A 57,671-nucleotide genomic window follows, 5' to 3' on the forward strand; every position below is an offset into this window, starting at 1 on the left:
ATATCACAGCCTGATTCTATCAATGACGACGGAACGTCATTGGAACTCAGGTGAAGTTGGTAGTGTTCCTTGGCTCGAAGAATTGGAAGAAGTCGATGAGCTTGAACAGAAATCTCTGGAACAACAGAGGTTGGTAGTGCAATCAAGAATGACTGAACCAGTGAGCCCATATTACGTGGGCCCATCGTTGCTTCCCTTTGATGCTCAGGACTTCGATTACTTCTACGAACATCCACATACGAACGCCATCGAGTCTAAGTTGGATATTGATATAGAGACAAGAACCGCAACAGAATCGATTACCAAATTGGCTCGAGAAAGTCGGAAACAAGACCTCAAGCGCCAACAGCGTCTCGAAGTCCTTTCTGACGATATTGATGAGGCCATTTTCGAAGCTGTTGGGATTACAAAAGAAACACGAGAGGATGTTAAATCCGAAATCTTCCTTAGAACCTCCGAGAGCCCCGAAGACCGCGAAGTCGCCGACCCCGAATCCGTCCCAGAAGTTCCCAACAATATAGACGAGCAGGTCAAAGACCTCGTCCACCACTTCGCAATGGAAACCGTCCGCGAGGAAGATGACGGCATCATCCCACTCGAAGGCGCAGACGATCAACCCGATATGCTCGACCGAATCGTCGAGCGATTCGAGGGTGCGTATGGCGAACACGCCGAAGACCGTCTCGTCGAGGTTGACGACATCCTCGGGGCCGAATCCGCCGGCGACGAGGCCTACCCCAACCTCCGGTCGTTCATCGAGGACGACCTCTTCGCCTACCACGTCGACACGATGGAGAATACGCCCATCATCTGGAAGTTCAGCACAGCCCGACTTCTCGCCGACGCGACGGGCGAGGGCTTCGCGTGCTTCGTCGACTACCACCAACTCGACGCCAGCCTGTTCGACCGGTTGAGCAACCAATACCTCGAACCACGGAAGGCCGAACTCCGCGACCGCCGGTCGGCAGCGAACCAGCGCCGGAACGACGAGTCACTTTCCACGAGTGAACGCGCCGATGCAACCGAGGAGTTCGAGTTCTGTTCGAGCGCCCTCGAACAAATCGCCGAACTCGAAGAGGTGATGCAGGAACTCGGCTCCACCAGCGAACGGGAGTTTGATGACGATGACCGAGAACGCGTCAGCGAGCTGGCCCCCAAGGTCGCCAAGTTCCGTGAAGAAACCGCCGAGCGCATCGAGACGCTCGAACAGCTCCGCGAAATGAACGGTGAGGAGTGGTTCCAAGATACCTTCTCCGATGGCTTCTGGGACAAGGTCGATGAGTGGCGCGAGGAGTGGCTGGACGCCCTCGAAGAACTCGAACACGCCTGCGAGGCGTACGCCAAGCCCAGCGACGAGCCCGTTGAGGCGCATCTCGCTGACCTCTTCGACTACTTCAACTGGCGGCTCAAGGGCTCGGATCACTACTCCAGCACCGGCATCCTCTTCATGACCTACTACTTCGAGCGCGAGGGTGCGGAGTTGCTGAACGAAGATGGGGTGCCCTTCGAGAACTTGACCGAGGACGAACGGATGCTTGCCTCGCTCGCGACGGGGGTAGACGACGCGTCCATCATCGACGAGGAGTATCTCGAACAGGTTGCGGACGATGAAGATGTCGATGATGTCGATGATCTACTGCCGCTAGCGGAGTTCAAGGCGCTGGCCGAAGAGATCGACGACCGTTGCCAGACCGTCGATAAGCGGATTCCCTCTGATTGGTCTGATCGGGCGCTGTCGGAGATTACGACCGTCGGCTACCAGCCGAACCAGAAGCACGGCGTTGCAATCAATATCACGCCACTGTCCGAGAAAAACATCGTTCCCGAAATCGTTGAGGACAAAGTCCTGTAGGTGGAAACGATGGGTAACGAAGTCGAATTTCCGGTCGGGAAAGCAATTCTCTCGATGCTTTTCGGAGCGTCACTATTCCCGATTACTTACCCTATCTCGTACTTTCTGGGATACCTCGACATACTGAGTTGGAACTCCGTCGTGACGTGGGGATTCTTGGGGCCTATGTTCTTCGTCGGCATCCCAGTTGTGCTGCTTGATTTCCCTGAGAAGCTTGCGGAGCGACTCACCGTTTACTGGATGATTGTGGCTGGCATCGGTTGGGCGACACTCATTATCACAATGCAGTTTTTCAATTCGGACGTGCCAGAGTCACGTATGAACGTGTACGCGATGGGAGCGACGCTAATCGTTGTTACTTCGGCTATCTCTCTAGCGGCTTATCTTGACTACACCGACGCACCAGTCGACGAATACCTCGATAATCTTCGAACAAGTTGAAAAATGCAAGCAACACAATCTCTTCCCGACGCTGCAAAGGACACCATCCGACGAGAATTCGACCGTGCAGAGTCAAACGACCCGATCGTTCTCTGGTGGGATGATGGAAACTACCTCGACGACATCCTTCAGCAGGCGTGCGCCGAACTCAACGTCCCGCTAAAGACTGCCGAGGAAACACCGCTGGAACTCCGTGCTGACCCAGTCGACGGCGAACAGGTCTGGTACGTCCCGCACGTCAAAGAGCCAGCGGACAAGGAGGGCGACTACGACTGGTTCCGGGATGTCCAGCATACGGGGAGCGAGGTGGAGATGAGCATCGAGGATCTCACCGTCCACGTCTTCGGGAGCGAACAGCTCCAAGCGTGGGAACTGAAGAACGCCACCCAATCCGACGACCCTCAACAGCGCCGAGAGATCGCGCGTATCCTCCACGACCAACTCACCGGCGGCCAGCTCCCGACGCTTGAGCAACTCCGCACCCAGATCGTCACAGGCGGTTACACTGACCCGGTTGCGTTCGTGTTGGAGAACGGCTGGGCCGACATCGACGACAACCCCAAGACTATCGAGCAGATGAAGGACTTGCTGACCAGCGAGGGCGTCGACGCAGTCGCCAACGAAAGCAATCCTACAGCCATCGAAACCCAGACGCGTCGATGGGCCGTTGCAGAGTGGCTGATTCACGCTGGTGCGGATTCTGAACTGTTCCCCAGCGAGTTTCGCTCTGAACCTGCAGGAGCGTGGGACTTGCCCTCACTGAAATCCGTCCTGAACAAGACGGGGAGTCCCGAACGAATTGCGAACGAATACCTTGCCGAGGAAATCTGGCCCGAAGTCGTGGATCAACTTGACGACGTGTGGGCACTCGCCGACTGTGCCGTTGATGCAACACTCGAACGTCGCCTTTGGGATGAGTTGCACGCCGACTTCGAGAGCGGTGAGTATGCTACCTGTCTCAACTGCGCCACGGAACGTCACGAAACGCTCCAGTCCGAGTACAGCGACACCAACAGGTGGGCCCAAACGTGGGAGCAAGCCGCCGAGATAGCTCGCCTCGCACACCAACTCGACACATGGGACGAGAGCGTGAACGATGACGTCGTCTCCCTGTACGCGGACGAGGACGACGGCACGTGGCAGATCGACAACGCCGTCCTCAACCTCGTCGTTTCCGGCGAACCGGAGACCGACCTCCCCGACGACCACCCGGCGACAGAGACGCTGGACGACCTCCGCATCCAGCTCCAGTCGGAATACATCGACTACCTCGAAGACCTCGGCGATCTCGTCACCGAGACCATCGAGGCTGGCGCCCCCTTCGTTGACGAGGATCACGCCTATCAGTTCTTCACCAAGGAGTCCGACGGCCTCGAGAGCGGGCAAACGGTCGCGCTGTTCGTCATCGACGCTCTTCGGCTCGACCTCGCCCGCCGCCTCGCGGACGAACTCCGCGGGTACGTTGCAACCCTGCCAGCCGACGCACCCGAATTCGCCGTCGAGGAGAGCGTCTGGCTCGGAACGCTTCCCTCGGAAACCGAGTTCGGAAAGGCCGCTCTCACGCCCGGGGAAGTCCAGATGTTCGATATCTCGCTTGTCGATGGGGAGCTACAGCCGCTCCGCAATAACCGTAAGGTCAACACGAACCGACGCAACTCGCTGCTGGATGGTGACGGCTGGACGGTCACGCGTGAGGAAGACGAGGGGTGGCAGTCGACGCGTGTGGCCTACTTCAAGAACGACCTCGACAATATGGGTGAGAAGGAACTCAGCGACCTCGAAGAGATGCTCGCCCAACGCGTCGACTCGCTCGCCGAATTCATCGGGACGAAAATAGAGCAGGGCGAATGGGATCAGGCCTACGTCTTGACCGACCACGGGTTCGTTCTCCTTCCTGACGACGTAACCCCAGAGAAAATATCACGGCCGACAGAAGCATCGGACTCCGGTCGTCGGTGGATCGCCGGCAAGGACGTCGACGAGGATTCGCCCGGTGTGCTGCTCGACGCCAGCACGCGGTTGGGCTACCTCGACGCCAACGTCAGCGCTTTCGCGAGCCCGCTCAAGCGATTCAGCAAGCAGGGCGTCGGTGACGCCCGGTTCTACCACGGCGGGCTCCTCCCACAGGAGTTCGTCCTCGACTTCATCAGTATCAACAATAGCGGCTGATAACCAATTAAATAACAATCCTCGGTAATTGGGGAAAATATTTCGCCGAGAGATGCTCTTACAACCGCAATTCTCAGCCTAATTACCGAGAACTTGTAATTTTAGTTGGGTGTTTGTTGTGTCAGTCGGATCAATTCTAACTTTCTAAGGGTGGATTTCGTGTTCTTAGGTTGGGTTTGGCGACCTTTCTTGACTGCATCATCTATTAGTGACTCAATATCCGTTCCCCCAGAAAGGAGTTCTTCCAATGAATATTCAGACTGGCCAATTGACACGCCAGTCAATATTGCACCGTATTCACGAAGTCGGGATTCTGGAGATCTATCACAGAGTTCTTTGTAATCGGCCGCATTTGAGCTATGATAGTCTAACCTAGGATCATCTTGTATTTCTTCAAGGATCTCTTTTTTACCACGTACCAAAAGGACGTGTTCAATCATCTGCAAATTATTGCCATCTACTTGATCTAACACAGATCGATACACACGCTCTTCATCTCCATCATATTTTAGAATCCATTCAGTCCCCGGTAGATAGTGAATGATAGAACTTTGAATGAGATACTCTGCCTTGTCCAGTCGTTCTCCGTCTTGATTTGTCAAGTCCAGCTCCTGCCGGTGGTCATAGTACTGATATACGGTATTTAGACTTGAAGCGAGATCGCCTGTTGATCGCCAGTTTTTCACTGCAATCTTGAGCTTTTCATTAACATCTCTAGCAGGGTCGGTTGTAATAACCTCCCGTAGTGGAAATGCATCTTCATCATCGCTAGGGGAGACAGCTAATGTCGCATTTTCTAGTTGCTCTGGTGATAATCCAGCAACTTGTGCAAGATCATCTGCAAACTGTTCAATTTTATCAAGGAGTATTTGTTCACGTCTATCTACCAAGTTTCGAAATTCGTCATTCCCCATTCGGGTATTTCGAGAGCCTTTTCTGGTGAATACTTGTCCTTCAGTTATGAGTGACTTTGTCCCTCCTTTTATTCTGATGTTGTTTTCAACGACCGAAGGTGGTTCTTTCACCGGTTGGATGACCAGTACGAGACCACATTTGTTGTTCTGATTGATCTCATATCTTTCTACATCGGGCGCAGGTTCAAGGTAATCAATCAGCAATTGTTGTAATTCCGCCTCATCAGTATCGATGATATGATCGCCTCCCGCCGGCCCACGTTTTTGTATCCCGTCAAAAGTCCCGTCTTCCTGAAATCCGATCAATAAAAATCGATACGGGCTTCGGTCAACGACATTAGCAAGAGCAGAAACGGTTTTGATGATTTTTGCTCTCTGCTTCTGTTCATCTTCTGAATCTGGCAGTCTAAGATAGAGTTCTCCCTTTGCATCAAATAGTCGTCCCTCAGTGTCAGGTAGGGTTGTTTTAATGAATTCAACAACATCCCTGTCATTTGATGTAGAATCCTTGAATAGGTTATAGAGGTCTTGAGGCCACGGTTTATTATCTCTCTTGTTCATTTCATCGGCACAATTGAACTGTTGGCTTAATATACTATGGCTATCGCTTATGGGCTCCCCTGAAAAAGCACAATAGAATATTGGATTCTGCTAACTTTCAAGACGACTTATTTCGTTGGTTGCTCTATTGGTAGATGACTGACTCTACATTCTCTCCCGGGCAACAAGTTGTTCTCAACGGCAGGTCTGCGGAGGTAATCCAGACGCGGACAGTTGGTGACATCGAGTATCTCCGAGCATACATCGACGGCGAGGGTGTCAAGACGGTCTGTCTGGACGACGTCGATGTCCAGCCCCATCAAAGAGGACTGGAGCGTCTCCCCGGACAGCAACTCGATGATCTTCATCCGGATCACGAGGCCGTGTCTGCCCAGTGGTTCGACCTCCACACGCAGGCCACGAAACTGAAGCTGGCTCACGAACAGGGGCAGTTGCTGAGCATCTCCAATTCGCTCGTCCGGCTGGAGCCCTACCAGCTGGCGTGCGTCAACTGGGTGATGCAGAAACTCCGACAGCGTGCGCTCATCGGGGACGACGTCGGTCTCGGGAAGACCATCGAGGCCGGGCTCATCCTCAAAGAATTGAGCGCCCGAAACCGGGCCGACCGCGTCCTCTTCGTCGTCCCTGCCCACCTCCAGAAGAAGTGGATCCGAGACATGGATCGCTTCTTCGACGTGGATCTCACCGTCGCTGACCGGGCGTGGGTCGAGGGCGAGCGTCGGCGTCTCGGAGAGGAGGCCAATATCTGGAATCAAGACCAGCAGCAACTCGTCACCAGCATGGCCTTCCTGCGGCAAGACGAGTTCCGGCCGGCGCTCCGAGACGCGTTCTGGGATGTCGTCGTGGTCGACGAGGCCCACAAGGCCGCGAAGCGGGGCGATTCCCCGAGCAAGACGGCGAACATGGTCGAGACCGTTGCAGGCAACTCCGACTCACTCCTGCTCCTCAGTGCGACGCCCCACGACGGGAAGGGAGAGGCATTCCGGTCGCTCGTCGAGTACATCGATCCCTTCCTCGTCGCCGAGAACCGCGAGCTCTCGCAGGAGACAGTCGACCGTGTGATGATCCGACGCGGCAAGACGGACATCTACGACGACGACGGCGAGCGCATCTTCCCCGACCGAGAGGTCAACTCTGTCTCCGTCTCGATGACCCACGACGAACGGCAGTTCTACCGCGCCGTCACCGACTACGTCAAAAACGTCTACAATCGCTCTGAGAAGCTGAACGAGCCCGCGGTCGGGTTCGCGATGGCGCTCATGCAGAAGCGGCTGGTCAGCAGCGTCGGCGCGATTCACGCCACGCTCCGCCGCCGGCTGAACGATCTGCTCGACGAACAGACGGCGACGGACGAACTCTCCGAGGAGGCCGAGGCCTACCTCGACGGTGAGGATCTGGACGAGGACGACAAGCAGCAAGCGGAAGACGAGATTGCCGGACTGACCGTCGCCAGCAACGACGAACAACTCCAAGAGGAGATCGACACGCTCCGCGATCTCGTCTCACTCGCCGAAGACCTGCCCGTCGACTCGAAGGCCCAGAAGGTACGGCGGTTCATCAGCCAACTCCTCGAAGAGCAACCAGACGAGAAACTCCTGCTGTTCACCGAGTACCGGGATACGCTCGACTACCTCCTCGACTTCGTGCAGGACGAGCCGTGGGCCGACGAGATTCTGGTCATCCACGGCGATGTCGACAAAGAGGAGCGGGCCCGCATCGAAGACGAGTTCAATCACGGCAAGTCGCGACTGCTGTTCGCGACCGACGCGGCGAGCGAAGGTATCGACCTCCAGCACAGCTGCCACATCATGGCGAACTACGAGTTGCCGTGGAATCCCAACCGGCTCGAACAACGAATAGGCCGCATCCACCGCTACGGGCAGGACAAGGAGGTCAAGGTCTGGAACTTCCTCTTCGACGACACCCGCGAGAGTGAAATCTTCGAGATGCTCCAGACCAAAGTCGAGGAGATTCGCTCGAAGCTCGGCAACACGGCGGACGTGCTCGGCATCCTCGACGATATCGACGTGGACTCGCTCATCATGGAGTCCATCCAGAACGACGAGCCGCCGAGCGCAACCAAGGAGGAACTCGAGGAGCTGATCGAGGAGCGCCAGCGCACGCTCGAAGAGTGGTACGAACGGAGTCTCGTCGACACCAGCACGTTCGACGCGGAGAGCCGCCGGCAGATACAGGAGGTCGTCGACGAGTCCGAAGACGTCTACGGGAGCGCCGGTGACATTCGGGAGTTCTTCGAGCAGGCAGTCGAGGCCTTCGGCGGCGAGTTCGAGAAGCGCGGCACCAATCTCTATCAGGCCGAATTACCCGAGGACATCCGACCCTCGAACGTGGATGCGACCTTCGGCCCGTTCACGTTCGACCGCGAATTTGCGATGGAGCACGAAGACATCACCTTCGTAGCGCCCGACACGGACGTCCTCCAGCGACTCATGGCACGCGTGCTGGAGTCCGATCGGGGAGAGGTCGGCCTCAAACTCCTCCCGTTTGTCGACACGCCGGGAGTCACCTACAATTATCGCGTAGCGTTCGAGGATGGCACGGGAGAGGTAATCCGGGAGGAGACAATCCCCGTCTTCGTCGACGCCGAGCAGCGAGATGCCCAACAGGCACTCGGAGAGCGGGTTGTTGAGGGTGAGACGGTATCTGCGAAACCAGAGGTGGATGACATCCAGACAGTAGTGAACGCCGAAGACGAACTTCGTGAAGCTGCCGACCGCTATGTGAGTGCTCGGGTGAACGAGATCAAGTCCGACCTCAGTTCAAAACGTCACGAGGAGACTGCCCGGGAACTCGAAAACCTCAACGAGTACGCACAGTCCGAACGCGAGCGCATCGAGTCCTTTATCGAGGAGTACGAACGCAAGTCCGAGGCCGGCTCGGATATGGACATCGCGATCCGGGGCCAGCGTGAGCGTCTCGAAAAACTCGAAGAGCGAATCGAGACACGTCGCCAAGAGCTGAAACGTCGGGAACAGGTCATCTCGCTGGCGCCCGAGGTGGAGAACTACTGCCTCACGTTACCGCTGTGAATACTGTGGTCAATCAGACTGAATACTGACACGATAAACGCTCTCTATCGTCTCGTAGTAGATGTCGTCGAGAACCGAAACCAGTGCCTCGTTCTCGACTACGAGGTCAACGAAGGCCTCATTCAGCGACTCGATGTACGCGTCAAAGAAGGACTGGTCGTCTTCCACCTCGATGTCGTAGGCCGCTACCAGCATATCATCCTTTATCCCGGTTATTTCCGCCCTCGGCGGCAGAAGATCGCCGATTTCGGATGTCCGACTGTTGAAGGCGTCAACGAACTCGTCGATGAACTCCTGATCATTCGCCCCCATATTCCTGAAGTAGACGTTCAATGTTCGCTCGCCGAGTGCCAAATCGCGGTTCCGGCCCAACCGATGGTGGAAGCCGATTCGTACGTCGTTTCGGTCGTCAGCCCTGCTGTGCAGTACTCGACTCAGGTCATCGACGTGGCGCCACCAGCCGTCTTTGAAGATCATTCCCCAGTCCGAACTGCTCGTGCGAAACCGCCAATCTCCGCGCTTCGTGTCGTCCGTCGCAAGTACGAAGCCAGTCACATCGTCGTCGAAGTCAGAAACTGAACCGTAACCATCGCGTTCGAGAGTCTCCCCTAATCGACGGCCCCAGTGATCGGTAAACGTCTCCCAACGGTCGTCGAACGTATCAGTAACATCACTGATTGCGTCGTAGTGTTCGAGATACAGTTCGACCTTCTCCTGTTCGTTCTGTTGTTGGTCGGTCATCCCTGAGATACTCTCAATGTCGTCGTTGAACTCGCGCAGTTGATTGACTGTCCGCTGAGGAAACCGCGCTGCGTTTTCGAACAGGAACGGTTCCAGTACGTCGTTCCTGAATTCCTGCCACGTCCAGTTCGCGAAGTTCGATTCGTTCGCGGAAGGCTGGTCGCTCTGGTGAAGATACAGGTAGTACTTCCCCGACTCATAGTCGGTCTTCGGCCGACCACCCACGTGTGTTGCCTCGCGGTAGTAGAACTCGGTCTGCGTATCCTTAGCCGAGAACTTCAACTCGATCATCAGGAACCATTCGTTCGGAACTTCAATCAGGAGATCGACGATACCGGACGACTCGGTTGTTCCGTCGACCACCTTCTCGACCTGCACCTGATCGTCCACCACGACATCCGAGAGATCGTGGATGTCTACCTGAAAGTCACACTCGTCCGGTAGCCCATCGAGAACCGCCCTGAGAAACTCCGCGTCCATCCCGTGTGGCTCCTCCGGATCGAGAAAGTACGCCAGAAGCCGGTTGACGTACACCTCGGCCTTCTTTTGGCTGCCAAGCGAGTACTCTATCACGTCCATCAGCGAGCGGGGCGACTTGGGAACGTCCGTGATCTGCTCCCACTTCCGTTCGAGCGCCCGCAAGTCCGCCTCCAACGTGGCGTTCGCTTTCATTCGTCAGTTCACGGTCGTGACTCACACGGAAGGGAAGAGAAACTTTCCCAGCTGTAGCCGTACCTGTGACGAGCGCCCCTACCGAATGACTGGGCTCTCTTCCCCATCGGGCTGAGGACTCCTGCTGTTCCGATCGACCAAGTCAGCGATCTCCCTCTTCGTGAGCGGATCAACCTCAACCCGCTCACCGTCAGCCGTGTAGAAGAGGCTCGCGGTGACGCGACGCTCCGGATACGCCGCCCGGACGACGTGATAGTAGACACTCAACTGCTTGCAGTACTCCGACTCGGCATGGCGGGTGCGATCCGTCTTGTAGTCGATAATGTCGACCCGCTCCTCGGTGACGTGGAGCAGGTCGATGACTCCCGAGATGGTCACTCGGTCATCGCCGACGGCCACCGGCAGGTAGGCGTTCTCCTCGGCTACGAGATCGCCCGGCAGGGAATCGACGAGGTTTCTGATGTGTTCCTCATCGGGGTTAGACGGCTCGACGGGCCTGCCCTCGACGTACTGCTCGGCGAATTCGTGGACGCGTGTCCCGAATTCTACGCCCTTGCCCTCCTCGACGTCGCTGAAAACTCGGTCGTCCATCAGTGAGTGGGGCGACTGGCCATCCGGCGTATCTGGCACCGGCACCGACACCTGTAGGCGGGCCTGCTCGGTGGCCTGCTCGCCGGCGACTTCGACCTCGGGGTCAATCTCGGTCGGCTCCAGCGGCAGATTCTCGAACAGCGGGCTCGGCGACGATCCCGCGGTGAACAACACGTGGCTCTCCGCTCGCGTGATCGCGACGTACATCAGCCGGCGCTCCTCGTCGTAGTCGCGGCTGAGACACTTTGAAAGGATGCGGTGCCGCCAGTTGTCGTAGACGTGGGGCTTCCCGTGGGCCTCGGCGTACTGCTTGCTCTGTCGCAGCCCGACGGGATCCTCGTAACGGATGCGGTCGGCTCCACCGCCCGAGGGCGGGAAGCTGTACTGGTTGACATTCGCGAGGATGACGATGGGGTGTTCCAGCCCCTTTGCCGCGTGGATGGTCTGGACGGTGATCGAATCCACACCCGGACTGTCGTCGACCTCGTGGGTCGCCTCGGCGTCAAGACTCCGCTCCATGAACCGGACGATGTCCCCGCGATTTCGGGTCGTGCTGTCGAAGGTGCCCTGCAGCACGGCGACCAGCGCATCGGCGTAGGCATCGTCGAACCCGTATCGGTCGAACACCTGTCGGGCGATGCCGCCAACGGTCTCGCTCGCGGCGAGTCGCTCGCGGAACTGGAGCATGGGCTCGGGGTAATCCTCCTCGCCGAGGACGTGCTTGACCTCGTCGAGCGTGTACCCCGCCTCCTCCAGCACGACGGCCCAGCCGCGCTCGGAGTCCGCTTCCTCGAGGATGCGCAGCCACGCCAGCAGGAGGACAGCCTGCTCGGTGCTGAACAGCTCGACCCCGCCCTCGTAGGCGACAGGGATGCCGAACTCGCCGGCGTGCGACTGCAGTTCACGACCGAACCGCCGCGTCCGGGTCAGAACGGCGATGTCGTCGTAGGACGGCGGGCGAAGCTCCCCGTCTTCACCCTCGACGGCGTAGTCGTCGTTGCCGACCATCTCCTGCACCCGGTCGAGGATGGCCTCGTACTCGTCGTCGCTCGTGACGGCTTCGATGATCGAGTGGTCGTGGTCGGTCGTCGCCTCTAGCGAGGTGACGTCCTCGGCCACCTCGGGGTCGACTTCCTCGCTACTGGTCGCCGGCAGCGTGAGACTGTGTTCCGAGAAGTCGAGGATCGACTGCGTCGACCGGTAGTTCTCGACCAGCGAGATTTCCGTCACGTCGTCGACGGGGAAGCCAACCCGCTCGCGGTCGCCGTTGAGTTCCTGCTTGTAAGTCGCCAGCCGCTCCTCGAACCGGCGGATGTTGTCGACCGACGCGTACTGGAAGCCGTAGATGCTCTGTTTCCAGTCGCCGACGACGCAGACGTTGTCGGTGCCCGCGAGCAGCAGCGCCAGCTTGAACTGGATCTCGCTGGTGTCCTGAAACTCGTCGACCATCACGTGGTCGAACTGAACAGTCTCCCGGAGGGCGTGATTCTCGCACAGCAGCGCGAACGCGAACATCTGGAGGAAGCTGAAGTTCAGGTAGTTGCGCCGGAGCGCGAACTCGACATACTCCAGATAGATGTCGTGGACGAACGCCTTCAGGTCGTCTCGCTCCTCCTCGAACGCCCGCCGGGCCCACGCGTCGTCGATCCGGGGGTAGCCGTCACGGAGTTCCGATTCGCTGGGGGCGTCCGGCAGGTAGCACCGGTCGCGCTCGAAGCCGCTCAGCCCGTCGCGCAAGTCCGACTGGGTGGGCCCGTTCGCCCCCTTGTTGGGCTCGTTGGCCGCGTCGAACAGTTCCTTGAACGCCTCGAAGTCGCCGTCGAGGTAGGCCTCGCCGTTGCGGAACCAGCCATCGTCAGTCGGGAAGATGCCCTTGGCCGCCAGCTGCTTTATCAGTTCCAGCAGCGAGGTCTGGTCGCGCACTACCCGGAAGAAGTCGTGATATTCGGGATGATTCTCGGCGAATTGAGTGCAGAACTCGCGGAAGCGTTCCTCCTCGATCACCTCGTCTTCGAGCAGCCGAGTGGACGAGGTGATCCGGTCGTCGATGCCCAACGTGGTCGGTGCGTCGAAGCCGTGCTGGAGCAATAGGTCGTGACAGTGACCGTGGAACGTGTTGATGGGGGCGTCTCGGAGCGCGGCCATCGAGTAGTCACAGTGATCCACCACACGCTCTTTCATTTCGGCGGCGGCGTTGTTCGTGAACGTGATCAGCAGGATGTCCTCGGGCTCGGTGTCGGGCTGCTCAAGGAGGTTGGCGTACCGGTGGGTGATCGTGAACGTCTTGCCCGTCCCCGCGCCAGCGTCGACGACGTGAATGCCGTTCGTGGCATCGATCAGTTCCTGCTGACTCTCGTTGGGTGTGAGTTCAGTCATGGCGGATCAGGTCGCGGTGGGTGACGCGGTCGAAGTTCGGATCACCGACGGGGAATCGCGAGCGGTGACACTCGTTGATGCGGTCGAGCTGGTCGTCGAGAAACGTCTCGAACGCGTCGACGTCATCGACGAAGTAGTTCCGAGAGCGGATTCGGCACAGCTTCTTCAGCGCGGAGTCGGTACCCCGGTCGACGTACTTGTGATCGCCGACTTCCCCGATTGCGCGGTCGGTGAATCGGGTCGCAAACTCCGAGTCCAGCACCTCGTCGCTGTCGGTGGTGTCGGGGAACTCGTGGCGCTCGAAGAAGGTGGCGTAGGCGTCGTGGCCCATCCGCTCCAACGTCTTTCGCCGGTTGTTGCTCTCGGCGACGCCCTCAGTGAGGGCGTCGAACGCCTCCCGACGACCGGCGTACTCCGCGAACGGCACGGGGTGGTAGTTCACCCGAACCAGCGCGTCCTCAACGTCAGGGTCGCCCGTGACGGCGTCGTCGAGCAAGTCGAGGAAGTGGAAGAACACGAATTCGAGGCGTTCGTCGGGCTGCACCCGGCGGTGGTGGGTGAGGTACAGCAGTGCTTGGAAGTTCGGCTCGTCGCTGATCTCCTCGATGTCGGACTGGCTGACGACCTTCGAGGCAGACTTGCGGCTGCCGCTCTTGTAGTCGAGCAGCCGCGTCGGCGCGTGAATGAGGTCGACCTTCCCTTTCCCGCCGAGGTCGGGATTCTCGAACCATCGCTCGGTCACGGACGACTCGATGGGGCGGTCGAAGTGGTCGGCGAAGAAGTTGTCCGGCTCTTGGCGGTCGTAGCCGTCGTAGGTCTGCTCCGTAGGTGGGTTCTCCTCGAGGAAGTCCCGGATGATCTCGATCCCGACCTCGAACTCCGTCGCCAGCGTCTCCAGTTCAACGTCGTCGACGTACGGCTTCATCTCCTCCAGCAGCACGTCGACTAGCGTCTCGCGGTCGGCTGTCTCGATCACGTCAGGATGGTTGACGCAGAACTCCGCGAAGTCGTGGTAGAGGTTTCCCTTCCGGAAGTAGTCGCGGTTGGGATTGTCCACGATTCGGTCGAAGAAGTAGTCCCGCGGGCAGTTGACGAACGTGCTCAGGCTGGACTGGCTGACCGTCTCGATGGTCGTCGGGTCGGCGTCGACCGTGCCCTTCTCGAAGCCCGGATCGTCGTAGCGCACCTGCCGAGTGTGGGGTACGTGGGGGAGATCGCCGAACGTGTCGAACTCCTCGTCGAGCAGGTCGTGGAAGTACAGACAGGGCGTGACCTCGCTGCCGGCGCTGGTCTCCTGCACGAGGAAGTACTGGTCGACGCCGTTCTGCAGGAGGAGCTGGAACTGCCGGAGGTACTGGCGATCCTTCGCCTCGGCGTCGATCCACGGCCGGTCGAGGACGTGGTGCGTCCAGTCGACATCCATGCCGAGGTAGAACACTACCGGCCGGTCGACGTACGCCGCTGCGGTCGCGTCGGCGAGCAGCACGCCAGCGTCGTCGCGGTCGACGGGCACGTCGAACGAATCGAGGTAGAATCCGAGATCGTCGAGCGACGCCGCACTCACCCGCTCGTCGCAGATACCAAGCCGAGACAACTCCTCGCGGAAGGCATCCAGCGACGCGTCGCACCACTCCTCGAACGTCGCCAGCGCCTCGCCGAACGTCTGCTCGCCGACCGTTTCGCAGAACTGCTGGACGGGCGCGACGTCGGGGTGGTCGAGTTCGGCCAGTCGCTTCTCGTCGTGGGTCACGTGCAGCGGCATGCCCAGTCGCGAGAGGATCGGGCGCACGTCCGCGACGCGCACGCCGGACGCCGCGTGCGCCGTGCGGAGCAAGCGGAGAAAGGTGCGGACATTGTCGTCGTCGGCGAAGCCCGGCCCGCCGTAGAACGGTATCTCGGTCGCCTCGAAGGCCGACTCCACGAGTGCAGGGTACTCGCCACCGCGATCCATGATGACGGCGACGTCGTCGGCGGTCTCGGCCGACACGTTGTCGACCAGCGTCTCCACGATGGCCGTCGTGGAGTCGAACATGTGGAAGTCCGGCAGGTCGAAGGCGCCGTCGGTAAAGGGCGACACGGTGTCGTAGTCTTGTGGAAGCACCTGCTTGTCGAGCGCCGTGAACTGATCTTCGCCGACCACGGCGACGTCGGTGCCGTCGTCGACTGTGTGTGCTGCAAGATCACGGTGGGCGCTGTCGGTCTCTTCGATCACCGCGAGCGCCTCGCGGGCGGCCGGCGTGTCGAACTGCTCGTACTCGAGGATGGCGTGCAACTCGCCAGTCTCCTCCCAGCAGCCGAGGATGTTCTCCAGCAGGTACGCCGCATGCTTCCAACTGAGGTCAGTTTCCCGGATGAGTTCGAGGAAGAGACTACGGTCGTCACGCGGTCGGAACTCGCCGGAGGCGAGCATCCGCGGGGTCGCCGCGAAGCGGCCGAGATGGGGACGGTCGATACGACGGTTCAGAGCGAGGCTCAGTGGGGCATCGGTGGTGAGGACGAGATCGTAGTCCGCAACTTCGGCATAGAGATCGTCAATAGAGCGGGCCCGTTGAACTGTCACACATACTGTCCTCGTGTCCCCGTGAAAAAATTTGGTAGTCAACTGGATTGAGATGGACTGCTCGTTGGCACTAACTGATGCCCTTATCTTTACTTTGTAGGGCTTATCTCCATGTACTATGTCAGTAGAGCGGTCGCTTACCTCTTCAGAACAAGAGATTTTCGAGAAATGGAGCGAGACAATCAGTCAGACGCCATCGGGCTCGACGTTTTCTCTACGGGAGGAAGACAAACGGTCGGTCATCAGAGAGAAGACCGACGCCTTTCTCGAGAACCCATCGTCAGATGCTTTCGAGGAGATGTGGCGGATTGGGTACTCCGCGAGTCGTGCGGTCGCTCCGACGCCAATCCCCGAGAAATGGGGGGATGATGGGCGTTCAATGGAGGAACTCGCAGATCTCATTCGAGAAATTGTCGAGAGCGACTCCTACGATTCATCGTGGGAAGACGCACTGTCGGCCCCGCGGTCGACGCGTGAGTTCTTCGGCTGGCATCACGCCGAATCGCAGCCGATTCTAAATTCCCACTCGATCAACGCGCTCGAGTTCTTCGGAGTCCCGTCGCAGGGTCTCCAAGAGGCCTCCTTCGAGGAAAAACGGTCTGGATGGGAGGCGTTTCGAGAAGTCTACGAGAGTGTTGTTGGACACGCGACGGCGGGGACGGACTGGGAAGTGCCGGTAAACGTCGAAATCTACCTGTTGTGTGTCTGTGTCGACACGGCCGATCAGAACATAGACGATGAGGAGGACGAGAGATTTCGGCGTCTGTTTCGAACGATCCTCGATGCAAAACAAGATGGGGGTGTATCACTCGACGACGTTGCCGAGGGCGACGTGGATTACTACTGGGTGAACCAGCACAATCCGCCCGAGATCGAAGAGGAGTACCTCAGAGCCAAGACCGATGGCCTGTGGCACCACAACCTGTCTAAATTGGCCGTCGGGGACGTGGTTTTCCACAACTTCGACAACGAACTCGTCGGCATCTCAACTGTGTCGGACACCGCGGAGACATACACATTGCAAGGCGAGGAGTACTATCGAGTGGAAGTCGACCTGCGCTCGTTTGGCGAACCGGTCGCCGTTGACGACGCTCTGAAAGAGAGCCTCGGACAGGACGAATATCGAACTGAGAAATATTATCCCATCGATAAGAACGCGAATTTGAACGAGGCCTATCTCGCGAATCTGTCCCGCTCTGCGGCAGAGTTTTTGTTGGAACAGGTGGATTCGATTGAAAGTCCCGAACCCGTAGGTGGCGGTTCTGGGACTCCGAGACAAATCTGGCAGATCACCCCCGAGCGTGGCGGCTCGTACTGGGACGCGTGGGTTCAGCACGGAATCGCGTCCATCGGGTTCGGACTCGACCACAAGGTCACAGATGATGTGGAAGAGGTCGACGATGTTGACCAGCTGTCGGAGGAAGAACTCGTCGAAATTGCCGCAGACACCGGCGACAACCACGGTCGGGGGATGGCCTATCGGTTTCAGTACGAAGTCGATGAGGGTGACGTAGTAATCGCAAAACGTGGACGGCGTTCAGATTCAGAACCCGACGTTATCTATGGAATCGGAGTCGTCACTGCCGACCATCACGAGGAAAGCTTCTCCGACATTGACCACACGAACGTCGTCGACGTTGAGTGGAGGGTGACGTTCGGACAAGATGGTGTAGACGTCTCTGTCGACAGTGACGCTGATTCGATCAAAGCATACACGCTCGATACTCTCGCCCCCGAGTACTACCGTGAATTAGCGTCCGAATTAGTTGTAGAAGCCGACGTAGACCGCGATGACCTCCTTGACCTCGTCTTTGATGGATCATCTACCGGTGGAGAAACTGAACCGGTGGACGACAGTGCGAACCACTTCTGGATCTCCGCAAACCCCTCTATATGGAAAGTCGAGAGCATCGAAGACGGGGGAGAGGTCTTCTACACGGCGTACAATCGCAAGGGGAACAAGCGCCGAATCTTCGGCGCATTCGAGGAGGCCGCCCCGGGCGACAAAGTGCTTTTCTACGAGTCACAGCCCGTCCAAGCCATCGTCGCAGAGGGCACGATAGTCGAAGGACTCCACGAAGGAGAGCACGAGGAGTACGACGAACCGGTCGAGGGAATCACCATCGAGTACAGCCGTCCGATAGAGGAGATTACGTGGGATCAACTCACGGCTGTCCCCGACCTCGAAGAGGCCTCGCCCATCGTAAACCGCGCACAGGGCAGTCTCTTCCGCCTGACTGCCGAGGAGTATGAGACGATCTTGGCGCTTGAGGAGCCGGACGATAGCATAGTCGGTGAGGAATTCGAGACACTGCGTGAGAAGCTTGAGCCGATAACCGTTGACTTCGAGCTACCAGACAACCTCTACTTCGAGGACGCGTCGAACCTCCGGAGCGAAATCGAAGCGTCGCTCAACTCCGGCAAGCACATCATCTTCACGGGGCCGCCGGGCACCGGGAAGACCAAGCTGGCCAAGGAAATCTGTCGGCAGTGTGCGCGAGACCTCACACAGGTCGACGACCACACGTTCACCACGGCGACCTCGGAGTGGACGGCGTTCGATACTATCGGGGGTTACGTCCCGTCAACAAACACCGAGGAGTCGAAGGACGAACTCACGTTCCAGCCCCGGCTGTTCCTGAACTGTTTCCGTCGGGAGCAGGAGGGAATCGTCAACAACTGGCTCGTGATCGACGAGATCAACCGTTCGGACATCGACAAAGCATTCGGCCAGCTGTTCTCGGTGCTGTCCGGCGACTCGGTCGAACTCCCCTACGAGCGGCAGAATCAGGTCGAAATCGTCTCGGTGGAGAAGGACGCGTCCGACGACGACCTCCGGGAAATCTCCTCGAATCCGGATGTCTTCCCAGTCACTCCCTCGTGGCGACTGCTGGCCACGATGAACACATACGACAAGGCCTCGCTGTACGAGATGTCCTACGCCTTCATGCGACGGTTCAACTTCGTCCACGTGGGCATCCCCGACCTCGAAACCGACGACGGAAGGATTCGTGCGTCACTCCTCGACCCGGATGGGGACGACAACTACGCCACCGCATGGCTGGCCGAAGACTCCGGGCTGGAACCTACTCTCGAAGAGATATACCGTGAGGTAGCCGTCATCTGGAAGGTCGTCAACGACTATCCCCGATCGATCGGGCCCTCGATCGTCCGAGACATCCTCGGGTACGTCGACGCCTACGGCGTCGGTGACGACCCCAGTCGGAAGGATGAGGCCCTGTCCGCGGCCATCGTTGGGATGGTCTACCCGCAACTTGAGGGACTTCGACCGGACAAGCAACGCAACCTCGTTCGAGACCTCGCCGGCGAATGGGAAACGAACAGAGGCAATGTTTCGCTCGATCTGGACGAAGAGCGGCTCAAGGCGAAAGCCGCGGACTACTTCGACATCAGTTTCGACGATGAGTAAGCTCGCGGTCGATCGGTTGGTCGGTGAGGTGCAGGACGAGCTGGTGACGTTCCTCCAGTCGGGGACAATCGCCGAGGAGGACGTGGTGTCGACGCTCGACTTCACCGACCTCGAAATCGACGACTTCGCCCGACTCAAGCGGATCCACTTCTGTCTTTCAGACCCGGTCGTCGACTTCGTGGAAAAACTGCCAGAACGTGTGCGCAGTATCAAGACCGCCAACCAGCGCGAGCGCGTCCACACTCGGGGAGAAATCCGGGGAAGCATCGACTGGAACCAAACGACGAAGCTCCGGCACACAGACAGCTACGGCGACCGGACGGTCTTTGCCTGCGAGAGTCCCTACGTGGAGTACGACATTCCCGAGAATTTGGTGTTGAAGCGCCTCCTGTGGGTGGTTCACCGCACCGTCGAACGGGAGTTGGCCAGCTTCGACTACGCGTGGCGTCGCGAGCAGTGGTCGGACGACCAGATGCGTGAGTTCCGGCGGTTGTACTCGCGGAACGTCCACCTCAACCGCATTCGGGACGGTACCGACATCGACCCGTCCGCCCGCGACCTGACGGCGGCGCGAACCTCGCGCGAACTGCTGTACACAGAAGCCTACGACATCTATGATACCTACCGACAGCTCCAGTCGGGACAGTACGACGACCCGGATGTCCAGTCGCTGCTTCGCGAGACGCTCGTGGTGCCCGAACGCCTTCCGCGACTCTTCGAACTGTTCTGTGTGTTCAAGTTGATTCGCCTACTCTCAAGACTGTACCCCCAACTCACGCTCCAAGTCATCGAGCCCGGATCTGCCGAGGTCGCGCGACTGGAGAGCGAGACCCTCCGGATGGAGGTTTACCACGACCAGCAGGGGAACCTGCAGTTCCACGAGCCGCTGGACGACATCGAGGCCGAGACGCCGTACTTCCGCCGGTATCAGGACGTGTTGGAGACACACGTCGAGCTGATGGACGTCTTCCTCGACCGCGGGGCCGGGCAGGCGCTCTACAGCGGTCGGCCGGACATCGTCGTCGAGGTGTACGAGAAGGAGACCGACACGACGCTTCCGCGGCGTGTCCTGTTGGGCGAGATCAAGTACACCGAGAGTGAACAGACCTTTGCACGCGGCCTCCGCGAACTGTTGGAGTACACGCGGTTCGCCCGGATCGGCGACACCTATCTCCACGAGGCGGCGGACGTCGACGTCGGCGGACTATTGATCACCGATGGAGTGGAAGCAGAAGATGTCGAAGGAGGGATTCGACACCTCACTGCTTCAGATATTCCAGTGCATGAGGAGTCGGTGGCTACCCTGCTCAAATAGGCCGAACACGAGTGTCGACCAACATATAGGGTGGGATACTCATTCTTAGTGAACGAATGCCGCATACTATGCGACAAGGCGGGCGATTTATCGGACATCTCTAACCCCCATTCCTTTCTTATATCGACTTAGAACCGTTCCCGGGGCAGTTTGTCGACTGGAGGTGCGCGAGTGTATTTTGTTGGTATTCAGTTCGGAAAGGTGGTCATTACTGGGGGTCGTAGCAGGGAAGAACGCAAAAATACACTCAATTACCTGAAAAACACTTGGACGAGGTTGCTCCCTTGTAGCCGCGTTCAGACCGACTTCCGCGAGGGCTTCCCGTAGACATCGACTGATACCACGCGCTCGGGTGGTTAGTACGCGACCGACACGTGACCGCTGTCGAGTCTCCACCGTGGGGCGGCCCAATGCACCTGATCCATCCCTCGTCGATGATCACCCAGTCTTCGTACTCGCGCTAGATCTCTCCCTCGCTGTGCTTGTCGATGAGATGGATGATGACGCCCACGGTTTTGTCGTCTACCATACTCGGGTGTTTCAGGGCTGGCAGTTGATTGTTCCGTGTCGCACTGGATTTGAGAATCAGTCCGCGAAGTCGCCGATCTCAGTCTGCTCCAGTTCGGCCTGCACGTCCTCAACGAACTCGTCCACCTTCCGCTGGAGTGCTTGCAAGGATTTCGAGACGGCCTTCCACTCATCCTTGTTCCCGGCCTGTACCTTCTCGATGTGTTCGTTCAGTCCCTTCTGCTGGTACTTGTTGATGACCTTCTCCGTGTGAGCGCGGAGTTCCTTCTTCATCTCCTCGTCAAGATCAACCCACAGAGGGTGCGCGTCCTCAAGCAGGTCATCGACGTCGAACGTGTCGTGTTCGAGGGCGACGTGGACGGTCGATTGGAGGATGGAGATGGTGAACTGCTGGTAGTCGTCATCGCTCGTTCCCACGTCGAACGGGAAGTAGTCCGTCGGAAGTCGCCGTGTTCCCGTCCGGATCGGAAACTGCGCCTGCAGCTCATCGAGGTTGAACTCGTAGTCCTCAAGGGTGCGGATGGTGAACTGCTTGGCGTCCTCGTCAAAGTGGACGACCGCGAAATCATTCTCGGGGAGGAACGGGTTAACCGATAGATCGGCAAAGGATGAGTAGGCGAACTCGGCGTCGTAGTCCTCGTTGGCCTCGGCGGACGAGACGACACCACGCGTGAGCAGGAACTCGGGCGAGTGGTGGATGGCCTCGTACTTCTCGTTCTGCTCCTCTTTCAGAGTCTTCGACTTGCAGTCGATGACGATGGAGTGGTTGTGGCCGCGGCTGGTGAGAATCAGGTCAGGGTTCACCGCGTCGCCGTCGTGGAAGAAATGTGGATCGATGATGTCGACGGTGTAGCCGAGGCGGCGAAGCGAGTCGGGGAACGTCCTGTCGATCTGGCAGAGGGCGATCCAAGCGTTGATCTGCTGGGTGTGATCGGAGACGTTTTGCATCACTCCAGCACCTCCATCACCGCATTCGAGTCGTAGTGACGTTGGAGGTTGGCGTAGATTCGGAGCGCGGTGTTCCCGCACGCTTCCTCATCGAGGTATAGGCGAATCCACTCCGGACAAATCTCCATCGTGTACTTGTCGTTGTTGTGGAGATCGATTCCCTTCACCTTCCAGTACTGGTCGTCCAACTTCGTCTTCGCACCCCACAGGCGGAGCGGGTTCTTCGAGGTGATGATGTTCTCGATGAACTCCCGGACGTCCTCAATTTCGTTATCCAATTCGATGACGAGTGGCGTGCCGTCGATTCCGGTGCCGTGTTCCTTCGACTCGTAGGAGATGCGGTGATGTTCCTCGATCCGTTGGAGGAGATCAGCGTACCGGTTCTTGATCTCGTCCACGGTGTCGATGTGGAGTTGAATGGAGTCACCGCCCGACGTGGTGAAGCGACCGTTGTGTGTGACGCGCTCCAAGACGAACGAGCCGCTGATTTCGCGCTTGATGCCGACCGCCGATAGGGAGAGGAAGGAGGACAGCTCTTCTTGGCTATCGAGTATGTCGAATAGCGTGCTGGTGCCGCGACCGCTGCTCTGGACGGAGAGGTCTCCGAAATCGAGCCTGTCCTCGATGTAGTCCGAGGAGAACACCTCGTCGGCCTCGTAGCTGACGCCAACGTCGCGGAACTCCCCCATCTCCATAATGTCGCGCTGTTGCTCGACGGGCATCCACGTGTAATCAAGGCCGTTGCGGACGCCACTCACCATATCCTTCACGACCGCCTTCGCATCGTCCGACTCCTCGAGGGTGTAGAGCGTCCAAAATCGCGAGTCGCTGGAATCGAGGAAGAAGGTGTGCTTGTTGCCGTTGCGGCGGATGACGAGTTCGTGGAGATCAAAGTCCACTTCGCGTGCCTCGGCGATGTCCACTCGCTCTCGGAGTTGCTCGGGAGTGACGTTCGACTCGATGAGGAACGTCTTGAGCATCGTCTGTCCGGGCTGCAATTCCTGATCGTCCACCAGCTCGTCGTACGTGCCCTCGATGGTGTACTCGAGGTGCTCGAAAAGGTCACGTCGGCTTTGGATGCTGGTGGTGGACATTCTTCCGAGGTTCTTGTTCCGATTTAGTGGTTCGTGTGCCCAGTATGTTAATAATTACCAGATCGGGGTGAAAGTGGTTTCTCGTCGCGTGACCCGAAATTCTGACAGGAGGGTCTTATTCGTGATGGTGTTCTTGAGGGTGGTGGAACGAGCGTGTGACTGTCTAAACGGGGCCGTGCCACCTCCCCGACTGTTCATTTTGACTTTTAATAAGTGTGCGATATGAGAAAGTAGTATGTTGGACAGACGCCAGATGGTGTTCATCGACGGACAGAACATCTTCTACAGCGCGAAAGACTACTTCGGCGAGGAGGTCAGAATAGACCTGCCGAGACTGATCGATCACTTCGCCATCGGTGATCTGAAGGAGACGTACTTCTTCGATTCGCACTTGAGAGATCAGGACAAGAGCGGTTTCTACAATTTTTTGCGGGAGAGCGGCTTCGTCGTGGAGTCAAGCACCACTCGGTACCGCGATCACGGCCCGGAGGCCGTCGGGATCGATGTCGGCATCTCTACGGAGATGGTTGGCCGGGCGCATATGGACGAGTACGACGAGGCACTGCTGTACTCGGCGGACACGGACTTCATTCCCGCGATGGAGCACGTGCAGGAACAGGTGGGGAAAGACGTGGCGGTGGTGCAGTTTGAGGACGATGTCCGCAAGCGGATGGAGGATGCCGCCGACCGCTTCATCGCGCTTGATGACGAGGTGGAGGACTTCGTGTACGATTTCCCGGAGCGGTGACTGGCGGTGTAGTTGCGGAAGGAAGTATTTTGCAGGCTGAACTCCGCCTCACCGCTCCGATGCGAACTTGTTCAATTCGCAGATCGTGTCGGCGGGGCGGCGCCGGTTCCCACCCGGCCACCTGCGGGGAAGTATTGCACCTGAACGTATCCACGCGATTTTCATAAAACTTGCTGACTCCGTGTTGCGCTTCAAAAATGAGAAGGCGCATATTTAGATGGATAGCGGAAGTGCAGTACTTGTTCTACAGTCAGACTACCGGGTACAGATAGTGAAGACGTTGCGCTGAACATCCAGACGAAGGATTCGCAGCCTCGACAAATTCCCCGGGTGAGTACGACGAGTTCGAGCGTCCGGCGAAATCAGAGCGTCGAGACCCTTCGTGGACTCCAAACCCCACACTTTGCCGCTCCGTGAGCGCATCCACGAAGTGATCGCGCGAAATGTGCGCGAGATAGAGCGCGGACGCCCCGGGCACAGAGTTCTGATGGACTGCCCCTTCGAGGTTGATGTGGAGGTTAGCGTGGACGAGCGGTGGCTCGTTGACGTGGTGACTCGTCATGCAGCCGCTGGTGAACCTTCGACCGAACGGGAACTGCTCATTGAGACTTCCAGAAAGAAATTCCTCGAAGTATGAGTGAGAAGCAGACTCCTTTGATGAATTCACCCGCGTGGAGTGGGTGCTGTGAAAGCTGGACGGGATGAAGCTGTAGACCTGCGGTAGTTTCTCGTACTCACCGCAGTCGCATTCCCGGGACGAGTTGGTGTTGCATATGACGAGCGAAGAGGACTGGAAGTGCAAGGCCCGGGCCGTGCTGCGCACGCACGGTTTTGAGCGAGTGGATGAGGATGGAGTTGTTGAGGGGTGGCGGCTCGAGTGATTCTTCTGTTTTCGTCCGGTTCACTCCACGACGGACACGTCGCTGACGAGTGCGTCCTGCACGCCGTCGATCAAGTCGTCCGAGTGTGGCCCCTCTCGCCACGCTACGTTGAGTGTGGTTTTGCCGTCGAATTTCACCATCGCCAAGTTCATCGCATCGACTGCATTCTCAGGTGGAGTGAAGCCTCCCCACTCCCGCGGTATTATCGATATGGACTCGATCTCTCTGTCACGGGTGATTGACAGGTCTTCAACCTTGCCTTGCACCCACCAGTGATTTTTCAGCTCGACGCGCAGGATGTCCCCGTACTCGATTTCTTCCTCGTCCATACCCTTGCGTTTGACTCGATTTCACTTGTTGTCTGTGTTGGGGTTTGAGCGTCAACGGGGTGTGTCCCATGCCGAGATTCAAGTGATGACGGTACGATGTCATCAGCCAGATATTACGTTCACACCAACTTCTTCCGCGTCTCCATCGCCTCGTGCGTGTCCTCGATGACGTTCATCAGGGCCGTTCGGACGTACGCCTCGAGCGAGTCCTCGAGCATCGACTCCAGATAATCGTCATCGCTCACTACCTCGTCAACCTCCCCGATCGGCATATTCAGGGCCTCCTCGACGGTTGTCGGACGTCCGACCTCGACGGACTCCTCGCTGAAGTTCGACAGGAACTCCTCGGCCCTCTCCTCATCCAGATCGACATCCGTGTCCGTCTCCTCGACGAACTCGTCGATGTCGAATGGGCCGAATATCTCGTCGATGTCGTCCATATCGTAGTCCCCGTCGTAGCTCTCCCGGGCGTGTTCCTGCACGGTCTCGTACAGTTCAAACACGTCCATCTCCTCTGACTGCTCGCTGAGGATTATCAGTCCCGTGGCGAAGGCGGAGAGGACGGCCATATCGATTCGGGCCTGCTCGCTCACTTTGGCCGGAGCGGAGTTGGCGTGTTCGATCATCTCCTCGGTGAGTGGCTCCAAGCGCTCGCGAAGGGAGTCGTAGTCCGGTTCGTCTTGGTACTCGGTTGCCCGTTGGGCGGCCTGCTGCAGTCGTCCGAGTTGACCGAGCGAGGTCTCGTACCATTTCCGTGCCCGCTGCTTCCGATTTTGCCATCGTTGATAGAGGCGGACGATGATGCCGCCGATGGCCGTGGCCACGATGGTGGAGATGACCGGCGACGACGCAATCGTGTTTATGACGCCCACTTTGACGGGTTGACGTGTCCATCTCAGGTAAGCGTTCGGCTGCGTCCGCCCTTCTTCTCCGTTATTTTCCTACCATCTCGTACCTGCCAGACTGCAGGTTATTTCGGGCGTCAAGGCGGTCTTCGATCTCTGCGAGCGCCTCGTGTACGTGGTACTGGGGAACTTCCCCGCGCATATCTCGACATCGAATGTGTTCGCAGGTAAATGCCGACGTGGGCACTCCGCTGGCGAGATTCTTCACCAGCCTGCGGTTCTAAGTCGTCCGAGGTCGCACAGACGGGTATGAGCGTCGTTGAGCGACTGCGATCGAACTGGTCGCACAAATTGCCCCACGGCGTGATGGAGTGGGAGGGGAACGTCAACGAGGTGGCCGGTCTGGAAACCCTGCCGAATCGATCCGGGGACGTGGACGGAATGCAGCTGGGGGTGCCATCCACGGGAAACTTGGGTCTCGTTCTGTCGTCGCCGGAGCAGGTGGACGAGTACGTGGAAACGCACGCGAATGGAAACATCGACGTGCCGCAGTACTACTCTGGGTTCCCGGAGAGCGACGAGCTTGTTGTGGAGCGTGGTGGGGATGGTCTTCGATCGGATGTGGTTGAGGCGGGCATTCGGGTGTTGAACGGTGGTGGCAGGTACGATGAGTCTGAGTTCACCTTGTATGACTGTCTGCAGGGTGACGACGTGATGCCCTGTCCGCTCGTCAGAGAGGGTCACGGGTGCGTGCTTCTCACGCCGGCGCTCAAACCGGAGTGATTCTACACGTCGAGGAATGGGTGCGGCTGGTGTCCGCTGTTCTTGACGATTCGGCGGGCGTTGAGGCGCATCTTGCGGCTTGACGTACGACATCCTTGCATTCTGCACTGCGGACGAGTTCGGACAACACGTCCCGGAGTGATATCTAACAGGCTGGAATGCGGTACTGATGTGTATGAGGCATCAGCTGGACAACGCCGGACGCATCGTCTTGGCTGACGATCTGGCCAGCAGCTGTATAATCACTGGAGAGCACTTGTCGGGCGGAGACATCCACTTCCGCATATGGCTGCATTCCGAGGAATGGGATGCTCCGGTGTTTGCCGATATATCGGCGGAGCGGGTGCAGGACTGCATTTCGAGGTTGCGTTCCGGCGGCGAATTTGATCACTGGGCGCGTTTGACGGAGAGCGGGGGGAGGGGGATCGAGTGTCCGATATGTTTGGAGGACAGGTACACTGCGGGAGAGCAGCATGTGATGACTGAGGTGTGTCAGCATCCGGGGAGAGAGTTGCGGGCCGTGGATTCGTCGCCGTTCCTGCACGCTGGCTGCGTGGATGATTTCTGCGACGTGCTGGAGTCGGTGTTTGACCAGTATCCGAAAGTAATGCTCGAGTTCGTGTGAGTGCAAGCGGTGTGGTGGTTCGGCGTTGCGCGGAATCTCCTACTGTCTCGCGGTAGTACAGATTTTCAGCCGTGTGGCTCAACTATGATCCAGACGCAGAGGCGTCAGGTCAGCAGACGTTTGACGGGTTTTGACTTCCTTCGGGCGTTCGTGTTTTACCGGCCGGGGGCGGAGTTCCGAGCGATACAGACACCCTTGCCGCTGCGTTGGGAGCCGAGCAACGGTAACGTTGGCATCTGACCGCCTGTGAGGGGGTGGCCGGAGAATGGAGCGTGTGACACTTCCCGCCCACGACCGACTCGCCTCGCCACCCACATCGTGGCTAAATTTCTGAAAGTCAAAGTCATTCGCCGTGCAAGCCCCGGGACGTGCATGTCGGACGACGCCATCGAGCGACTGCACTCGAATTGGTCGGATGAGTTGCCCCGGGGATGGTGCGAGTGGAACACGGTGGTCAACATCGATGGAGTTGAGGCGTTGATGAACCAGATGTGCGATATACCGCATCTGGACGCGCTGACAGGGCGCGTTGACCGCAACCTCGGTCTCGTCGTCTCGCCGCCGAAGGAGGTCGAGCGGTACGTGGACGAGCACGCGAACGGCACCATCGACATCCCACCGTACTTCAGCGACTTTCCGGACGGTGAGAAGGAGCCGGTGTACTCCGTCGAGGAGGGTCACAGACTGCGCTCTGCGGTGGTTGAGGCCGCGATGCGGTTGCTGAACGGCGGTGGCCGGTATCGAACGAGCGAGTACACCCTGTACGACTGCTTGAATACTGAACCCGAGCAGCTGCCGTGCCCGTTGATCCGCGATGAGGTGGGGTGCGTTATGGTTGCGCCGGTTATCAGCCCCGGGGATGATTGAAAGTGCGAAAGGCGACGGCACCCTCCCAAAGGCGCCACGAGGAAACGAGGTGAGCAGCGAGTCCGCCTGCCCAAGGCGAACTCACTCGTTGGTAACGCAGGTTGGAATAAAAAGGCCGGCGCGGCAGCCCTCTGGCGGGACTCTCCACGAGCACGCGTTCTAAGTCACTCGAAGTCGCATAAGCGGGTATGAGCGTCGTTGAGCGACTGCAATCGAACTGGTCGGACGAATTGCCCCCCGGCGTGATGGAGTGGCAGGACGAAACGGACACCGTGATCGAGCTGGAGATTCTGCCGAACCGTCCCGTCGAACCGGACGGGATGAGCATGACGGACAAACCGATGAAGGGCGCCATCGGCCTCGTCGTCTCGCCGCCAACGAAGGTCGACGAGTACGTGGACGTGCTTGCGGACGACACCGTTGACATCCCCAAGTACTACTCGCGGTTCCCAGATAACCGGGAACCGATGATCCAGCACGGCGACGACGCTATATTCTCGGAGTGGGTGGAGGCGGCCGTTCGCGTTCTCAACGGTGGCGGCAGATACGACGAGTCCGAGTTCACCCTGTACGATTGTTTGGTGGACGATCCGCAGCCCTGCCTGTTGCTCCGCGAGGGGGTGGGCGCCGTTCTGCTCGCGCCGGCCGATTTGTCTCCCGAGGTGAAAGGGCTCTAAATTGAGCAGGCTTTCTATTATCATAAAGCAAATAAATTCCTGTTTTCGGCACCAAATACCGCTTGATGGCGGATGGATTCGAGAGCGTGGATGAAGCGCTCGAGGCGTTGAAAGACGGCGAGACAACGGCCTCGGAAGTGAGAGAACAGTACGGACACGTCGACGGGATCGAGCGCAGCATCTCCGTTGCACTCGCCAAGCGAAATCAGGATATGACTCAGGAGGAGTTTGAAGACTCGTTCTCCGCCGAGTTCTCCCTCGATGAGGAGTGGCCCACTCTGACCGAGGCACGGGAGATGAACTGGCCGGCGAATTTCGACGACGCCGACCGCTTGATGTCCGTGGTCTACGGGCTTCGACAGCCCCGGCAGATGGAGTGGATCGCGGAGCGAGCTGACGTGGATGAAGAACGTGCGGAAGAGGTCTTAGCGGGGTTCGACTGGGTGTCGTCCCTTGCCAGCGATGGGAAGTGGTGGTATCCGTGCAGCATCGAGGAGCGCGTTGAGGAGTTCGAGAATGTTATCGGTGGCGAGGAAGGCGGCTACACGACTGACGAGGTGGCCGAATATTTCGATATCGACGTGCGAGGCGAGTACAGCGACAAGCAGTGGTCTGGGCGCTGATTTCGTCGGATTTACATTCAAGACGTGGGGTGACTGGTGAGTCAGTTCCCGTTGCACTCGCTCTGTTGCGAGATGATGTGTTGCCCCAGTCTGCGTGCAACTTCCGCCGTCTCGTCTCTGACATCATCTGGCAAGACCTCATCTCCCGACTCCCAAGCGATCCACTCCCCGTCGCGGTACGTCTCGCTGGTGACGTGATCGTCAACCTTGTCGACGAGATGTTCCGTGCAGTCGGGCGGTTTCACGAGCCCTCGAAGCCCGGTGTCTGTCCGCTCGATGCGACAGTCCACGCCCGACTCGCACCACTCTTCAACGACGACATCGGCCAGCACGTTGACTTCCTCGGTCGATGCGTGGACGCGGTATCCGGCATAGTCGAAACTGATCTCGACATCGCTCTCGCTGGCAAGCAACTGATTGATCGCGTCTGGGTCGACGGCGGCGTGGAGGCTGGGGAGTTCGTCAGGTGGCGTGTTGGAGACGGCGGCGACTGCCTCAATGATGGCCTGCGTTGGCTCATCGTCTTCGAGCGGGGTCGTGATTGCCGTGGTCATTTGTTTGTCCGTACGTTTAATTGAGTTCGAGTCATCGTTCGACATGGGTCGATAAACCCCGGATGGGGGTTTGAGACCCACCCGGCGGCGCGGGCCCTATCCCGCGCTGCCCTCTCACAGGACGCAGCCCGGCGGGTCGCTGTGATGTTTTGTCGCGTCGTACTTAACTGTCTGACAAACTCGACTATCTGCAGCCTGTGACTGTTCCACACGAAACCGAGGGGGTCGACAATTGTCGTTTGGGAAGAGATCCGGTTGGAGCTACGAGTGCGATAGCGGTCACCGAACCCGTGGCTGGTTGCAGCGGAAACGCTCCCGTGGTCAATATTGGGATGTCGGCGAGTGCGGCGAACATCCCTTGAGAGAGGGAGTGGATGGCTGCTGGGCCGGCGTTTAAATGCAACCACGGTCGACCGCGGGGTGCGCTATGCCCGAAGACGACAGTAACGACAACAACGGTGAGGAGATGGACGTGGTTGACCCGGAGGAAATCGATCACGCGCTCGACCGTCTGGGTCAGAAGCGACTGGCGATCGATCTGCTGGCCGCACAGCGAGACATCGCGGAATCGCTGGTTGGGGAGCGCGTTTGTGAGGAACAGAGGGAGTTGGTGTTTGGCGTGTTGCACGACCTTGAGGCGGCTGCGGAAGCGGTGTGGCCCGGCGATGATATGCCCGATGTCGGTGAGATTGCAGAAGGTGAGTGGGACAACGATGAAGGAGAGAACGGTGAGGACGTGTCGGACGAAGAGGAAGAAGACGAGGAGGAGTAAACCCCGTTGTATCTGCGGGATGCTTGCCTCCTACCACATGCGTCCCGCAGTTGACCTCTGCGTTGGAGCCTTGGTCGGTTGGTTCAAGGCCGTGTTCCGCGGCCTGCCTGACGAGCAGGCATCGTACAGGTATGTCTCAATATTATATTATCTCGCAGACTGGGGTACACCAACCGTCACGCAAACCTAAGTGACAGGCACCAAGACAACTGGTATGGTGTTCGCAAGCGCCCTCAAAGAGAACCTCTACGACCTGTGGATGTGCTGGGAGTGTGGCACCGTCCGTGCCATCGAAATCTCCGAGAGAAACGCCAACGCTCCGATCCGCGACCAGAAACTCGAAGACCACGGACTGGAGTGTCCCGCGTGTGGAAACAAGGGTGCCGAGAAAATTGTCCCGGAAGAAGACGTGCCGAACTGGGATTGACACTCCGGCGTGATCAACTCAGGCCGACGCGCTTGATCTCGTCCGCGACAACATCGTCGGAGGGCGTCTTGATGTAGTCCTCCATGGCTCCGAGTGACGACCAGCCTCCGATGGCCATCACGGTGTGTGGGTTCATCTCCTTCCGCACGAGTCGATCCTGCGCGAAGAACCGACGGAGGTCGTGGGCGGACAGCTTCTCCCAGTCCGCACTCCGACCCGGGACATCATCGCCCCGGGCGGCCATCTCGTCACCAAGCTCGTGAACGATGTCTCGGACGCGGCTCTTCGTGACGCCGAGAAGCAACTCGTCTTCCTCAACGCCCAGCTTGTGCCGATTCTCCAGCAACTCCACGTACGCGTCCTGTGGGATGTGGGCGTCGCGGAGCTTCCCACCGCTTCCGGTGGTATCCTTCCCCGCCTCTTCGTGGACGCGGAGCCAGTACAGACCGTCGTCGGCGTACATGTCCTCGGGTCGGACGGCCGCCATCTCCTGCGCTCGAAGTCCGACGGAGCCGCCGAGCAGCGCGACGGAGTGATGCTTGTGTGATCTGTCCTCTGCAACGTCGCATAGGGCCTCGTACTCTTCGGGCTTCAGCCAGAGCTTGTATTCGGAGTCTCCGGCTGTTGACTTGACTCGCATCGACGTGACGAAAGTATGAGTTTCCGGCAGATAAGTGCCGGCCGGCTGGGGGTGTTCGTTCGGCCGGCTGTGATGAAACGGCTGATTTTGCGGGGTAGAGCGATTCGGGGTGATTTGAGGTGCCGATAATTACGAGAAATCGTCACCTGCCCTCGCTGCTGAAGCGAACAGGGGGTGGGGTTGCTCTCGACGTGAGCCGCTCGACGAACAGAACTCGTTGGTAAGTCGCCAAACCCAGCCGTCCACGTCTACTCGTCGCTGGTGGAGTGGTGGTCAGCTGGCTGCCCACGTTGAACACCACTGTCGCCATCGATGTAGTCGCGCCGCCTGCAGTCGTCGCAGCCGACGCTGACGCCCGTCCCGGGAAAGCTGATGCTGATAGTTACGTCACCACTCCCACAGGATGGGCACGACAACCACACAGAGAGGAGATCGACAACAGACTCCATCTACTCGCCCTCGATCTCGTCAAGCAACTCGCGCAACTCCTGTCGCTTCTGTTCAGTCAACCACTCCATCTCCTCGTCCAACTCCTCTCCTGCAAGGTGATGCGAGTGGGCGACGAGCGTGTTGACCGATGCGAGGTAGTTCTGCATCGATTTCTTCCGCTCCATCTCATCGTCAGCGTTCTCGTATTCGAAGAGATTGCGTCGAAGGATTTCCAACGTGAGTCCGAGATCATGGTCGTGGTCGAGGTTATCATCATCGGGCATATCTCGAGGACGTCCGCTACTCCCTGATATATGCCGGCCTCGCTGCCGCTCCGTCGGCTCCCACCCATCCCACGCCTCAAGTGCGTCTTCAGCTCGGTCGAGTCCCTCAAGAGCGTGAGCAGCGTCGATGCTAGCGGAGAGGGGAGGGCCTCGCCCGCTGTCGCCCTCTTCGAGTATCTCTTCAAGCATATCACGCAGTTCATCGATGCGCTTGCGCCCCTCGTCGGGACTCCAACTCATGCGGATTTGCCCCCAACCAGTTGCAGGTACTCGCGCCGTTTCATCGTTGGTAAGACAACAGGAGAGATCGGCGACCAACACACTAAATGTAAGCATTCCTATGATAGAAAGCCAACTGGCTCGCCTTCACTCCGAGTCGTGGACGCTTATCTGCTTCAGATCGCCGATCTCCTCGGTGTTCTCGTTCACCGTCAGTCCGACCGCGTAGATGCTGTTGTCACCGTCCTCGTGCTGCCGAACCTCGATCAAGTCGATCAGGGAGTTATCCTTGGATACGACAGGCCCATCACCGTGTTCGCCGGTTGTCTGAACGTCCACGATTGTCTCCTCCTTGTGCTCTTGCTTGCCGACGACGGTACCTCGATCTAGCCGTAGAGCGAGTCCTCTGCCTTCATCCACACTTCGTCGCCCACTTCGAGCGTGCTGATGTCCATATCCGACCGTCCAGACTCCGCTCACTTATTGTCGTTCACTCGTTGGTAAGTGAGCACCCGGTCAATCAATCCGACACTAGATCCTCGTCAGAAGGAATTTGGCGGCGAGGTTTGACGGCACAGACATGAACCCACTATCTCCGACCGCTCTATCCCTCGTCGCCACGGTTCTCTCCACGATTTCCATCGCGATGGCCGCACTATCGCTTCGCCGGCAGGGCATACCGGACAGATTCGAGGTCAGGCGACGGGCCATGGAGTCGATACAGCAGACCAACCCCGACCGCCGCATCAACGGCTTTGAGGTCGTCTACATCAGCGTCAAGGAGGAGGACGGACTGTGGAACACGTTGAAAAAGTACTGGTCTGGACGGATACAGGGGCGGACTCAGGCGTTCATCAGCCTCGACCGCGGAGCGTTCGACGAGGACTTCGAGGGCGAGTACGAGTTCGAGTCTTCTTTCGACCGGCCGATGCCGGTCACGGTGTCCGCACCGGCAGAGACGCAAAGTCAGCGTCTCGTGACCTTGCAGACGACCGAATCGCAGGACGTGTACGGGCTGTTGCAATGGTTGCTGATCGACATATTCCCGGAACACGTCGAGTGAGTCGTTGGTAAGGAACGGGTTTCGCACCGGAACAGCCGGGGGTTTTCCAGAACAGCAGCCGCTCGACGGACAGATTTCATCCAATATAAACCAAAGTATGATAAGAGTCACCTTAACAGTATAAATCATCCATGAGGACGATCCGGTTCGCTCGGCTCAGCTTCGAGCGAAAACTCTCACATTACTCTGACCAGCGCGATGCCATCGAGAGGCGAAAGGCCGCGCTGCGTGAGGTCATCGACTTCGAGACCGACGTGAACAAGCTTCTCGCTGACACGGACATGTCAGGGAAGACCACGCTTGGGGACTGGTACTTCGGTGACGTGGAGGTCGGTGAGAACTACATCGCCGGGCGAATCGGGAAACTGAAAGAGGAGACGAGTAGGCAGGTGGATGAGGACAAGCAGGGATTCGTCGAGGTGGAACGCGAAGACACCGACGTTTCCTTCTTTGTTATCGATCTCTCCGTCTCCGTGATGGCATACGAGTACAGGAGGGACGTGGGTGAGAAGGCACCATACCGGATTCTCGAAGCTGCGTTCAACTCGTACTACGAGGGTGAGGAAGAGGTGTCGATCTCCCCGTTGGTGGACAAGGAAGAGGTCAGAGAAGAGATTCACCGCTTCACCAAGATCACCCGAGTGCGGTTTTCCAAGCTGCGACCAACAAACCCCGACAGTACCGACCGTTCCCGCCCGATGGACGAGTTCCTTCAGAATGGCGGCATCGACCGGCTCCTGCTGGATGGGATGAACGAGGACGACGAGGACGAGGAAGGCATTCGTCTCGAAGAGGAACCGCTGCTCGACGGTGGCTTGAGCCTTGCAGAGGAGGGTTACGGCTCTGCCACAGTCACAGGAGAAGACGACGAGGGGGAGGAAGTCCGAGTGACGACCGAGGACAAGCAGATCGAATCCGAAGTGGATATGCCCAGCGATGATGACTATAGTAGGCAGATGCTCTTGGATGAAATCCGCGACGCCCTCGACCGATTGGAGAACTGATACAGATGTACGATTCGAGCTTCATCACGCGTCTCCGAAAACTGGGGGCGCGAAACCTCATCCTCAGCTACGACACCTTGGCGGGAGTCGTGGCGTTCTCCGCCGTCTACATCTACACCGGCGGCGGCATCTCTGAAGCAACTGCCGCCGGCATCCTCTCCTCGTTCGCCACAGTCTCGGCTACCCTGTTCGCCATCGTCCTCACCGGCCTGACCATCATCACCTCGTTCACCGACCGTCTCTTCCTCTACGCGTGGCAGGACGTGGGCGAGTTTGAGAACATCGTCACAACCTTCCAGTACAATCTCGGTCTTCCTGTCGTCGTCCTGCTGTTCACCCTCGCACTTCAGGTCGAGTACCACCGGTTGGCGATGCTGATCCTCATCGCGGTGTTCGTCTACATGCTGTTCGCCCTGCTCGACTTGGTTGGACTCATCAGTCGGTATGCACTCCAGCGCGGCGAGTTTGTCAAGCAACAGGTTGAGGCAGAGATAGAACAGGAGGAGATTGAGCAGGACATCCCAGATGAGGAGCTCAGCAAAGAGGAATTGCATCGAGTCCGGGAGCAGTTGGCCGAGTTGGAGAAGGAGAAAGAGTAGTCAATCCACGGTTGGCTTTTACTCTCCTCAGAGAGTCTATCACGAAACTCGTTGGTAAGGATGAGACTCACATCGGAACAACCGGGGGTAATTCGGTGCAAGAGTCGCTTGACGAGCGAAAACCGGCGAGTGATTGAAGTGGGTGAAAATCAGCCCCGAGTCAATCCACTTCGTCCACGTACGTCTCAACGTCTGCATCCAGCACATCGGCCACCTTCTCGATGGCATCCGATATCTCCTGCAGTAGCCAACAACCACACTCCGGGAAGATCAGGTCTCCACTATGTGGATAGTACAGCATCAGCGACGAGTAGTTCGGCCACGGACATGCTCATCGTGAAGACCGCACCGCGACACAGCCGCGTCCGAGAGTACCGCTTCGGCTGGCACGATGGGGCTTGGGCACCGCGTCCCGAGCCTCTGACTGGGCACGCGGTCGAGTACGCCCGCAAACAGGTCGATGGGGCGGTGCTTGATCGACGGCTGGCCGAAGGGCAAACGCGGTTGAGCGACTTCACGGAAAGCGTCGACGACCGGGCGAAGGTTCACGTCATCGCGTGACGCTATTTTCGACTAAACTTTCCTATTTTCGTACTATATCAATACCTCCCGATACAGTGCGGTTAAGTTCCTAACGTCCCAAAATACAAATATGACTTGGATGCCCGTAGACGATCCGGATGGATGCAGTCGCAACCATGTCCGACAGCAACGATATCCCGGACGACTTCGTTGACGATCGAGATTTATCCGACGATGTGATGGGGTACAGCGAGATTCGAGAGCGGTTGGACGAGGTATTCGTCGAGGAACACGGCGTTGAGAAGTATGGGCCTGACAGCGGCAACCTGTCGGTCGCCAACTTCGTGTGGCTGACCGACCTGTGGTCGTCCGCGACGATTGAGATAGAGGCGGACGGCGGTGAGATGCCCGTCCGACTCGACGCCCACCCGCGCGATGGCGTGATGGCCGTCGAGCAATCGTTCCCCGCCGACGCGTACGGCAGCGCGGTCTACGTCGACATCGACAACGCGGTGAAGCGGGCGTTGACCGACGTGGCGGACTGGGAGTCCAGCCGCATCGTCCACGACGATATGGCCGGCCTCTTCGACTGACCTCCGACCCCTTCCTTATTTTTCCGCGTCCGAGAGCGTGACCCCGAATTATATGCTGTCAACCGCAACACCGGAACAACTCCCTGAATATCAAATGAGCATCTCCACAAGAACGGCAAAGAAGCTCTGGAACGCGGCAGGGAACGAGTGTGCCCACCCTGAATGCGACCACGAGCTGATCGACTTCGACAGCGACAGCATCGTGGGGGAGATGTGCCACATCAAGGCACGGAACCCCGACGGCCCGCGATACGATCCCGAGATGTCCGACGACGAGCGCAACGCATACTCCAACCTCATCCTGCTCTGCCCCACGCATCACCGGATAGTGGACGAGTCGCCCAATCAATATCCCACAGAACTGCTCCGAGAGTGGAAGCAGGAACACGAACAGGGCGACGGCGACACACCCGAACTGTCGACGGAACAGGTCGAAGAGATGCTGTCAGAGCTTCAACCTGAGATGCTGCTCGTGCATGTGGAGGAGGACGATCTGGAGATACTGAGGGACGTGATGGACTGGCAGCCCAGCCGAACCTACCCGGGGAAAGAAGACGAATTCGGGATGTATCCCGTCGTCGTGAGCTTCGACGACCTCAAGGACTTGCTGGGGCGGATATCCGCACTCTATCGACAGGAGTGGAACGGCGAACCGATGTACCGACAGTCCTCGGATTGGACGGAAGAAGAGGTGATTGCGGCGTCAACGACGGCCGCCCACATCACCCGAACCGCTCTCCAATACCATCAGGTCGAGGGCAGTCGGCGCGAATCCGAGATCATCGACTCTCTGTAGAGGATCTAGGAAGGTAATCAATCCGCGTCCGGGTGTGCCCCGGGTGCAGTCGGCGCGGCGCACGAAGTCTAGATCCAAGATGCGCGTGAAGGGGGCTAGAGGGGGAGGGGGTAACAGGGGGGCTATGCATGGGCGCGTCACGCACACATGTCGCGGGCGAGCACGCGATCGCGCGACGTCTGGTAAGTGCTGGACGGGCTACTCGTCGAAAATGTTCTCGCGGGCCATACTGCCCTTCCCGAGAATGAACGAGGCCGAGTAAGCCTCCTTATCTACCCAATTGCGAATCCCGTTCCTCTCTGTGACCTTCGTCTCCTCCACCACATCGTCATCGAGAAAATCCATCACCGAGTCAATCACCTGCTCCGCCTCGATCTCGCTCTTGTATCCGTCGAGTTTCAATTGCTTGTGTACTAGATCCATCGTGCCAATTCGCGAGAATTCGACCCCAGACCGCTCAACCGAGTCGATGATCTCGTGCGCACGTTCGATGTCCTCTTCGTTATCCCAGTTTTTCTCAACGCGCTCCCTGCCCTCTTCGAGCAACTCATCTCGAATTTCCTCGAAGTCATCGATGGGGATCACTCGCAACTCGTCCGGCTCGTCCAGTTCTTCTAAGTCGTATTCGAGGCCGAATTCGTGAGTGATGTCCGACTTCAGCCAGTTGCGCAATTCCTCCACGCTGTAGGTTGGCGGTATGTCTCCCTCTCCGAACCCCTCGATCCACCTTAGTTTCACCCATACCGCATTGTCCTCCGCTTCGGTCTCCACTATCCAGTCGTACTCCCGCCGCATCTTCTGGCGGATATTCGCGGCAAGCGTGTCCATACCGGTGGACATACTCGCGCGATTGTTGTGGTTCCATTTGTGTAAAGTCGATGATGGACTTGTCGAGAAACCACTCGATCAGGAACTATCCCTACGTCTTCGACCACGAGGCGAGGAGCTGCATCTGTGAGCGACACAATCTGCTCCCCGAGCTGGACTCCAAGTCGTACGTGTTCGGCAAGGGGACGGCGTTCGCCGTCGGCGAGTGGAGGATAGAGTCCGAGGAAGGTGTGCCCGAGGAGGTGATGGATGAGTTCACCGAGGTCATCAGGGAGGGGGAGACGAATCGGAGACTGCTTCACGCCCGGCTGACCGAAGACGCGCCCGAGGTGTCTCCAGAGCACAAGCGAGAGTACGAAGACCGGTATCGTGAGAAAGTCCAAGAGGTCGGTGAGAAGTTGGAACTGGAGGATCTAGAGGAGAGAAGCCTGTACCTGTCCGATGTGTTCATCGACACGCTGATGCCGGGGGTCAGAGGATACTGTCGCGGTCTGGGCCTGAACCCGCTTTGGGCGATATGGTACGACCCACGTCAGCTGTCCTTTGAGGCGTTTTTCAGACGGTTCCCCGCGTTCTACACCTACTCCACCCTGCACTTCGCCGTGGACGCACACACGGATAGGGAGCCCGAGTTCAACGACGTGCTTGACATCAGCCAACTGTCCGTGGCCACACCGTTCGCCGACATCGTTGTGACCGATCAGTTCTTCGCCGGGATGCTGCACAGGTTCGATGTTGAGACGCGTTCGACACGTAGATATACCAAGACGTGGACGCCTTCAGCCAGTTCTTGGAGAAGGCTCTTGATTGACCTCGAAACAGTTCGTTGGTGAGGAACCGGTTTCGAGGCAGAACAACCGGGGGTATTCTAGAACATCAATCGCTCGACGACCGGAACCGGACGAGAAATTGAAGTGAGTGAAAATCAGTCCCGGCTCGTTCCACCATGGACAGAGTGGGATGGGGCCGAGTATCGTCCCGCTGGTGTTCGCGTACGGGTTGACGTGAGCGGTCACTGATATGAACATCGTGGAAAATCTGCCTCGATGACGGATCACTACTCGCGGGGATCGCCAACGGGGACGTCACCGTACTCCGGACAGGTCACCCACCCCTGTCCGAAGGCACCGCCGAGCCCCTCGTCAGGTCGCCACTCGTGTTCCTCGCCACAGTTTGGACACTCGACCACGGGTGGATCGATCTCGATCGCTTCCCTGCGAATGTAGTGGTTGCCCTGATAGGAATCGCAGTGCTGGCAGACGTTTCCCCACACCTCTTTTTCGAGGGTGTTGCTGTAGACACGTTCGACAGGGGTGTCGTAATTCGCAAGGATATCTCCAATTGGTGTATCGAGATGATCATGCCGCGGCCAAACAACAGGAGTATCCTCGCCACACTGCCAACACTCCGTCTGCCATGTCAGCAACTGGTCAGGATCGACAGGAAGATCATCGGGAAGCATCTTGACTAAGATTCCTCAGCACAGTATTTGATTGCTATCATCAGAGCGAATGGTCGCGCATCAGCATTTACAGTACAGTTAGTCATTGAGAGTGCTAGGGAACTCTTGTTACGGAACTCAGTACGGTTCTTGTAACCGAATTGTCTCTGACAGTACTATAGTACTGAAATACGGTTGCACTCTGAATCAGAGGATGGAAAAATCACCTCAATGTGATGAGTGACTTCGGTAAGTACAAGCACTGAGTTTACCAGTCTCCTACACCGTTCTCCACGCGGTATTTCTGATAGTATGCCTTCTCGACAGTACGAAGGTCAAAGTCGCCGGGATTTCGATCGCGGAGTTCTGCCAGAATCTTGGGATAATCGGTGACTCTTATTGTCCTGTCTTCTCCGAAGAACTCGTCAAGGATGTACCGGTCACCAATACCGTAATTCTCGGGATCATAGAAAGTCAGTACCACAGTCGCCGTCGCTGGCCCGATACCCGGTATTGATTTCAGGGTCTTCAACTGTGTTGTCGGGTCATCAATCAGTAATGCGGCCTCGGTTACACGCTGAACGAACTCATCGGGAACAGTACTGACCCTCTCAACGTTACCACCCCTTCGTCCCGGCATACCGTTCAGTTTCCACTGAACTACCTCTTGTAGTTGGTCTCGAGTCAGAGACGACTGGTCTATCAGTACCTTATGTATGCGCTCCTCGATTGCCTGAAGATCCTCGTCATAGGCCTCATCATACCTTTCGCTCCAACTCCGAATATCATCAGTGTCCATATTATCTACTTACCCATAGTCGGAATAAGTATCCACCACCTCTTTGTCCACACACCCTCTCGTATGGTTGAGCGGCCTGACAAGGACGCGAGCGCGGCTAAAATAGCGGAATAGATAGAACGGGACTTTTGCGAAGGTGTCGAAGAGAGTATTCGAAATACCGTAGAGGACATCGGGAAATACGATTGAACATAGCGAACAGCCACTAACTATGCCCTAAGCGCGGGTATGAGCGAATCCTGCTTGGCCGTGGGAACGTTCTATGATACCCACACCCACAAGCAAATCCATATACCTGATACGTACTACGATTGTAAGTGATGAGCGACGCGGAACTATTAGACGACCTCTCCGGCTTCGAGTTTGAGGATTTGATGGAGGATGTTTTCCGCAATCTCGGCTACGAGAACGTTCGACAGGCCGAACGTACAGCCGACAAGGGACGGGATATCCTTATGGAAGAGGTCGTCGACGGAACGCGTCGCGCAGTCGTCGTGGAGTGCAAGCACACCGGTTCGGTCGGCCGGCCCGTGGTGCAGAAACTCCACTCGGCGGTGTCGACGTTCGACTTCGACGGCCCCAAGCGCGGTATGGTCGTGACGACGGGGCGATTCACTGCTCCGGCGCGGGAGTATGCGACGAACCTCCGCGAGGCCGGCGACCCCCATCCCATCGAACTCATCGACGGCACCGACCTGCGAGAGATCGCCGACGAGATCGGCCTTGATCTCTACAACGGCCGCATCGAGATCATCTGTGACGAGACTCTGCGCCCGTTCGATCCCACCAGCGGTGTCGATGCTCCCGTGCGCGAGGCCTTCCGCGACATCGACAACATCGACGCGGGTGAGATACCGACGCCCCAAGCACGGGCGGAATTCCAGCCGGTCGTCCTGATCACGGCAGATGTCGATGCTGTGTTCGAAACGTCGGTCGGCGTTATCCACCGCATCGACGAGACCGATCGGTTCGTCGTCCACGCTCGGCGGGGACGGCCCGACATAATGGAAGGGGCGGTTCGTAGGCTCATTGAGGAGAACAGACGCCAGACGACCGAGTTGGACGAAGAGGAATTCGCCGATGTGTTCGATACCATCGACGTTCATCGGTTCGGCCAGACGGAGACGGAGTACAAGGACTGGGCTGTCGACCGACTGCGGGAGCGTCACACCACGACGGTCTCCTACACCGGCGACAACAACGTCACCTACACCAAGACGTGCGAGCCGAATCAGTCGGACATCTCCGTGCAGTCGATCACCCCGATCTACTTGCCGGAGATCCGCCAGACCACACATCTCCAGCAGTACGAGTACCCCTACGAGTACTACGCCGCCGGCCCGTCACGCGTGACAGTTGAGGATGGCATCCATCGGTGTGTCCACTGCGAGACGGCCGGACAGGATACTGACTACACGTTCTGTACCAACTGCGGGAGCATCAGTTGTCCCGACCACATCAAGACGGAGCGGCTGGAACAGGCGCCCGTCTGCACGGGCTGTGCCGTCACCGAGCGATTCACGCTCAAGACGAAGTACTTCTACGACGAGGAGAATCTGGAGACGTTCCGTGCCGAGTACGAGGAAATGCCGCTTCACGAGAAGGCACGCGAAAATCCGCCGTTGGTCGCCGGTGTACTGGTGTCGCTACTTCTTGCGCTCATATTCGGTCTCGTCAGTGCAGGCATCATCTGACTGAGGGAGAATCTCCATCGCAATTCGATCCCCTTCAGGTGTGTCGTTTGCTTTTGAATCCTCTGTGAGCTGATCCCTTTGGAGAGTGACTCGGCAAAATAGGGTGGTTTGAAATATGGTATTACAAAATACCCTATCCCCAACTACCTGAACTGTGTCCTTCCAGTCAGCAAGATATTGAATTTCTACTTCAAGTATCAAGAGAGGAGTCCAGAATATCGGTTATCCAGTAGCATTATTCGCTAAGATGATATAGGCTGGTGTATGTCGGATCGGCTTCCGTCTGATTGGGATTCACGGCGAAAAAAGGTCTATAGACGTGATGGATATACCTGTCAGCACTGCGGTGCTAAAGGAGGTCAGAATGGCGATACAGAGTTACATGCACATCATATTGTTCCAAAATCCCGTGGAGGTAGCCATCATCTGAATAATTTGGTAACTGTCTGCCGTGACTGTCATAAAGCGATACATGGAGACTTTATCGCTCCGAGTCCAAGAGAGCAGTTAGACCAAATGGACAAGATTGGACAGCTCAGTATTTCTATCCTCCGTGAGCAAAAAGATCTTCTTGGAACCCTCGATGAATTCGTACAACATATTGTAGGTGTTATGGGGGGTAAGCGAGCACCTGATGCTGAGACCTACTTGGAATCTCGAAGAGATATTCGACTAGGAAATGATCGTGTTAAGGGCGTAATTGAGAACGCGAAGAAATTAGACACCAGTTCCGTCCCTGAAGAAATATCCTCTGAATATAATCAATTGGTTCGTACTGCAGAGGAGTTATCTGAGAATTTTGTGGAATGTGTTCAGAGAGCGGAATCCTGCTTCAATCACTCAGGAAGGTGCCATATATGTTTTGAAGAGATAGATAGAAGTGATGAGATATGCTCGGAGTGTGGAGCAGAGCTCGATACCTCTGAGGTGGAATATCGAGAAGATGGGAGATTTGATGCTGATCCTTTAGTTAATGACTTGAGTGACTATCTAACTGAGTCTGCAGACTTATTGACAAAAATGTCAGGGAATTTGGACTCAATAGTTGAGAAAAAAGAGTAGATCGGTGCTGGGAATCCCTTCGATCTGTCTTAGCCTGTGATCTTATTAAGGTACGTCAAAATAAGGTACTATAAAATACCCTATTTCAATCTACCTTATCCGACGCTGTTATTGCGATGGCCCCGGACTGTGGGCATATGGACGCGTTCGTCGACCGCGATGCGGACATTGCGGCCCTCCAAGAGCGGTACGTTACCGACGAGCCCTCGCTGATCACCGTCTGGGGCCGCCGGCGTGTCGGGAAGACGGAACTGGTCGAACACTCCATCCGCGACAGGGATGACGTCGTCTACTACCAAGCCACGGAGACAACGAAGCAGGTGCAACTCGACGATTTCGTGGCAGAGGCCGCACGAACCTTTCCGGGTATCGAGCGAATCCGCCGCGAGTGGGAGGATGTCCTCGGCTATCTGATCGAGCAAGACGCGCTGATCGTCCTCGACGAGTTCCCGTTCCTGATCGAGAGCGACGAGAGCCTTCCATCGGTCATCCAGCGACTGTGGGATCACGAGGTCGAGGGCACGAGTGCCACGCTGGTGCTCGTCGGCTCGTCGATCAGCATGATGAAGGAGAAGGTGATGAGCGGCGGAAGCCCGCTTCACGGCCGGTTCGATATGCGCCTCCAGCTTGAGGAGCTGTCGTTCGACGCTGCCACGGAGTTCTTCCCTGACTACGATCCCGAGGAGACAGTGCTGGCGTGGGGCGTCTTCGGCGGGACGCCGCACTACCTGCAGGCCGTTGACGACGACCGACCACTGGAGGAGAACATCCGGAATGCCGTCCTCTCGAAGCGTGGGTTCCTCCACGACGAACCCGAGTACGTGCTGCGCACCGAGCTGGAGAACCCGAACCGTTACTTTTCGATCCTGAAGACGATCGCCGCCGGGAACGAGACTCCGAACGAGATCGCACAGGCAGCTGGCATCGACTCCGACCAGATCAGCCACTACTTGAAGAACCTGCAGGACTTGGAGATCGTCGACCGGGAGGTGCCGGTGACCGAGAACCCCGCGCAATCTCGACGCGGGCAGTACGTGTTGAAGGATGCGTTGTTTCGGTTTTGGTTCCGATTCGTCTACGGGCAGGGCGATAAGTACGACCGGGCAGGCACCGACGCCTATGAGGAGTTGATCGAACCACACCTCGCCGACGCGATCAGTCCGAAATTCGAGGAATTGTGTCGAACCGCCGTGTACAATCTCTACGACGAGTACACGTTCGATCGCGTCGGTGGCTGGTGGTATCAGGAGCAGGAGGTCGACGTGGTCGGACTGACAACCGGCGAGACGATGGTCGCCGGCGAGTGTAAGTTCACCAGCCAGCCGATGGGGTACGACGTGCTGCACGATCTCGAACGCGACGTGGAAGACATCCGTTGGACGCCGCAGGGTGGGGGAGACGTCACTCACGAGTTCTGCTTGTTCTCCCGGAGTGGCTTCAACCGGAGCCTGATCGAGGCCGCAGAAGAGCGCGACGACCTCCGTCTATTCTCGACCGAAGACATCGTCACCGCGTTCTGATATACAAGTGGATGAGCAACCCGAGGATGCCCAAGAATCCGAAGATGACACCACGGAATCGCGGACTGGAGAATCCCCGTTTCTCCGAATCAGAATACACGTAGTACCCGACGGTCGGCCAAAATACGAGCAGATACAGGCCGACGCGAACCAGCAAACCGTTGTACGCGGTTATGAGGCTCATCTCATTCTCACCTTATCGACACGGGAACTATATGGAGAATATGAGTTAGTCGGTGAGAAGTATCTGCCGGGGTATTTTCGATTACTTACTCTGCGGCGGTGTACGCACCGCCACGACGCGTGAGACGTGCGACGACGAGACATTCGACAGCGCACCCGACCGCTCATTATGATCGGTGACTTAAGTGTCCCGTATGGTCGAGGTTCGAGCACTCGCGACCGACGCGGTGATCGTGCTCGACGGAGAGGTGGTGCTTCTCGAACGGGCACACTCACCCTTCGAGGGCAGCTGGGTTCTTCCGGGCGGTCTTGTCGAACCTGACGAAACCGCACGAGAGGCCTGTGTCCGTGAGGTGAACGAGGAGGTCGGTCTCGATGTTGCGGTTGAGGCCTTCGTCGGACTCTACGACGATCCGGATCGGGACGAGCGGGGAAACGTCAGCGCGGCGTACCGATGTACGCCTGTCTCCGACGACACACCGACGCCGCGTGAGGAAGCACGGCAGGTGGGGACGTTCGACCCGGCCGCTCTGCCGGAGATGGGCTTCGACCACGAGCAGATCGTCACTGACGCGCTCCTTGACTGACAGGCACATCAATGAGTCAAAACGAGAACTCGCTGTTCGGTCTCGTTAAAACCATCAATATGTGATAGATATCAGCAGTCCTGCTGAATAGAGGGCGAGATCCTGCATAACGTTCGATCTAACTGTCGCAACTGAGGCCAGCTGTACAAACAGCTACAGTCAATAAACCTCGATTTCCGATAGAGACCGTCTATCGTCCGTTTATAACAGTTCATCATTTAAATAGTACTAAACAGAATATTGTCGGAAATCACCGGAAGACACATAGAATCCCGGTTCCAGAGACTCCATTATCTCATCGCCGGGAATTATCCATTCACTCACAACATCCCCGTTATGAAGCCCGACAAGATTCAGCCAGAAGTTCTCGCCACCTTCTGCGACGGGGGAGATTTGTAAGATTTCTTCTGTTAAAGGCTCCCACCTGTATGGATCCTTTTCGGCTGGCTCCATTGGTGAACGGATGATAGGAGCTTCATGGCCTGTCAGGTCAAAACGAGGAACGTTGTGAATATCGGCTAAATTATCCAACATCGTTGTCAACTGGCGCTTCGTAACGTAATCGTGGGTGTCCGAAATTATCGCTTCGATAGAAACGGAGATTATACCAGCGAACGAGAATAGCTCTTCACCTCCGAACACATAGGAGCCACCTGACCCGTCTTCTACGATTAATTTAGAGTCATTCAACTTGAAATCCATATCGTGAATAATCGAGTGTCGATATTCTTCGAGTTCTATATACAGGTTTGAGATTGCCTCAAGTATTCGTTCGTCAGTTTGAAAGATTGCGGGGACATTAGGAGTGTCATCGAAATCAAGCGTTTCCATCTCAGAGATTTTCTCAGAGAATCGCCAATCATCAGAAGCACCCGAGGAACTTCTTCCGTTAATCTTCAGAAACCATTCAACAAAGAGATCAAGGCATTTGTAACTGCTGGCGAATATGAGCGGAGTAATGTCACTAATTACTTGGTTGACTCCGCTACCTCCGATGGAACTGGTTGCCCTCAGGTAGGCAGTTCGGTTTCCGTCTAATGCAACTTCTCGGTCTATTGGCTTCTCAACCAAAGTATCAACCGTATATCTCTCTAGATCAATATTCCCCGACAACTCCGCTAAACGGGTTAGTGACCACCGTTCGTACTCGGTTAGCTTATGTAGATCCTTTATTTGACTACTACTTACTGTCATAATATCGAATAGCTGTTCCTTCGTTTAATAACCTCATTCGGTATCACTACTACTGATCCTTCAGTCATTCTACTGGAATCTTGATACAGACCGTCTATCGGTCGTATCTATCGTTTCATCGCTGAAGTGGCACTCCAACAGCACGAAATCAACGACGAACAAATGCTGAACCAAACCTCCCAATTCAGTACGCCGCTCCTATCAGTTGTGGAGGGTTTCAACAGAGCCCGCTGTTCGTATTATTGTGGCCGAACCGGTTCCCCACACTCGTAGCATTCCGCGAAAACCTGTGTCTCGTCCTCAGCCTCGTACTCGATGAGCACAGCTTCCGCTGGGACAGCCGACCCGCAGAACGGACACGTGCCAAGTTCCGACGCTGTGTTCGACATAGGGATTGGGAAAGGGGGAACTTGGAGCGTGTGACAAGGTTCCAAGTTCCACATGCATATTGAGTCTCCATATGTAAATCACTCGGGGAAGCACGGTGAAAGTGATAGACGAGACCGAGATCACTGAGCCGCTGAGACCTCGACAGCGTGTTCCTCAACCAACTCGACGACATCGTAGACGTGAATCCCGGATTTGAACCACAGCACGCGGTCGGCGGTGTCGCCGAAGTCCTCCTCGGCGCAATCCAATCGCTCCGAGACGGCCACCACCAGATTGTCGACATCCGCGTCGCGAATCTTCGACAGCTTCTCGTCGAGATACTCGGGCGTCCAGAACCCCACGATTTCGAGTAGAGCCCGGCGACCGTCGGGATGTTCGACCGCAAAGTCCGGTAGCATCACCTCCTCGCCAAGATCCAGCACGTCATCCTCGCGCACCAACTCCCACTCCGTGTTCGCCCGCTCCCATTTGGAAGCGAGCGTCCGCTCGACATCGCTGTCGAACTCGTCGCCGGTGCTGTAGTGCGATGACAGCGAATCCGTGTGGTCGAGCGCAAGCGTCCGCGTCCGACTCACTGCGTCATCATCTGCAATTGCTGCCTCCATCTCCCAGCGGTCACACAGCGGCAGCGCCGGCAGGAAATTCGCTAACCGGATGCCGTACTTGCGCGTTTGAGAGAACAGCGACGCCGGGCCATCCAAGACGGCCTCGTATCCGTCGGCTCGATCCGTCCCCGCGACGCGCTCGCCCTCTGCGTCGATGGGATAGATGCGATGCATCAGCCCGAACAGCTTCACGTAGCTGAACACCGTCCCGAAGTGATCCCACACGCGGATGCGCATCTCCGTGGCGTCGTACAGCACGGCCTGCGCGAGCGCGAGATTGTAGCGGTCGAGCAACCAGCCGACCGTGATGTCGTCCTCGCGGTAGCGGTCGTCGGACTGGCCCGTGAGCTGAGTGGTTGACGAGCCGCTCTCGTCGGTAGCGTACTCCTCGTGAACGCGGTTCCCGAATCGAACGAGGCGCTTGTTGCGCTCCAAGTCCGCGTACATCCCCGTGTAGCACTCCTCCAGCGAGATGCCCAGCTTGTCGGCCACGGAGCTGTACACCTCCAACTTCTGGGTGTCCTCGCCGAGCGTGGGTTGGCGCACGATCGGATACTGCTCGTTGGCTTTCTCGAAGAGTCGCTGGCGAATCTCTCGCGGTTCGACGGGCGTCATGGTCTCGAACTCGGACTCGTCTCGCAGCAGCTTCGCCAGTCCTTGGATGATCTTGTAGTCCGTGTTGGCGACGGTCAGCTCGTCAATCTCGTCCTCGAGGTCGCCTTTCGGTTCGCCCAGATGTACATCGAACAGGTCGATCAGCTCGCGGGCCGTCTCTCGATACCTCTCCTCGCTAGAATCGATGAACAGGGGTTGCACCTCGTCGTCGGTGGTGCGCGAGCGGGCGAGATCAGCTGTCAGCACTGCCGGTCACCCCCTGTCGTCGCTGTTGGGAGACGTAGTTTTCCTTGGTGTCGGCGGCGATGATCTCGTACAGGCGGGCGGGTTCGCGTTCCTCTGTCGGGCGGAGGATGCGGCCGAGCCGCTGGGCGTACTGCCGCTTGGAGGCGCTTCCCGAGAGGATGATACCCACGTTGGCGGCCGGCACGTCGATGCCCTCGTCCAGCACCTGCGACGTCGCCAGCATCGAGTACTTGCCGGTCTTGAACCGCTCCAGTATCTCCGTGCGCTCGTCGGTCTTGGTCTGGTGGGTGATGCAGGGGACGACGAACTCCTTGGAGATGTCGTAGGCGAACTCGTTGTTGGCGGTGAAGATGATGAGGCGATCGTCGTGGTGGCGCTTGATCAGGTTGTCCAGCGTGTCGAGTTTCTTCTCCGCGGTGCGGGCGATCTTCTCGGCACGCTGCTTGGCGATCAACGCCCGTCGTCCCTGCGGGTCGTAGGAGGTGCGCTGGAGGAACTCCTGATAGCCCGTTTCCTTCCAGAGGTCAAAGTCGTGGCTGTCGACGTAGTCGCGGTAGATCTGGTACTCCTCGTCGTATCGTTCGCGTTCTTCGGACGTGAGATCGACCGAGAGGTGGATGGTCTCGTACTCGCTGAGATATTCGCCGGCGAGATCGTCCACCTGTTCCTCGTAGACGACCGGGCCGATCAGGTCTTCGAGCACCTCGTGCTTATCGTCGGCCCGCTCGTAGGTGGCGGTCAATCCCAGCCGGTACGGCGCGATCATCATTTCGGGAATCTGCTGGTAGGTGGGGGCTGGCAGGTGATGCACCTCGTCCACGACGAGCAGACCGAACCGATCGCCGTACTCGTCGATGTAGCGATAGGCGCTGTCGTAGGTGGTGACCGTGATGGGCGTCACGTTGTGCGAGCCGCCGCCAAGGACGCCGATGCCTTGTGAGAGTTGGTCACCGAAGGCGTTGGTAAGGGTGGCGTGCCACTGATTCATCAGGTCGATCGTCGGCACAACGACCAGCGTCGCGACGCCAGCGTCCGCGATGGCTTGGATGCCGAGAAACGTCTTCCCGCTGCCGGTCGGGAGCACGACGCTGCCTCGACGGCCGCGGTCGCGCCACGCGTCGAGAGCTGCCTTTTGATAGTCCCGGGATTCGATCTGGACGGCTGGCGTGAGCGCGAGATCGGGATAGGCTCGCGCTTTGTCCGTGACATCGACCTCCTGTTCCGCACTCTGGTGGAGTTCTAGTTGCTCTTTCTCGGCCGTCGCATCATCCCACTCACCGGCCCATTTGCGGATCGATCGATAGTGGCGGGCTTGTACGCGATATTCGTCGACGCGGTCGTCCCACTCCGCGTGAGGCACACCATCGGGGGCGTCTCGGAGCAAGAGCGTCCCATCGTCGAACTTGATGCGCATTTCGGGTGGTGACACAGGCTTTGCATCTGAGGCGGTTATCAGTACCGGAGATAAGGGTGTCATTCAACGGTTCAAAACACCCGTTCTCTGCTTCCTCGGTTAGTTCAGTACAGAGTACTCACTTATCAGTCAGTACAGCAGATTATTCTTCGAGTTTGTCTGTTACCGTCTCGAAGAGCCGGTCTGTCCACGCTGGGAAGACGAGAGCAGCGATGGTTCCAACGACGACACCAGCAACAATACCCTGTGTGATATTTTGGAGAACGGTCGTTCCGAGTGCCGCTCCGAATGTCACTCCAACCAGCATTGCGAAGACAACCCGTTCTCCGTCAGTGTTGTCGGAATCCTCAGCCATCTATATCAGACATCTCTCTAAGAGGCAAAAATAACTGGGGCAGCGTTGCGTGAGCTGAAATGACTGTTCGGTTCGCGCTGTGTATCTCGCACCGTAGGAGGAGTCAAATTGACTCCATTGAAGCGTTCGATGAGACAAAAAATTGCTCAGCGAGACTCTCATCTCCTACCTTTGCGGACGCAAAATTCTCTTTTCGCCCGGAAAATCACATCAGTTGGACGCAAAATTCTCACTATTTCTTTATGGACAGTACTCCTTGATTGAACTGTAGATATGAAGTCACAACGACGGCGTATCATACGAGAGGAACTGTTGCGAAGTATCGCGTGGATTGGTCTCGCAATTGTTGGATGGCCACTCGTAATTTCAGAGATAACGTGGTTAGATGCGACGGCTCTGACGGTCTTCGGCCTGCCCGCGCTCACGTGGGCGTTGTTGACGACCGGTGCAATCGCAGTCCGCCTTGCGACATCTACAGAGTTACAGGTTCAGACGCCAGTTGGTCTCTCGATAAGCCTCCTTCTCGGAATTATGCTTGGCGGTGTCGGCGCAGTGTACCTCGCCACAGCAGGTGGATATTCTGCTCTGTGGATTAGTGCCGCGTACGTCGCAGTGACTGGTATTACCGTCTTCTGGTACTGGTTTGCGGGGCCAGATACCGTTGACACTACAGTGACGACGTAGTACCTTCTCGGGGATGGCGACTTCAGGAGCGTGTCCAGCAAATTCATCCGCCAATCCGAAACGTCCATATTTCTCTGATGGCTCGTGAACAACAGATGTCACTCCCTCCATGGATCTCTGAGCAATTGCCGGAAGACGGGAGGGTGAATACGAAGCTCACGCAACAACACATCATTGAGAGTATGTACCGAGCTGATCGACCATTTTTCTCACTACAGCAGATTCAACAGCGGATCAAACCAGATGTTTCGAAGGTCACCGTCCGCAACCGGTTGGACGAACTGGAAGAACGCGGAATTATCGCAACAGAAACGTTTGATAACTCGTTAACACTATATTATATCAATCATCCAGAGTCTGAGTGGCCACTTTCCCCGGAGGGAAAACAAGCATTGAATGGAGAGTCGGGCGACACAGCCAACCCACTCCGTGAGTTCCTACGGCATCCACGAGTCCACCTGATCTTCCGTGAAGAGCTCCTGCGGAGTATTGCGTGGGCCGGACTCGGTTTGTTCGGATGGGCAATACTCGTTAGCTCATCTAGTCAGTTGCCAGCAACCGTCTGGACAGTCGTCGGACTCCCGATTCTCACATGGGCATCTCTCACAGTCGGAATGATTGGAATTCGGCTGATAACCGGCAACGACTTACAGATTCAGTCTACGGAGGGACTGCATATCATTTCGATTGGTGGCGTTGTGTTAGGTGGGTTCTGGGCCGCGTTTCTGATTTTTGTTCTGGACTGGTCGCCTCTGTTGATCAGTGGCCTATATCTGTTCGTCGCAATCGCGTATCTTGCATTCTATAAGAGGGTAGTACTTCCGAGGTTTGACGAACGAGTTGAACATTAACCGCTATGGATTCTCGTCCTAATTCAGCTAATTCCGCTTGTAATAGAACTCCGGGAGTGTGCTGACTTCATTCTCTCTCTATCTCGCACGCTGTTTCTGTCAGCTACTGGTATATTTTATTATTGGTGATGGAATGAACCCGCAAGAGTCGTTTAAAATACCACTAAGGGCGTCTATTCCCACACGAATATTCAAGACCGCCCATAGCCTATCATCTATTCCTGAGTGATGGAACGCGACCAGTTCCACGTAGAAACCGAGACGGTCAAGGAGCCAGCCACCGCTGAGCCGGCGGAGCATCCGGCACTCCAGATCCACTTTGATGGCTCGCGCGACCGTCTGCGACAGGGGCTGTCCGAACAACTCCGCGATGATATCGCTGTCGAAGAGATCGATGTCTCGTTTCGTCACCTATCGTTGGGTGGAGAACCAGCTGAAGGCATACTCGCGCTCAGCGACCGCGTCACCGGACGATACGTTCTCGAAGTCAAGACAGCGGTCAATCTGGTGCGCGAGTTCGTTCAGACCGTGCGCGAGTCCGCGGATCAAATGAGTCACGACGCGCGGTATCGCGTCGAGATTCGAGCAGAGGGCGAGACAGTCACAACGTTCGAGAAGGATCTGTTGCTCGTCTACGATGCAAGCGGGACACTTCTCCGTGATGCCAGCCTCATTCCCACCGGTATCGAGCTATGACATCAGTCTCTCGTTCGTTCACATAGCACACCCCCGAGCGCAACTGACCATGCCTCTGACCGCCCCAGCACGCATCCGTGCTTCTCCTCGACTTGGCATATGAACCTCTCCACCGAACAGATCCGCGACCTCTGCACGAGCGAGGTGTTCGATCGCGCCCGCAACTACCGCGACGAGGAGCGCATAGAGCGCATCGACCGCTTCGACGAGACGGTGAACGCCGCCGTGCAGGGCTCCCAACCCGAACCCTACGAGGTCGAGATCCAGTTCGTGGATGGCGCTGTCGAGCCCGAAAACGTGGACGCCACCTGCACCTGTCCGTACGACTGGGGTGGGTACTGCAAGCACATCATCGCGGTGCTGCTGGAACTTGCTGAGGGCGACATAAATCTCGAAGACGAGCGTGAGGCCGTCGAACGCGTCCTCTCGGACGCACATCCCGAGGAACTTCGCAAGTTCCTGCTTGACGAGTGCGAGCGCAACGCCGATCTGCGCCGGCGACTGCTGACACGCTTCGAGGAGCAGGACACGCAGAGTTTCTACGACTACAAGAAGGAGATGAGCCAGCAGTACCGAGGCCCCTACACATACCAGTACGAGGGCCCCGACTTCTCGGAGTTTCACGACCTCGCGGAGACCCACCGTGAGCAGGGCAATCCGCTGGAGGCGGCCACCATCTATCGCGCGATGACCGAGGTGCGGATCGAGAATATGGACATGGTGCAGGACTACTACGGCGAGGACTTCGAGTCGGAACTCGATGCGTTCGTCGAGTGCATCCGCGAGGCCGACCTCGACCACGAGGAGAAACGTGAGCACATCGACTATCTTTTCGAACGATGGGGAAGCGACGATTCTGCTGTCGGCACGTTCTCGGGCCAGTACGATGACGCACTCTGGGAGCTTTGCACCGACGACGCGGATCTACAGTACTGGCGTGATCTCCTCGAAGACGATCTCCCGACCGAGATTCCCGAGTCGAGCAAGCCCGACGACGGAATCGGGTCGTTCGATACGCGCCGCTACGAAGCCGAACGACGCATCGAAATGCACGCGGACGTGCTGGACGCGTTCGGCGATACCGGGGCGCTCCGGGAGGTGTACGAGCAATATTATCTCGACATTCGCGAGTTCTGTGTGCGGTATGCCCGTCTACTCGCAGACGAGGATGATGTCGACCGAGCGATAGAGGTCGCCGAGGAAGGGTTAGAGACGTTCTCGAACGTCGGAGCCATTCGACGCTTCCTGATCGACGTGTACGCCGACCGCGACTCGGAGCGACACAAGAAACTTCTGCGGGAGCAATTTCTCCAGTCAGGGGACTGGGAGTACTACGAACAATTGCGGTCACGCTGCTCGGACGACAAGTGGGAGGAGATGGTTGCGGACTTCGAAGCGCGGTTCGAGGACTCGAACGTGCATCGCTTGATCGACCTCTATCTTCGCGAGGGGCACACGGCAGACGCGTTCGAGACGGTCATCGAGACGGCTCGCGAGGAACCCGACGATGCATTCCAACGTGCAGTCGGTGATAACGGCCTCGCGATGTTGAGCGAATACCGTGATGATGTCGCGGACTACGACCCGGAGACTTACTACGAGGTCTACGAGGAATGTCTCGAACCGTTCCTCGCGGACACGACGGGCCGCGACCACTATCAGACGGTCGTGGGGTACCTCGAAGAGATGCGGGAATTGGGTTTCGACGACGAATTCGAGGCGTTCGTCGCACACCTGAAAGAGAACCACTCGAATCGACCCGCCTTCCTCGACGAGATGGAGGCGCTCGAAACCGGAGAGGTGTGATAGAACCGGGAAATGAGGGGTCAATCTGCACGATTAACTCCGGTGATCTCCACACGCGTTCCCTCTGAATCGCTGTCCGTGAGTGTAATCTCCCACTCGTGGGCATCGACGATTTCTTTGACAATCGCCAGTCCAAATCCAGTTCCCTCCTGTGCTGTCGAATATCCGGTCTCGAACACGTCATCACGTTCTTCGGCTGGAATCCCGACGCCATCGTCTTCGACATAGAATCCTGCTGACTCGTCCAGCGCACCGACGCGGATCGTCACGTCGCTCCCACCGTGGTCGACGGCATTGCGAAAGAGGTTTTCGAACAGTTGCTGAAGACGCGCTTCATCTGCTGTGAAGGAGAGGTCGTCTTCAAGGATGATCTCGGCATCGGGGGCGTCAACCATCTCCCAACACTGTCTGGCGATCGTCGACAGCGAAACCAATTCGGTGTCATCTATCGGTTGGCCGTGACGGGCGAGTTCCAGCACATCCTCAATCAGTCGTGCCATCCGATCCAAGGCGTTTTCTGCTGTTGCGAGATTTTCATCGTCGTACTCGTCGTTGGCCATTTCGACGCGAGCCATCGCCACATTGAGTGGATTCCGTAGATCGTGGCTGATCATACTCGCGAACTGTTCCAGCCGCTCGTTTTGCCGCTCTAACTCCCGTCGGTACCGTTCTCTGTCGGTGATGTCGGCGAATACCAGCAACCGACCCAGATCTGCCTGCCGGGCAGTGAACGGGTTTTCCGAAACCCGATAGTGTCGCGTCTCGCCATCGCGGTCGCGTTCGATGATCGACCGGTCACGGTCGAGCGCCTCGGTAACAGTGGGAAGTATTGACCAGAGCGGCTCACCAAGAGCTGATTTGTCCGCCAGTACCGGAAAGAGGTCGGTTGCGCGGTCGTTGTAGTCGCGGATTCGGTCGTCGGCGCTCACGAGGATGACCGGTTCATCGTGTCCGCCTGCGAGCTGGATCGCCTGAAACGTGTCGAGGTAGACGAACGCGACGCCCACAGCGAAGATAGCGACGCCAACTGGCTCGTAAGTGATGTCGATCAGGTAGGGTGTGGTGAAGCCGATGATGTCAAATACGATGGGAAGACCTGTGATACCGACCAACCCCAGTACTGGCGTCGTCTTGTATTGTACCTGCGTGAAGTGTTCGAGAAGCATAAAATAGCCAACTAGTGAGAGAGCGTACGAGAACCCCATCACGAGCCAGTGCGCGAGTTGGTGGGTGACCGAGAGGTGAGGAAACGGGGTCGTCACGAACTCTGCTGTGAAATAGAGATTGTGAAGCGGGTTCGTGAGTTTCACGGCGATAATGACGAGGAACACACCAACTGCGACCCGTCGATATATCGGCTGGCGGTGCAGTGAGCGGTTGGTGTAAGCCGAGCAAAAATACAGCCACGCACCGACAGCACTGAGTCCAACGACGAGCCCGATCAGGTAGAATGCGTGCTTGAGCGATGCAGATGGGGCAAGCAGGAACGCGACGTGCGCCGTTGCCCAGCCGCTACTGGTGAGGAGAAGCGCAACCAATCCGCGCCGCGTGTCGGGGTCATCGATTCGAGTAAGACGTGTCGCACTCACGAAACAGGCAACAGCAGCACCTCCAAACACCAACAAATACGCAACAAAGGAAATTCCAGCACTCGAAAGAAGCTCTACCATCAGGTACCTGTATTTACCGGCGAAAACCGGTTAATAGCTCCGATGGGAGGTTGGAGGGGGAATAGACCTCAACTACGAAGTACTGGACGGATGATGCCAACCGGTAGCACCCCTCCACTTGTCGTCACCAGTCCAAGCCTGATAACGATTCAGGTGGGGGATGGATCGTATCCGATTCGAAGCCAGTTGTCTACGCCCTCTACCGGATGTGGAACGGTCGTCAGTCGTCGGCTGACCGTCGCCGACGGCGATAGTTCCGTCTTTGATCAGCGTTGCTCACCCGTTACCGAGACAACTCATCACAACAGAACAGGTGGCTCAGGTCAGGCTAACTGGCGATGCTTTGTGAGGTACTGAGACTAGTCGAGGCCATAGCTCTCCATCTGAACCGAGCAAGCGATCACCCTATTTGTTTTTGACTTGTGGTGAGGACAGACGGTGATCCGTCTCCCTACGAGAGTGTCTCCACCCGGGTGATTAGGGAAGCAATCTTCTCAGATTTCGTTCACAGATCGAGTTCGGTCGCTGACTCGACATCGAACCGCAGAATCTCAGGTTCGCCGGCGAGCAGATCGGGGAGCGCAGCCTCGAACTCTTGGAAGTGGTCGGTCTGGGTGTGTGCCTCGAAGGCGGCCTCGTCCTCGTACTGCTCGAAGAACCGCACCACGTTCGGATCGTTGACGTCGGTCGTCGCCCGGTAGTCGATCATCCCGTCTTCGGCTTGAGACTGTTCGACGAGATCCTCGATCAGGTCGAGTGCTTCCTCGCGCTTGTCCGGATCAATTGGGAATGAAGCATGTAGGACGATCATCGCGTCTCGACCCACGAATGGACATCTGAAAAAGGCTCACGATGTCGAATACGAGCCCGACAACAGAACGATCGGTATCGAGAGACTCACTCCACACTCGACTGGGTATGATACTCTCGTCCAGTCTGGAACTCGGTCAACTCCGCGATACGGCTCTCCAACTCCTCGATCTCCTCTCGAAGTTCCTCGGCCTCGGAGTCATCGCTCGTGGCAAGTCGGTCTTTCAACCCCTGCAGTCGCGTTTCGCGCTGTTCCTCGTCGACCTCGGCCTTCCGGACGTACTCCGTCTCCTCGATGTCGTACACGTCTGATTCGGAGAGTTCCGTCACGTCGAGAGCGTCGTCGACCTTGTCGCGGTCGACGCTCAACACGCGCTCGCGGTCGATGCCCGCGTCCTCCAGCGCGGCCAGCACCTCTTCGTCGTCTCGGAGGTCTCGGTTGCGGCGCGTCGTTCGTTGGATGGAGCCGAACTGGCCGTGGACGGGCTGGTCGTGGTGCAGCCGATCGAGCAACACCTCGGTCACGGTCTGACGCAGGTCGTTGGCATCGCGCTGGATGTCCGAGAGCAGGGTATAGAGATTGATGAGGACGGGCGTGTCCAACACCTCCAGCGAGGAGAGGTCGTTCCGCTCCAGCGCGTCGATAAGAAGGAGCGCATCGCTGTAGACATCCACGTCGGGTTCCATGCGCTCGGTGGC

Annotated in this window: 54 protein-coding genes (2 of these 54 running past the window's edge); 30 read left to right on the forward strand and 24 right to left on the reverse strand. The window is 57.5% G+C overall.

Annotated elements, in window-relative coordinates:
- The 3 genes in view from pglX to pglZ are tightly spaced (at most 9 nt apart) and all read left to right on the forward strand, a layout consistent with a single transcriptional unit that may run on beyond the window.
- Window positions 1-1,852, forward strand: the end of a protein-coding gene (gene pglX / locus D8896_RS05275) for a BREX-5 system adenine-specific DNA-methyltransferase PglX (RefSeq protein WP_121821039.1). Its footprint begins 2,474 nt before the window's first position; 1,852 of the gene's 4,326 nt are visible here — the last part of the coding sequence; its start codon lies beyond the left edge, outside the window; the stop codon is at window positions 1,850-1,852.
- A 9-nt stretch (window positions 1,853-1,861) separates the two neighbouring features.
- Window positions 1,862-2,293 (forward strand): hypothetical protein, encoded by a 432-nt coding sequence (locus tag D8896_RS05280; protein ID WP_121821040.1) that lies wholly within the window; start codon window positions 1,862-1,864, stop codon window positions 2,291-2,293.
- 3 nt (window positions 2,294-2,296) lie between these two features.
- Complete coding sequence (gene pglZ, locus D8896_RS05285) at window positions 2,297-4,462, forward strand: BREX-5 system phosphatase PglZ (RefSeq protein ID WP_121821041.1); 2,166 nt, start codon at window positions 2,297-2,299, stop codon at window positions 4,460-4,462.
- Between the two features lie 101 nt (window positions 4,463-4,563).
- Here the strand turns inward: pglZ and D8896_RS05290 are convergent, their stop codons facing one another.
- Complete coding sequence (locus tag D8896_RS05290) at window positions 4,564-5,937, reverse strand: AlbA family DNA-binding domain-containing protein (RefSeq protein ID WP_121821042.1); 1,374 nt, start codon at window positions 5,935-5,937, stop codon at window positions 4,564-4,566.
- Between the two features lie 134 nt (window positions 5,938-6,071).
- Here D8896_RS05290 and D8896_RS05295 point away from each other — a divergent pair, with 134 nt between their 5' ends.
- Window positions 6,072-8,987 (forward strand): helicase-related protein, encoded by a 2,916-nt coding sequence (locus D8896_RS05295; RefSeq protein WP_121821043.1) that lies wholly within the window; start codon window positions 6,072-6,074, stop codon window positions 8,985-8,987.
- Between the two features lie 9 nt (window positions 8,988-8,996).
- Here the strand turns inward: D8896_RS05295 and D8896_RS05300 are convergent, their stop codons facing one another.
- The 3 genes from D8896_RS05300 to D8896_RS05310 all read right to left on the reverse strand — a co-directional run bounded on the left by D8896_RS05300 (window position 8,997) and on the right by D8896_RS05310 (window position 15,927).
- Window positions 8,997-10,400 carry a PD-(D/E)XK nuclease family protein gene (locus D8896_RS05300; RefSeq protein WP_205596771.1) on the reverse strand — a complete coding sequence of 468 codons (1,404 nt, stop codon included), beginning with the start codon at window positions 10,398-10,400 and terminating at the stop codon, window positions 8,997-8,999.
- 78 nt (window positions 10,401-10,478) lie between these two features.
- Window positions 10,479-13,367 carry a UvrD-helicase domain-containing protein gene (locus D8896_RS05305; protein WP_121821044.1) on the reverse strand — a complete coding sequence of 963 codons (2,889 nt, stop codon included), beginning with the start codon at window positions 13,365-13,367 and terminating at the stop codon, window positions 10,479-10,481.
- Complete coding sequence (locus D8896_RS05310) at window positions 13,360-15,927, reverse strand: PD-(D/E)XK nuclease family protein (RefSeq protein ID WP_121821045.1); 2,568 nt, start codon at window positions 15,925-15,927, stop codon at window positions 13,360-13,362. The genes D8896_RS05305 and D8896_RS05310 overlap by 8 nt, the downstream gene beginning before the upstream one ends.
- Window positions 15,928-16,045: 118 nt before the next feature.
- On the opposite strand from D8896_RS05310, the gene D8896_RS19825 reads away from it, so the two are divergent.
- Window positions 16,046-19,357 (forward strand): AAA family ATPase, encoded by a 3,312-nt coding sequence (locus D8896_RS19825; protein WP_121821046.1) that lies wholly within the window; start codon window positions 16,046-16,048, stop codon window positions 19,355-19,357.
- Entirely contained in the window at window positions 19,350-20,672 is a 1,323-nt protein-coding gene (locus D8896_RS05320; RefSeq protein WP_121821047.1) for a hypothetical protein, read from the forward strand. Before D8896_RS19825 ends, D8896_RS05320 begins: the two co-directional genes overlap by 8 nt.
- Before the next feature lie 585 nt (window positions 20,673-21,257).
- On the opposite strand, the gene D8896_RS05325 is transcribed toward D8896_RS05320, so the two are convergent.
- Window positions 21,258-22,148 carry a hypothetical protein gene (locus tag D8896_RS05325; protein WP_205596772.1) on the reverse strand — a complete coding sequence of 297 codons (891 nt, stop codon included), beginning with the start codon at window positions 22,146-22,148 and terminating at the stop codon, window positions 21,258-21,260.
- Window positions 22,148-23,242, reverse strand: a complete 1,095-nt coding sequence (locus D8896_RS05330; RefSeq protein ID WP_121821048.1) for a hypothetical protein — start codon at window positions 23,240-23,242, stop codon at window positions 22,148-22,150. Before D8896_RS05330 ends, D8896_RS05325 begins: the two co-directional genes overlap by 1 nt.
- Before the next feature lie 235 nt (window positions 23,243-23,477).
- Between D8896_RS05330 and D8896_RS05335 the strand changes: the two genes are divergently transcribed.
- Together D8896_RS05335 and D8896_RS19240 are read left to right on the forward strand one after the other, a co-directional pair.
- Window positions 23,478-23,990, forward strand: coding sequence for an NYN domain-containing protein (locus tag D8896_RS05335; RefSeq protein ID WP_121821049.1), 513 nt, complete (start codon window positions 23,478-23,480; stop codon window positions 23,988-23,990).
- 382 nt (window positions 23,991-24,372) lie between these two features.
- Entirely contained in the window at window positions 24,373-24,627 is a 255-nt protein-coding gene (locus tag D8896_RS19240; RefSeq protein ID WP_162991458.1) for a hypothetical protein, read from the forward strand.
- 264 nt (window positions 24,628-24,891) lie between these two features.
- On the opposite strand, the gene D8896_RS05340 is transcribed toward D8896_RS19240, so the two are convergent.
- Together D8896_RS05340 and D8896_RS05345 are read right to left on the reverse strand one after the other, a co-directional pair.
- Window positions 24,892-25,200 (reverse strand): hypothetical protein, encoded by a 309-nt coding sequence (locus D8896_RS05340; protein ID WP_121821050.1) that lies wholly within the window; start codon window positions 25,198-25,200, stop codon window positions 24,892-24,894.
- A gap of 119 nt (window positions 25,201-25,319) precedes the next feature.
- On the reverse strand, window positions 25,320-26,072 hold the full coding sequence (locus D8896_RS05345) for a hypothetical protein (protein ID WP_162991459.1): 753 nt from the start codon (window positions 26,070-26,072) through the stop codon (window positions 25,320-25,322).
- A gap of 282 nt (window positions 26,073-26,354) precedes the next feature.
- On the opposite strand from D8896_RS05345, the gene D8896_RS05350 reads away from it, so the two are divergent.
- The 5 genes from D8896_RS05350 to D8896_RS05370 all read left to right on the forward strand — a co-directional run bounded on the left by D8896_RS05350 (window position 26,355) and on the right by D8896_RS05370 (window position 29,620).
- A complete protein-coding gene (locus tag D8896_RS05350) occupies window positions 26,355-26,828 on the forward strand; it encodes a hypothetical protein (protein WP_121821052.1) in 474 nt (157 codons plus the stop codon).
- A 175-nt stretch (window positions 26,829-27,003) separates the two neighbouring features.
- Window positions 27,004-27,453, forward strand: a complete 450-nt coding sequence (locus D8896_RS05355; RefSeq protein ID WP_162991460.1) for a hypothetical protein — start codon at window positions 27,004-27,006, stop codon at window positions 27,451-27,453.
- A 372-nt stretch (window positions 27,454-27,825) separates the two neighbouring features.
- On the forward strand, window positions 27,826-28,320 hold the full coding sequence (locus D8896_RS05360; RefSeq protein WP_121821054.1) for a hypothetical protein: 495 nt from the start codon (window positions 27,826-27,828) through the stop codon (window positions 28,318-28,320).
- Between the two features lie 188 nt (window positions 28,321-28,508).
- On the forward strand, window positions 28,509-28,997 hold the full coding sequence (locus D8896_RS05365) for a hypothetical protein (protein ID WP_121821055.1): 489 nt from the start codon (window positions 28,509-28,511) through the stop codon (window positions 28,995-28,997).
- A 65-nt stretch (window positions 28,998-29,062) separates the two neighbouring features.
- Window positions 29,063-29,620, forward strand: coding sequence for a hypothetical protein (locus D8896_RS05370; protein ID WP_121821056.1), 558 nt, complete (start codon window positions 29,063-29,065; stop codon window positions 29,618-29,620).
- A 41-nt stretch (window positions 29,621-29,661) separates the two neighbouring features.
- Here D8896_RS05370 and D8896_RS05375 read toward each other — a convergent pair whose 3' ends face one another.
- Window positions 29,662-30,174, reverse strand: coding sequence for a HalOD1 output domain-containing protein (locus D8896_RS05375; RefSeq protein ID WP_162991461.1), 513 nt, complete (start codon window positions 30,172-30,174; stop codon window positions 29,662-29,664).
- A 427-nt stretch (window positions 30,175-30,601) separates the two neighbouring features.
- On the opposite strand from D8896_RS05375, the gene D8896_RS05380 reads away from it, so the two are divergent.
- Both D8896_RS05380 and D8896_RS05385 read left to right on the forward strand, forming a co-directional pair.
- Entirely contained in the window at window positions 30,602-30,946 is a 345-nt protein-coding gene (locus tag D8896_RS05380) for a hypothetical protein (RefSeq protein WP_121821058.1), read from the forward strand.
- Window positions 30,947-31,160: 214 nt separating this feature from the next.
- Window positions 31,161-31,373: a hypothetical protein gene (locus D8896_RS05385; RefSeq protein WP_097008592.1), complete on the forward strand. Its 213-nt coding sequence runs from the start codon at window positions 31,161-31,163 to the stop codon at window positions 31,371-31,373.
- Between the two features lie 13 nt (window positions 31,374-31,386).
- Here D8896_RS05385 and D8896_RS05390 read toward each other — a convergent pair whose 3' ends face one another.
- The 3 genes from D8896_RS05390 to D8896_RS19250 all read right to left on the reverse strand — a co-directional run bounded on the left by D8896_RS05390 (window position 31,387) and on the right by D8896_RS19250 (window position 33,365).
- Window positions 31,387-32,013, reverse strand: coding sequence for a site-specific integrase (locus tag D8896_RS05390; protein ID WP_121821059.1), 627 nt, complete (start codon window positions 32,011-32,013; stop codon window positions 31,387-31,389).
- Between the two features lie 449 nt (window positions 32,014-32,462).
- Entirely contained in the window at window positions 32,463-32,966 is a 504-nt protein-coding gene (locus tag D8896_RS19245) for a hypothetical protein (protein WP_162991462.1), read from the reverse strand.
- A gap of 126 nt (window positions 32,967-33,092) precedes the next feature.
- Window positions 33,093-33,365, reverse strand: a complete 273-nt coding sequence (locus D8896_RS19250; RefSeq protein WP_162991463.1) for a hypothetical protein — start codon at window positions 33,363-33,365, stop codon at window positions 33,093-33,095.
- A 160-nt stretch (window positions 33,366-33,525) separates the two neighbouring features.
- Between D8896_RS19250 and D8896_RS05400 the strand changes: the two genes are divergently transcribed.
- From D8896_RS05400 to D8896_RS05410, 3 genes are all read left to right on the forward strand, one after another.
- Window positions 33,526-34,008, forward strand: coding sequence for a hypothetical protein (locus D8896_RS05400; protein ID WP_121821061.1), 483 nt, complete (start codon window positions 33,526-33,528; stop codon window positions 34,006-34,008).
- A gap of 131 nt (window positions 34,009-34,139) precedes the next feature.
- Window positions 34,140-35,012, forward strand: a complete 873-nt coding sequence (locus tag D8896_RS05405) for a hypothetical protein (RefSeq protein ID WP_121821062.1) — start codon at window positions 34,140-34,142, stop codon at window positions 35,010-35,012.
- Window positions 35,013-35,017: 5 nt separating this feature from the next.
- Window positions 35,018-35,611, forward strand: a complete 594-nt coding sequence (locus tag D8896_RS05410; protein WP_121821063.1) for a hypothetical protein — start codon at window positions 35,018-35,020, stop codon at window positions 35,609-35,611.
- A gap of 160 nt (window positions 35,612-35,771) precedes the next feature.
- On the opposite strand, the gene D8896_RS19255 is transcribed toward D8896_RS05410, so the two are convergent.
- Complete coding sequence (locus D8896_RS19255; protein ID WP_162991464.1) at window positions 35,772-35,912, reverse strand: hypothetical protein; 141 nt, start codon at window positions 35,910-35,912, stop codon at window positions 35,772-35,774.
- Between the two features lie 26 nt (window positions 35,913-35,938).
- Here D8896_RS19255 and D8896_RS05415 point away from each other — a divergent pair, with 26 nt between their 5' ends.
- The 3 genes from D8896_RS05415 (at window position 35,939) to D8896_RS05425 (ending at window position 37,522) form a co-directional block, all read left to right on the forward strand.
- Complete coding sequence (locus D8896_RS05415; protein WP_121821064.1) at window positions 35,939-36,172, forward strand: hypothetical protein; 234 nt, start codon at window positions 35,939-35,941, stop codon at window positions 36,170-36,172.
- 119 nt (window positions 36,173-36,291) lie between these two features.
- Window positions 36,292-36,726, forward strand: a complete 435-nt coding sequence (locus D8896_RS05420; RefSeq protein ID WP_121821065.1) for a hypothetical protein — start codon at window positions 36,292-36,294, stop codon at window positions 36,724-36,726.
- A 94-nt stretch (window positions 36,727-36,820) separates the two neighbouring features.
- Window positions 36,821-37,522 (forward strand): HNH endonuclease signature motif containing protein, encoded by a 702-nt coding sequence (locus D8896_RS05425; RefSeq protein WP_162991465.1) that lies wholly within the window; start codon window positions 36,821-36,823, stop codon window positions 37,520-37,522.
- Window positions 37,523-37,720: 198 nt separating this feature from the next.
- Here D8896_RS05425 and D8896_RS05430 read toward each other — a convergent pair whose 3' ends face one another.
- Window positions 37,721-38,350, reverse strand: coding sequence for a hypothetical protein (locus tag D8896_RS05430; RefSeq protein WP_162991466.1), 630 nt, complete (start codon window positions 38,348-38,350; stop codon window positions 37,721-37,723).
- 53 nt (window positions 38,351-38,403) lie between these two features.
- Between D8896_RS05430 and D8896_RS05435 the strand changes: the two genes are divergently transcribed.
- Window positions 38,404-39,183 carry a hypothetical protein gene (locus D8896_RS05435; RefSeq protein WP_162991467.1) on the forward strand — a complete coding sequence of 260 codons (780 nt, stop codon included), beginning with the start codon at window positions 38,404-38,406 and terminating at the stop codon, window positions 39,181-39,183.
- A 224-nt stretch (window positions 39,184-39,407) separates the two neighbouring features.
- Here the strand turns inward: D8896_RS05435 and D8896_RS05440 are convergent, their stop codons facing one another.
- Both D8896_RS05440 and D8896_RS05445 read right to left on the reverse strand, forming a co-directional pair.
- Window positions 39,408-39,812, reverse strand: a complete 405-nt coding sequence (locus tag D8896_RS05440) for a hypothetical protein (protein ID WP_121821069.1) — start codon at window positions 39,810-39,812, stop codon at window positions 39,408-39,410.
- 247 nt (window positions 39,813-40,059) lie between these two features.
- Window positions 40,060-40,590 carry a hypothetical protein gene (locus D8896_RS05445; RefSeq protein WP_121821070.1) on the reverse strand — a complete coding sequence of 177 codons (531 nt, stop codon included), beginning with the start codon at window positions 40,588-40,590 and terminating at the stop codon, window positions 40,060-40,062.
- A gap of 320 nt (window positions 40,591-40,910) precedes the next feature.
- On the opposite strand from D8896_RS05445, the gene D8896_RS05450 reads away from it, so the two are divergent.
- The 4 genes from D8896_RS05450 to D8896_RS05470 all read left to right on the forward strand — a co-directional run bounded on the left by D8896_RS05450 (window position 40,911) and on the right by D8896_RS05470 (window position 45,636).
- Window positions 40,911-42,284, forward strand: a complete 1,374-nt coding sequence (locus D8896_RS05450; protein ID WP_121821071.1) for a restriction endonuclease — start codon at window positions 40,911-40,913, stop codon at window positions 42,282-42,284.
- Between the two features lie 264 nt (window positions 42,285-42,548).
- Window positions 42,549-43,346, forward strand: coding sequence for an HNH endonuclease (locus D8896_RS05455; protein WP_121821072.1), 798 nt, complete (start codon window positions 42,549-42,551; stop codon window positions 43,344-43,346).
- Between the two features lie 137 nt (window positions 43,347-43,483).
- Window positions 43,484-44,866: an ATP-binding protein gene (locus D8896_RS05460; RefSeq protein ID WP_121821073.1), complete on the forward strand. Its 1,383-nt coding sequence runs from the start codon at window positions 43,484-43,486 to the stop codon at window positions 44,864-44,866.
- Window positions 44,867-45,243: 377 nt separating this feature from the next.
- A complete protein-coding gene (locus D8896_RS05470) occupies window positions 45,244-45,636 on the forward strand; it encodes an NUDIX domain-containing protein (protein ID WP_121821075.1) in 393 nt (130 codons plus the stop codon).
- 228 nt (window positions 45,637-45,864) lie between these two features.
- Here D8896_RS05470 and D8896_RS19830 read toward each other — a convergent pair whose 3' ends face one another.
- From D8896_RS19830 to D8896_RS05490, 5 genes are all read right to left on the reverse strand, one after another.
- The gene (locus tag D8896_RS19830; protein WP_240452000.1) at window positions 45,865-46,830 is read right to left on the reverse strand and encodes a hypothetical protein; all 966 of its coding nucleotides are present in this window, start codon (window positions 46,828-46,830) and stop codon (window positions 45,865-45,867) included.
- Window positions 46,831-47,069: 239 nt separating this feature from the next.
- A complete protein-coding gene (locus D8896_RS20220; protein ID WP_449404864.1) occupies window positions 47,070-47,273 on the reverse strand; it encodes a DUF7837 family putative zinc-binding protein in 204 nt (67 codons plus the stop codon).
- 66 nt (window positions 47,274-47,339) lie between these two features.
- Complete coding sequence (locus D8896_RS05480) at window positions 47,340-48,686, reverse strand: DUF790 family protein (protein ID WP_121821076.1); 1,347 nt, start codon at window positions 48,684-48,686, stop codon at window positions 47,340-47,342.
- The gene (locus D8896_RS05485) at window positions 48,673-50,100 is read right to left on the reverse strand and encodes a DEAD/DEAH box helicase family protein (protein WP_121821077.1); all 1,428 of its coding nucleotides are present in this window, start codon (window positions 50,098-50,100) and stop codon (window positions 48,673-48,675) included. The genes D8896_RS05480 and D8896_RS05485 overlap by 14 nt, the downstream gene beginning before the upstream one ends.
- 142 nt (window positions 50,101-50,242) lie before the next feature.
- Window positions 50,243-50,455, reverse strand: coding sequence for a hypothetical protein (locus D8896_RS05490; protein WP_121821078.1), 213 nt, complete (start codon window positions 50,453-50,455; stop codon window positions 50,243-50,245).
- A gap of 273 nt (window positions 50,456-50,728) precedes the next feature.
- Between D8896_RS05490 and D8896_RS05495 the strand changes: the two genes are divergently transcribed.
- The 4 genes from D8896_RS05495 (at window position 50,729) to D8896_RS05510 (ending at window position 54,492) form a co-directional block, all read left to right on the forward strand.
- Window positions 50,729-51,139: a hypothetical protein gene (locus D8896_RS05495; protein WP_121821079.1), complete on the forward strand. Its 411-nt coding sequence runs from the start codon at window positions 50,729-50,731 to the stop codon at window positions 51,137-51,139.
- A 77-nt stretch (window positions 51,140-51,216) separates the two neighbouring features.
- Window positions 51,217-51,990, forward strand: coding sequence for a hypothetical protein (locus D8896_RS05500; RefSeq protein WP_205596773.1), 774 nt, complete (start codon window positions 51,217-51,219; stop codon window positions 51,988-51,990).
- A 228-nt stretch (window positions 51,991-52,218) separates the two neighbouring features.
- Window positions 52,219-52,686, forward strand: a complete 468-nt coding sequence (locus D8896_RS05505) for a DUF5793 family protein (RefSeq protein WP_121821081.1) — start codon at window positions 52,219-52,221, stop codon at window positions 52,684-52,686.
- A 99-nt stretch (window positions 52,687-52,785) separates the two neighbouring features.
- Window positions 52,786-54,492, forward strand: a complete 1,707-nt coding sequence (locus tag D8896_RS05510; protein WP_121821082.1) for an SWIM zinc finger family protein — start codon at window positions 52,786-52,788, stop codon at window positions 54,490-54,492.
- Window positions 54,493-54,512: 20 nt separating this feature from the next.
- Here D8896_RS05510 and D8896_RS05515 read toward each other — a convergent pair whose 3' ends face one another.
- The 3 genes from D8896_RS05515 to D8896_RS05525 form a co-directional block, all read right to left on the reverse strand.
- Window positions 54,513-56,162 (reverse strand): sensor histidine kinase, encoded by a 1,650-nt coding sequence (locus tag D8896_RS05515; RefSeq protein ID WP_121821083.1) that lies wholly within the window; start codon window positions 56,160-56,162, stop codon window positions 54,513-54,515.
- 505 nt (window positions 56,163-56,667) lie between these two features.
- Complete coding sequence (locus tag D8896_RS05520; protein WP_121821084.1) at window positions 56,668-56,973, reverse strand: putative quinol monooxygenase; 306 nt, start codon at window positions 56,971-56,973, stop codon at window positions 56,668-56,670.
- Window positions 56,974-57,059: 86 nt separating this feature from the next.
- Window positions 57,060-57,671, reverse strand: the 3' portion of a protein-coding gene (locus tag D8896_RS05525) for a hypothetical protein (protein WP_121821085.1). It continues 390 nt past the right edge of the window; only the last 612 of its 1,002 coding nucleotides appear in the window; its start codon lies off the right edge, out of view; the stop codon is at window positions 57,060-57,062.

Source organism: Halostella salina, from assembly GCF_003675855.1.
GTDB lineage: Archaea > Halobacteriota > Halobacteria > Halobacteriales > Natronoarchaeaceae > Halostella > Halostella salina.

Bases quoted from the DNA above. Each gene is read 5' to 3' on its own strand.
- D8896_RS05280 (WP_121821040.1), top strand. From the start codon at position 1,862: ATGGGTAACGAAGTCGAATTTCCGGTCGGGAAAGCAATTCTCTCGATG.
- pglZ (WP_121821041.1), top strand. From the start codon at position 2,297: ATGCAAGCAACACAATCTCTTCCCGACGCTGCAAAGGACACCATCCGA.
- D8896_RS05290 (WP_121821042.1), bottom strand. From the start codon at position 5,937: ATGAACAAGAGAGATAATAAACCGTGGCCTCAAGACCTCTATAACCTA.
- D8896_RS05295 (WP_121821043.1), top strand. From the start codon at position 6,072: ATGACTGACTCTACATTCTCTCCCGGGCAACAAGTTGTTCTCAACGGC.
- D8896_RS05300 (WP_205596771.1), bottom strand. From the start codon at position 10,400: ATGAAAGCGAACGCCACGTTGGAGGCGGACTTGCGGGCGCTCGAACGG.
- D8896_RS05305 (WP_121821044.1), bottom strand. From the start codon at position 13,367: ATGACTGAACTCACACCCAACGAGAGTCAGCAGGAACTGATCGATGCC.
- D8896_RS19825 (WP_121821046.1), top strand. From the start codon at position 16,046: ATGTCAGTAGAGCGGTCGCTTACCTCTTCAGAACAAGAGATTTTCGAG.
- D8896_RS05320 (WP_121821047.1), top strand. From the start codon at position 19,350: ATGAGTAAGCTCGCGGTCGATCGGTTGGTCGGTGAGGTGCAGGACGAG.
- D8896_RS05325 (WP_205596772.1), bottom strand. From the start codon at position 22,148: ATGCAAAACGTCTCCGATCACACCCAGCAGATCAACGCTTGGATCGCC.
- D8896_RS05330 (WP_121821048.1), bottom strand. From the start codon at position 23,242: ATGTCCACCACCAGCATCCAAAGCCGACGTGACCTTTTCGAGCACCTC.
- D8896_RS05335 (WP_121821049.1), top strand. From the start codon at position 23,478: ATGTTGGACAGACGCCAGATGGTGTTCATCGACGGACAGAACATCTTC.
- D8896_RS05340 (WP_121821050.1), bottom strand. From the start codon at position 25,200: ATGGACGAGGAAGAAATCGAGTACGGGGACATCCTGCGCGTCGAGCTG.
- D8896_RS05350 (WP_121821052.1), top strand. From the start codon at position 26,355: ATGAGCGTCGTTGAGCGACTGCGATCGAACTGGTCGCACAAATTGCCC.
- D8896_RS05355 (WP_162991460.1), top strand. From the start codon at position 27,004: ATGAGGCATCAGCTGGACAACGCCGGACGCATCGTCTTGGCTGACGAT.
- D8896_RS05360 (WP_121821054.1), top strand. From the start codon at position 27,826: ATGTCGGACGACGCCATCGAGCGACTGCACTCGAATTGGTCGGATGAG.
- D8896_RS05365 (WP_121821055.1), top strand. From the start codon at position 28,509: ATGAGCGTCGTTGAGCGACTGCAATCGAACTGGTCGGACGAATTGCCC.
- D8896_RS05370 (WP_121821056.1), top strand. From the start codon at position 29,063: ATGGCGGATGGATTCGAGAGCGTGGATGAAGCGCTCGAGGCGTTGAAA.
- D8896_RS05375 (WP_162991461.1), bottom strand. From the start codon at position 30,174: ATGACCACGGCAATCACGACCCCGCTCGAAGACGATGAGCCAACGCAG.
- D8896_RS05380 (WP_121821058.1), top strand. From the start codon at position 30,602: ATGCCCGAAGACGACAGTAACGACAACAACGGTGAGGAGATGGACGTG.
- D8896_RS05385 (WP_097008592.1), top strand. From the start codon at position 31,161: ATGGTGTTCGCAAGCGCCCTCAAAGAGAACCTCTACGACCTGTGGATG.
- D8896_RS05390 (WP_121821059.1), bottom strand. From the start codon at position 32,013: ATGCGAGTCAAGTCAACAGCCGGAGACTCCGAATACAAGCTCTGGCTG.
- D8896_RS19245 (WP_162991462.1), bottom strand. From the start codon at position 32,966: ATGAGTTGGAGTCCCGACGAGGGGCGCAAGCGCATCGATGAACTGCGT.
- D8896_RS05400 (WP_121821061.1), top strand. From the start codon at position 33,526: ATGAACCCACTATCTCCGACCGCTCTATCCCTCGTCGCCACGGTTCTC.
- D8896_RS05405 (WP_121821062.1), top strand. From the start codon at position 34,140: ATGAGGACGATCCGGTTCGCTCGGCTCAGCTTCGAGCGAAAACTCTCA.
- D8896_RS05410 (WP_121821063.1), top strand. From the start codon at position 35,018: ATGTACGATTCGAGCTTCATCACGCGTCTCCGAAAACTGGGGGCGCGA.
- D8896_RS19255 (WP_162991464.1), bottom strand. From the start codon at position 35,912: ATGCTGTACTATCCACATAGTGGAGACCTGATCTTCCCGGAGTGTGGT.
- D8896_RS05415 (WP_121821064.1), top strand. From the start codon at position 35,939: ATGCTCATCGTGAAGACCGCACCGCGACACAGCCGCGTCCGAGAGTAC.
- D8896_RS05420 (WP_121821065.1), top strand. From the start codon at position 36,292: ATGGATGCAGTCGCAACCATGTCCGACAGCAACGATATCCCGGACGAC.
- D8896_RS05425 (WP_162991465.1), top strand. From the start codon at position 36,821: ATGAGCATCTCCACAAGAACGGCAAAGAAGCTCTGGAACGCGGCAGGG.
- D8896_RS05430 (WP_162991466.1), bottom strand. From the start codon at position 38,350: ATGGACACGCTTGCCGCGAATATCCGCCAGAAGATGCGGCGGGAGTAC.
- D8896_RS05435 (WP_162991467.1), top strand. From the start codon at position 38,404: ATGGACTTGTCGAGAAACCACTCGATCAGGAACTATCCCTACGTCTTC.
- D8896_RS05440 (WP_121821069.1), bottom strand. From the start codon at position 39,812: ATGCTTCCCGATGATCTTCCTGTCGATCCTGACCAGTTGCTGACATGG.
- D8896_RS05445 (WP_121821070.1), bottom strand. From the start codon at position 40,590: ATGGACACTGATGATATTCGGAGTTGGAGCGAAAGGTATGATGAGGCC.
- D8896_RS05450 (WP_121821071.1), top strand. From the start codon at position 40,911: ATGAGCGACGCGGAACTATTAGACGACCTCTCCGGCTTCGAGTTTGAG.
- D8896_RS05455 (WP_121821072.1), top strand. From the start codon at position 42,549: ATGTCGGATCGGCTTCCGTCTGATTGGGATTCACGGCGAAAAAAGGTC.
- D8896_RS05460 (WP_121821073.1), top strand. From the start codon at position 43,484: ATGGACGCGTTCGTCGACCGCGATGCGGACATTGCGGCCCTCCAAGAG.
- D8896_RS05470 (WP_121821075.1), top strand. From the start codon at position 45,244: ATGGTCGAGGTTCGAGCACTCGCGACCGACGCGGTGATCGTGCTCGAC.
- D8896_RS19830 (WP_240452000.1), bottom strand. From the start codon at position 46,830: ATGACAGTAAGTAGTAGTCAAATAAAGGATCTACATAAGCTAACCGAG.
- D8896_RS20220 (WP_449404864.1), bottom strand. From the start codon at position 47,273: ATGTGGAACTTGGAACCTTGTCACACGCTCCAAGTTCCCCCTTTCCCA.
- D8896_RS05485 (WP_121821077.1), bottom strand. From the start codon at position 50,100: ATGCGCATCAAGTTCGACGATGGGACGCTCTTGCTCCGAGACGCCCCC.
- D8896_RS05490 (WP_121821078.1), bottom strand. From the start codon at position 50,455: ATGGCTGAGGATTCCGACAACACTGACGGAGAACGGGTTGTCTTCGCA.
- D8896_RS05495 (WP_121821079.1), top strand. From the start codon at position 50,729: ATGAAGTCACAACGACGGCGTATCATACGAGAGGAACTGTTGCGAAGT.
- D8896_RS05500 (WP_205596773.1), top strand. From the start codon at position 51,217: ATGGCTCGTGAACAACAGATGTCACTCCCTCCATGGATCTCTGAGCAA.
- D8896_RS05505 (WP_121821081.1), top strand. From the start codon at position 52,219: ATGGAACGCGACCAGTTCCACGTAGAAACCGAGACGGTCAAGGAGCCA.
- D8896_RS05510 (WP_121821082.1), top strand. From the start codon at position 52,786: ATGAACCTCTCCACCGAACAGATCCGCGACCTCTGCACGAGCGAGGTG.
- D8896_RS05515 (WP_121821083.1), bottom strand. From the start codon at position 56,162: ATGGTAGAGCTTCTTTCGAGTGCTGGAATTTCCTTTGTTGCGTATTTG.
- D8896_RS05520 (WP_121821084.1), bottom strand. From the start codon at position 56,973: ATGATCGTCCTACATGCTTCATTCCCAATTGATCCGGACAAGCGCGAG.